A 56,378-nucleotide genomic window follows, 5' to 3' on the forward strand; every position below is an offset into this window, starting at 1 on the left:
CTGGAGATCACCTGGTCGAAGGCGCCCTGCCGCTTCTGCGGCACGGGGTGCGGCGTGATGGTCGGCGTCAAGGAAGGCAAGGTCATCGCCACCCATGGCGACATGAAGGCCGAGGTCAATCGCGRCCTGAACTGCGTCAAGGGCTATTTCCTCTCGAAGATCATGTACGGCGCGGACCGGCTGACGCAGCCTCTGCTGCGCAAGAAGGGCGGCGTCTACGCCAAGGACGGCGAGTTCACGCCGGTCTCCTGGGATGAGGCTTTCGACGTCATGGCTGCGCAGGCCAAGCGCGTGCTGAAGGAGAAGGGGCCGACCGCGGTCGGCATGTTCGGCTCCGGCCAGTGGACGATATTCGAAGGCTATGCCGCGACCAAGCTGATGCGCGCCGGCTTTCGATCGAACAATCTCGACCCCAATGCCCGCCACTGCATGGCCTCCGCGGCATACGCCTTCATGCGGACCTTCGGCATGGACGAGCCGATGGGCTGCTATGACGATTTCGAGGCCACAGATGCCTTCGTGCTCTGGGGCTCGAACATGGCGGAGATGCACCCGATCCTGTGGACGCGCGTCGCTGATCGAAGGCTGGGCCATCCGCATGTCAAGGTCGCCGTGCTCTCGACCTTCACCCATCGCAGCTCGGACCTCGCCGATATCCCGATCATCTTCAAGCCGGGCACCGATCTGGCAATCCTCAACTACATCGCCAATCACATCATCACGACCGGCCGCGTGAACCAGGACTTCGTCGGCAAGCACACCAGCTTCGTCAAAGCTGCAACCGATATCGGCTACGGGCTGCGCCCCGACGATCCGCGCGAGGTCAAGGCCAGGAAGGCGGCCGATGTCGGTGCGACCTCGCCGATCGATTTCGAGCTCTATGCGGCTTCCGTCAAGGACTACACGCTGGAGAAGGTGTCGGAGCTCACCGGCGTCGAGCCCGGCTTCCTGCAGCAACTCGCCGAGCTCTATGCCGATCCGAAGCGCAAGGTGATGTCGCTTTGGACAATGGGCTTCAACCAACATGTCCGCGGCGTCTGGGCGAACCAGCTCGTTTACAACCTGCATCTGCTGACCGGGAAGATCTCGGAGCCCGGAAACAGCCCCTTCTCGCTGACCGGGCAGCCCTCCGCCTGCGGCACGGCGCGGGAGGTCGGCACCTTCGCCCACCGTCTGCCGGCCGATATGGTCGTAACCAATCCGGAGCACCGCAAGCATGCCGAGGAGATCTGGCGGATCCCGGCCGGGACGATTCCGGAAAAGCCCGGTTACCACGCGGTCGAACAGGACCGCATGCTCAAGGACGGCAAGCTCAATTTCTACTGGATCCAGGTGAACAACAACCTGCAGGCGGCGCCGAACAGCAGCAACGAGACCTATCCGGGCTACCGCAACCCCGAGAACTTCATCGTCGTCTCGGATGCCTACCCGACCGTGACGGCCATGGCCGCCGACCTCATCCTGCCCGCCGCGATGTGGGTCGAGAAGGAAGGCGCCTATGGCAATGCCGAGCGCCGCACCCATGTCTGGCACCAGCTGGTCAAGGCTCCGGGCGACGCCCGCTCCGACCTCTGGCAGCTGATGGAGTTCTCGAAGCGCTTCACCACCGACGAGGTCTGGCCGGCCGAGCTGCTGAGCGCAAATCCGAACTATCGCGGAAAGACCCTGTTCGACGTGCTGTTCCGCAACGGCCATGTCGACAGCTTCGCCACAACCGAGATTAACCCGGCCTATGACAATTTCGAGGCCAGGGATTTCGGCTTCTATGTCCAGAAAGGGCTGTTCGAGGAATATGCCACGTTCGGCCGTGGGCACGGCCACGATCTTGCGCCCTACGACACCTATCACGAGGTGCGCGGCCTGCGCTGGCCGGTGGTCAACGGCAAGGAGACGCTCTGGCGCTACCGCGAGGGTCTCGATCCCTATGTCAAACCGGGAAAGGGCTTCGAGTTCTACGGCAATCCGGATGGTAGGGCGAAGATTATTGCCGCGCCCTACGAACCGCCGGCGGAATCACCGGACAATGAGTACGATCTTTGGCTGGTGACCGGACGCGTGCTCGAACACTGGCATTCAGGCTCGATGACGATGCGCGTGCCGGAGCTCTTCAAGGCTTTTCCCGGCGCGCGCTGCTTCATGCACCCGGACGATGCCCGCAAGCGCGGGCTCAACCAGGGGGCAGAGATCCGGTTGATCTCCCGCCGTGGTGAGATGCAGACCCGGGTCGAGACGCGCGGGCGCAATCGCATGCCCCAGGGCGTCGTCTTCGTTCCCTGGTTCGACGCCAGCCAGCTCATCAACAAGACCACTCTCGACGCGACGGATCCCATCTCCAAACAGACGGATTTCAAGAAATGCGCGGTCAAGATCGTAGCGGTCTGAGCCTGATGCGCTCCTGGACCGTCCTCGGGGCTGCGCTGGCAGCACTTATCGTCCTCACCATTGGCGCCTCCTCCCAGGATGGGGGGCCAATCAGAATCATCCCGCGCCTAACGGGTGCTACCCCACTGCTATCTATCCATCCCATTCCACCGCTCGACCGCCCGATCGTCGACGACGTCAGGCGCATGCGGAACTACCCGGAACAGCCGCCGATCATTCCGCATTCGATCGACGGCTATCARCTGACGCTGAACACCAACCGCTGCATGGATTGCCACAAGCGGGAGTTCACCGAGGGCTCCGGCGCCCCGATGATCAGCRTCACCCATTTCCAGGACCGGGACGGACAGGTGCTCTCGGACGTGACSCCRCGGCGCTATTTCTGCACCGCCTGCCATGTTCAGCAAACCGACGCCCGCACGYTGGTGCCGAAYMMGTTYCAGGAYGCRAAYACGATTGGCCGSAARCGGTAACGGGGCGCCGACATGGGYAAGCTGAAGACGGTGTTCCTTCGCCTCTGGGACCGGGTCGTCTGGTTCTGGCGGRTCATCAGCCGRCCMAGCRCCTATCTSTCCCTGGGKTTCCTGACGCTCGGCGGCTTCATCTGCGGCGTCATSTTCTGGGGMGSKTTCAAYACGGCGCTSGAGGTCACCAACACCGAGAAATTCTGCACCTCCTGTCACGAGATGCGCGACAACGTCTATCAGGAGCTGACCCAGACGGTTCATTTCTCGAACCGYTCRGGCGTGCGGGCCAGYTGCCCCGATTGCCATGTCCCCCATGAATGGACCCACAAGATCGCCCGCAAGATGCAGGCCTCGAAGGAGGTCTGGGGCAAGATCTTCGGCACYATCTCGACACGCCAGAAATTCCTCGACCACCGGCTGGAGCTCGCCAAGCATGAATGGGCGCGGCTGAAGGCAAACGACTCGCTGGAATGCCGGAACTGCCATTCCACCGTCGCGATGGACTTCACCAAGCAGACGCGCCGGGCAGCCGAGATCCACAGCCGCTTCCTGATTCCGAAGGAGAAGACCTGCATCGACTGCCACAAGGGCATCGCCCATCTCCTGCCCGACATGACCGGTATCGAGCCCGGCTGGAAGGAAGCCCCCGAGCTCCAGGGCAAGGGCAGCGCCTCATGGCATGGGCCCGAGCGGGAATTGCGCGCCTATCTCGCCAGCATCGAGACGCGCTGAAGTCACTCATAAACCGCATCTTTAGGCCGTGCCCTATTTTAGAGGAGTGTCCCTGGGAAGGAATCGAACCGTGCAAATCGTTCGAGATGATGCGGGCGACATAACGATGGACGCTGCGGTGCTGTCGGGGCGCCTCGGCATGTCGAATTCGGCGATGCGACAACTCATGCGCCGCGGCTTGGTCCATAGTCGCGTCGAGGTTGGGATTGGCGAGGATGCCGGTCGATGTCGGCTTGCACTGCGTTGTGGCAACCGCATCTGGCAAGCGGTGCTGGGACCGGAGGGCCAAATCGAGAGCGAAGAATTACGCTATCTGCGCGCAAGCGGAACATGGATAAACGTTCGGGCTGCAGGGAGCCAAGACGCCATCGGAAATCTGGCCGATCCGGTATTAGACCCTGTTCTGCCGGCCGGCGGGTAACGCGATGTTCGGCTTGCATCACCGCGGCGGATTGAACCAGGACACGGCAGTCGTAGGCGACCGCTTTCGCGCAGATTTAAGCCGATCCGAAACTGATTGCGATCATGTGGGGGATCTGTCGCGCGTTCTTCAGCGGCACTTACACCCTGGGTCATGCTGCGGATGCGTATCTGGATCTGATTGCGCCGTCCCTGCCTTGGGATGGCCTACCCGAGGCGCTGATGCAAGCGTAGAGAACGGCGAAAGCCGCACTCCGAAAATGCAGGCCCTTGGCCGCGACAGCATGCTCACCACAGGCAAGACCGTTTACCTGGGGAGTTGTCCCGCATGTCGCGGCGGCGACGGCAAGAGCAAGCTCGATCTCCGCGCTCCCGAACTGACCGCCAACGAGTGGAGCCACGCTGTTCCGCCCTCGGCCGCCTTCGATTGGCTCGCCGCTGGCTGGAGCGACCTCATCGATAACCCGGTGCCGAGCCTGATCTATGGTTTCCTGGTTTTCCTGGTGGCGCTCGGCGTCATCGCCGGCTTCGTCGCTTTCGGTGGGTACTACGTTCTAGTTCCGGTTTTGGCAGGCTTCATGATTGTCGGTCCGCTTCTCGCCGTCGGCCTCTATGAGAAGAGCCGCCGCCTGGCGATGGGGGACCGGGTTGGCTTGCCGCAGATGATCTTCGTGAAACCGGCACTTGGTGGGCAGGTCCTGTTCACCGGTGTCCTTCTGAGTCTGCTAATCTTGGTGTTACGCCCACTTCCGGGATTCGACCTCATCGCACCAATGCTATTCACGACCCGTATTGGCTGGGCGCTGGTTCTGGTTGGTGGCGCGGTCGGAATTCTGTTTGCTGCTTTCTCCTTTGCCATCAGCGTCTTCGGCCTCCCGATTCAGCTGGACAGACGTGTCGACGCCTTAACCGCGATGGGCGCAAGCATGGCGCTGGTCTGGAATAACCTGCCAGTGATGCTGGTCTGGGGTGGGGTCGTCCTCGGGCTGCTTATGCTGAGCCTGGCAACTGGGCTGCTCGGCCTGATTGTCTTGTTCCCGCTGCTGGGGCACGGGACCTGGTATGCGTATCGCGCGATCGCATCATAGGGCTTTCGCGGTGACGTGCTTAGGGGCCTGCGCATCCCGGCATTTCAAGGAAACGCCTGAGCTTGTGATACGTCAAAGACGTCCTTCGTAAGTGCTCTAGAGTGCTGCCAACGAACGGTCCTTGGCAAGTCAGGAGAGCACAACGTGAGGGATGATCGGGCGCGATATCTCGACGAACGGCTGCCCCGATATACGAGTTATCCAACGGCGCCGCACTTCACGAATGGGGTTGGCGCGCAAAGCTATGGCGACTGGCTCGGGGATCTCGCGCCAACCGCGAAGGCCTCGCTCTACCTCCATGTCCCGTTCTGTCGTTCGATGTGCTGGTATTGCGGCTGCCACACCACCGTTGCGCTGCGCGACCAGCCTATCGTCGATTACCTCGCGGTCTTGCGCCGAGAGATCGAGACCGTCGCGAGTCAGCTCCAGGCACCGCTTCACATCCACCATATTCATTTTGGCGGCGGCACGCCGACCATCGTCACGCCGGAGGATTTCCTCGGTCTGATGGCTCTGCTGCGCAAGCATTTCGCGATCCAACCGCAAGCCGAGATCGCGGTCGAGATCGATCCGCGCAGGCTGACCGCGGCCATGATGGAGACTTTAGGCATTGCCGGCGTCAATCGGGCGAGCCTTGGCGTACAGAGCTTCGATCCGCCTGTGCAGAAGGCGATCAATCGCATCCAAAGCGTCGAGCAGACCGCCGCCGTCGTTGCCGGCCTAAGGGCGTCAGGCATCAGCGGCGTGAATTTCGACCTGATCTACGGCCTGCCGAAGCAAACCGTTCGATCCTGCATCGAAACAGTCGAGCGCTGCGTCGAACTGCGGCCTGAGCGCTTCTCCGTCTTCGGTTATGCCCATGTTCCTGAGTTCAAAAAGCATCAGCGCAGAATTGACGAGAAGGATTTGCCTGACGGTCTGGAGCGCCGCGAACAGGCCGAGGCGATAGCGCAGGYGTTGGTCGCCGCCGGCTATATTCGCATCGGCCTCGATCATTTCGCCCTGCAGGATGATACTATGGGGCAGGCGCGCGCGGAGCGCGCGCTACGCCGCAATTTCCAGGGCTACACCACCGACGGCGCCGAGACGCTCATCGGTTTTGGCGCTTCAGCGATCGGCCGTCTTTGAGAACGGTTATGTGCAGAACGAGGTCGTGCTCGGGCGCTATGCCGAGCGGGTGCTGAAGGGTGAGCTGGCCACAGCCAAGGGCTTCCGGCTTTCCGCCGACGACCGGCTGCGCGCCGAGCTGATCGAGCGCCTAATGTGCGATCTTGAGGTCGATATCGGCGCCGTCTGCGCCAGGCACAAGGCAAGCCCGGACGAACTGGCACAGTTCTTCCCGCGGCTGCAGGAATTGGCGGAGGAGGGCGTCATTCAGTTCGATGGCTGCCGCGTGCTGATGCCCGAGGACTCGCGCCTGCTCGTGCGCAAGGTGGCCTCGGTCTTCGACGCCTATCTCGGCCAGCCGGCGCGCAGTTACAGCCGCTCCGTGTAAAGGAACCGCCCGTCAGCAGCCGAAGGTCTCCGCCTCAGCCGTTATCACCGGAAGTATCCCATCAAATTTAATTGCTTCTAATCCGGGAAACACTTACCCGGCATTTGCCTAGTTGGCGGTCAAGGCCGCCTGAGCGCAAGCAAGTGCAGCCAAGAATCTGACAATCGCGCTCTGGAAAATACAAGAGGGCCTTTAGCGCACTCCCGCATGGCTGACCGCCAGGGCAACAAGTCCGATAATCAGAAGGAGCGTAGGCCCTATCGATATGGACTGAGCTGCATTGATTGCCTCTTCATGGGGCCATGCGTCCGTGAAGATGAACAGCAACCCGACTGCGTTCGCGACCGCCACAGCCGCGCCACCAAACCGCAAGACTTCGCGCGAAGAGCTGTTCATTTCCCTTCTCCACAACCGACATCATCGCAGCAGTCGAGCGAGGTTCTTTGCTCTGGCGCAAACAGCCACAACAAAGGGCCGCCCCGCGCGCGAACGCGGATAGACGCATCGGTTCAATGGCATGTTCCAGTTCTCACTTGAGTCCCGCCGCGATGTGCGGTCGAAGACGTTCCCGGACATCAATCCGGAAGACCGAGCCGCCTCATCACGGCGGTAGTCAGGCGATCGCAGCGCCGGCCCGCAAAGGGAAATGCGTCGAGCAAGACGGGCCCGATCTGTTCGTCCAGTTCCTGGTGCAGGAGAAGGCGAGCCCTGTGCAGTCGGGTCCTGACCGTCTCCGGCCTTACGCTGAGCAACTCCGCCGTTTCCTCGACACTCAGACCTTCGATCACCCGTGCCATGTAGACGAAACGGTAGACGTCGGGGAGATTGTCGGTCGCCCGCTCAACAAGTTGCAGGATCTGACGTTGCGCCATCGCTCGCTCCGGGTCGTCGCAACCTGAGCTGCCGGGGAACTGAATGATCCGCGCATCGACACCCGGATCTCTCGATTGCGCAAACTCGACCGCCCGCCGGTTTCGGCGCAGGCGCCCCAGCGCCTCGTTGATCACGATGCGCGACAGCCAAGTGCCAAGCGTCGACTCTCCGCGATATCTTTCGAGATAGGAGAAGGCCCGGACATAAGCCTCCTGCACCACGTCCTCTGCTTCGCTGTCATTGGGGATAACGCCCCGGGCTATTCGGTAGAGTTTCTGATTATGYGTCCGCATGATCGTGCGAAACGCCTCTTGGTCACGCGCGAGGGCCCGCCGAACCAGTTCCATATCGTCGGCAGTGAGGACGGCGTCGAGGTTGCCTGTTCGAGCATGTGACATGAGCAATCCTCCTTCCTATTCATCAGATGGCGCGCGCCGAAAAAGGTTCCCCGTGGATAATCAACTGGTGAGCCGAAGCTGAGGGAGGTGACCGTCCAAGCCGCCCGCCCAAACGAACAGGAGCAACGCCGGCGCGAGCCGGGCTGAGCCAGGAGCCAGGTTTCGACATGTGGGAATCGGGCTGGGCGGGAGGCGTTGGCCGGCCGTGACGACAGCGCCGCTGCAGGCTCAGCCACCCCATTCAGCCAGTTCAATGCCGCTCGCGGTACCCAGCAGTGCGATTGCCCGGCCGGCGACATGATCGATTACGTCACGGAGTGACTTGGGCTTCATATAGAATGCCGGAACTGGCGGGGCGATGATCGCACCGATTTCGGTCACCTGCGCCATCGTTCGCAAGTGACCGAGGTGCAACGGGCTCTCGCGTACCAGAAGCACCAGCCTGCGACGCTCCTTTAGCTGCACGTCGGCAGCCCGGACGAGCAGGTTGTCCAGCTGGCCGAAAGCAATAGCCGAGAGCGAGCGGATCGAGCAGGGCGCAACGATCATGCCGATTGTCCGGAAGGAACCGCTCGCAATAGTCGCGCCGATATTCCGGTTGTTGTAGCAGTGAGTTGCCAGCCCCCGCACACGCTCCAAGGCCCCCGGGCCGACTTCGTGAACGAGCGTCCGTTCGGCTGCCTGGGAGACAACGAGATGAATCTCCACTGACCTAGCCGCAGCCAGCAGTTCGACAACCCGAAGCCCTATCGCGGCACCGGAGGCGCCACTAATTCCGACGACGACGCGTTCTGGGAGGTTCGTCATGATGCCCGTTTGATTGCGCTGGGCGAATCCAGCCCGAGGCTGGCCCAGATCGCATCGACCCGGGCGACCACTGCGGGATCCATCTCCAGAACCTCACCCCACTCCCTTTCGGTTTCAGGGCCGATCTTGTTGGTGGCGTCTATGCCGAGCTTGCCGCCGAGCCCTGGTTTGGGACTGGCAAAATCGAGGTAGTCGATCGGCGTATCGGTCAACTTCACCAGGTCGCGAGAGGCGTCGCAGCGCGTCGCGACAGCCCACATGACTTCCCGCCAGTCCCGGACATCGATATCCGTATCTACTACGACAAGCAGCTTCGTGTAAGTAAATTGCGGGAGTATTGACCAGAGCCCAAGCATCAGCCGGCGCGCCTGGCCCGGATAGCGCTTGTTGATGGAAACGACTGCGATGCGATAGGAGCAGGCCTCCGGCGGTAGCCAGAAATCTTCGACCTCTGGAAATTGGCGGCGCAACAGAGGCAGGAATAGCGGAGTTAGCGCCTCGCCGATCCGCGATGGTTCATCTGGGGCACGGCCGGTGAAGGTGGAAAGATAGAGTGGACAGCGGCGCATGGTCACCGCGGTGACAGTCAGCACGGGGAACGGTTCGACGGCGTTATAATAGCCAGTATGGTCGCCAAAAGGGCCTTCGGGCGCTGTATCGCTTGCCGACACCGTGCCTTCGATCACGATTTCGGCCTCAGCAGGAACGGAGAGCGGTACTGTCACACACGGGGTGAGCACAGGCCTCTCGCCGCGCAGCAGGCCGGAAAACCGCAGTTCTGAGACCGTCTCCGGCAACGGAAGGACCGCGGAGAGGATGGTGGCGGGATCGGCTCCGATTACAACGGCAACCGGCATGTCGCGACCTAAACGGCGCCATTGCTCATGATGACGCGCCCCGCCGCGATGCGCCAACCAACGCATGATCGCCCGATCACGGCCGAGAACCTGCATCCGGTAGACCCCGACATTGCTCTCGCCCTCAGGCAAGGGCGGGTTTGTAATGACCAGCGGCCAGGTGAGTAGCGGCGCCGGTTCGCCTGGCCAGCAGATCTGCGCCGGCAAGGCGCGCAGGTCGATCTCGTCACCGCGGAACACACGTTCCTGTACAGGGGCCCCGTTTTGCCGACGTGGGCGCATCGTCATCGCCGCCCGCGCCAGCGGCAATTTGCGCCAGGCATCGGCAAGGTCACGGGGGGCCTGCGGCGCGCGTAGTTCGGCCAGCGCTTCGCCCAAGGCCGGCAAGTCCTCGGGCCGGACACCGAGCCCCCAGGCCACACGCTCGACTGTGCCGAAGAGATTGGTCAGCAGTGGCATCTCGGCCTGAGAACCATCGGGCCGGATCGGTCGGATGAAGAGCAAGGCGGGGCCGCCCTCACTGAGGACGCGGCGGTGAATCTCAGTGACCTCATGCACCACGCTGACCGGCTCGCTGATGCGCTTAAGCTGACCGGCCTCCTCGAGGTGATCGACGAAGCCACGTAAGTGGCGAAAGGCGGGAAGGTGGCGGCGGTTCAGCAAGATAAGCGCTCCGTTCTTGAGCGATCATCGCCTGAGCCATTCGCAGCCGTCTTTGTCCGGGCGCAACGATCAAACCGAACACTCCTCGCTACTCTGCCGGTCGGAGGTCACCTGATGCCATCGTCCCCAACAGCTTCCCCGAGCCTGCCCCATTTGTTGTCGCTGGCTTTGCGCCCGCTTCCGCTCGCGCCTCTGCAGCACGTGCTTGCTCTGTTCCTATATGGCATCGGGAAACGTCATCCCGGCCTCTACGAGCGATTGGGATGCCACGCGAACAAGCGCTTCGGCATCGATCCGACCGACCTGCCATTCGCATTCGTGTTGGAGCCCAAACTGATACGCCCCGAAGCAACCGCCGTTCGCTGCCTTCCTTCTCGACTTGATGCGAGCATTCGCGGCCCGTTGTCGGCATTGGTCGGGATGGCTGAAGGCCGGCTGGATGGCGACGCACTGTTCTTCTCGCGCCAACTCGATATCGAAGGGGATATCGAAGCCGTGCTCGCATTGCGCAATGCCGTAGACGATGCCGGACTCAACCTCGCGAACGAGTTCCTAGCCGGGCTTGGCTTGCCCGGACGAGGGATCGCCAAACTCCTCAGCCGGCATCAGTTCGCAACCGGGACGGCCGGAGCTGGATCATGGAGCTGATCTGTCCGGCCGGAACCCCCGCGGCTTTGAGAGCGGCGGTCGAAGCTGGAGCCGACGCGGTTTATTGCGGATTCCGCGATGAGACCAATGCCCGCAATTTCCCTGGCCTCAACTTCAGCCGTGAAGAGCTGCGTCAGGCGATCGCCTTAGCCCATCGGCATGGGGTCAAAGTCCTGGTGGCGATCAACACCTTTGCTCGGGCGGGCGCTCTCAGCCTCTGGCGCGCCGCGGTGGACGATGCCGTGGCCGCCGGTGCCGATGCTCTGATCCTGGCGGATGTCGGAGTGCTCGATTATGCCGCCACTCGCCATCCGGAGCAGCGTTTGCACCTGTCGGTGCAGGCTGGTGCGGCCAATGCGGATGCAATTCGCTTTTATATCGAGAGCTTCGGAGTTCGCCGCGTGGTGCTGCCCCGGGTTCTGAGTGTGCCAGAGATCGCAGCCGTGGTTCGCGAGGCAAATTGCGAAACCGAAGTCTTCGTCTTCGGGGGGCTTTGCGTCATGGAGGAGGGCCGTTGCTCGCTCTCGTCCTATGCCACCGGCAAGTCACCGAACATGCAAGGGGTCTGCTCACCAGCTAGCCATGTTGCTTATGAGCAGGTGAACCGCCGGACTGTTTCGCGGCTCGGCGGGTTCACCATAAACGCCTTTGAGAAGGGCGAGCCGGTCGGCTACCCGACGTTATGCAAGGGGCGCTTCGCCACCGAGCATGGAACTGGTTACATTTTTGAAGAGCCGGTCAGCCTTGATGCCGCCACCATGCTACCAGGCCTTCAGAAAGCTGGCGTAACGGCATTGAAGATCGAAGGCCGCCAGCGCGGACGCGCGTATGTCGCTGAGGTCGTGCGCTCGTTTAAGCGAGCCATCGCAGCGCTCGACGAGGGGCGAACGATCGAGGCCCAAGGCTTGAATCGCATGACCGAGGGTCAGACGACCACAGTCGGAGCCTATCGCAAGACGTGGCGCTGACGAATTCGCGCGGCAAATTCCGAGGACATCTCATATGCAGCTCACTCTCGGCCCAGTGCTGTTCAATTGGTCCGCCGAGGATTGGCGCGATTTTTACTTTCGGGTGGCTGATGAGGCGCCGGTCGATATTGTCGTAGTCGGCGAGGCTGTCTGCTCGAAGCGATCGCCATTCTTCATCGAACATCTGCCCGCCGTCGTTGAACGGCTGGAGGCTGCAGGCAAAGTTGTTTTGCACTCCTCGCTCATCCTGGTTTCGTTGTTGCGTGAGCGGCGACAGATGGCGGAACTGATGCAGGGGGGGGTAACGGTCGAAGTCAATGATCTGACCTGCCTGGCCTCGCTGGCCCAGCGTCCGCATGCGATCGGACCGTTCGTCAATGTCTATAACGAAGCTACCGCTGCGTTCGTGGCTGGACTGGGCGCGCAGCGCCTCTGTTTGCCGCCGGAGTTGCCCCTGGCATCGGTCGCTGCGATCGCGACCGCCGTTCCGGACGTCGCTATCGAGGTCTTCGCCTTCGGGAAGGTGCCCTTGGCCATCTCCGCGCGCTGCTATCATGCCCGCATCCACAAGCTCTCTAAGGACAACTGTCGCTTTGTCTGTGAGAAGGATTTGGACGGTCTTGCGGTAGAGACACTGACGGGAGAGGGGTTCCTCACGGTGAATGGCGTTCAGACGCTGTCCCATACATGCGCCAATTTGATCGAAGACATCCCCGCTTTGACGAAGGCTGGTGTGGACTCGCTTCGGCTGTCACCGCAACGGTGCGACATGGTGGGCGTCGCGCAGGCTTTTCGTGATGCGATTGACGGGCGTGTCGAAGCCGGCGAGGCAAGTCGCTTACTCGAAGAGATCTACCCCGGAGTGGCTTTCGCAAACGGTTTTCTCCACGGCGCACCCGGCTTCACCCGGGTTCAATCCGGCGCGACCGCGGTGGCCTAGATATCCGCGCCACGATCGCAGGGAGGCAGCTATGCCGAAGGATCCCAAAATTCCGGCCGCCGATGGTGCCCTATCCCGTATACCGGTTGATGAAGCCGGTGAGCTAATCGGAAGGCTTCGCCATGTCCTCCTTCCGGCCGGCCTGGATTGCCAATGCCGGGAGACACTCACCGGCGCGCTGGACCGGTTTAGCCTGATGGAAAAGCGCCGTATCGGACGGCGTAGGCTCGCCCAGGCTCGTGATCACAAGGAGCGCATCGTCGCACTTCTCGCTTTCCTGTCGGAACTCGATCAGGTCACGGAAGCTGAGAGTGATCGAACGGTCTTTGAGGAGATGGCATTGCTTTTCATCGAGATCGCCCATTGCGCTCAAGCCAGCGCGACAGCCCTCAGGGCGTTGGACGCTCGCATCTGAAGAATCGAATTCTTTGTCTTTTCGCAAACCGGTGCATCAGACGAACGGCTAGATTTCCAGTCCCGGCCGTTCCGGAAATGTCTGCGATGAGCTCGCGGATCGGGCGGCGAAGTGATCAAATTGTCCGGCATCGTTCGGCGATCTGATTGAACGCGATATGCAGAGGACAGCAGGTATCATGGCTCCGATTCCCCGTCTGCGGTCTTATGGCGGCCCCGCCCTGCTGTCCTACGGTTTTCGTCCGCTCTATCTCATCGGCGCGCTGTATGCTGGCGTCGCGGTTTTGATCTGGCTGCCGTTCGTGACTGGTCGGCTGGACCTCCCCACGGCCTTCGTGCCGGTTGACTGGCATATCCATGAAATGCTCTTCGGCTATCAGGCTGCCGCCATAGGAGGCTTCCTTCTGACGGCTATTCCGAACTGGACGGGGCGACTGCCAGTGCAAGGCACTCCTCTGCTCGTACTGGTCATCGCCTGGCTTGCTGGCCGCATCGCAGTCGCAACCTCCGCGTGGCTGGGCTGGCGCACGGCGATGCTGATCGATGGCACCTTTCTCACACTGCTCGCACTTGCCGCTGCGCGGGAAATTTTCGCCGGACGCAATTGGCGCAACCTCAAGGTCGTCATTCTTGTTGGCCTGCTGCTCGTAGCCAACCTTGCCTTTCACCTCGAGGCTGGGATCGCCGGGTCGGCTGTGTATGGACGGCGGCTCGCCATTGCCGTCATCATTACGCTCGTCTCGCTTATTGGCGGGCGCATCATTCCAAGTTTCACGCGCAACTGGCTCGCCGCACAGGGACCGGGGCGCCTTCCTATTTCGTTCGGCGCTTATGACAAGGCAGTTCTAGCCGCGACAGCAATTGCATTGGTTGGCTGGATTGTTCTCCCTGACGGCCCCGCAACAGGGGGGCTGCTCCTTACCGGAGCCGGGCTCCACGCTTTCCGGCTCGCGCGCTGGGCTGGACATCGCACATGGCGGAATCCGCTACTGGTCATCCTTCATGTTGCCTACGCCTTTGTGCCGCTCGGCTTCGCACTCACTGGAATGGCTAGTTTCGACCTGCTTCCGGCCGCTGCGGGGGCGCATGCTTGGACGGCTGGCGCGATGGCCACACTGACACTCGCAGTGATGTCACGCTCCAGCCTTGGCCATACGGGACGGCCTCTCGTCGCCACCCCGGCCACTCAGGTTGTCTACGGCCTCGTGGTCATTGGCGCCGTGGCCCGGATCTGCTCGGCAACGGGCCACGGGCCTGCTTCGCTGCTGCATATCGCGGGCCTCGCTTGGTCGGCCGCCTTCCTTGTCTTTGGGGTGGCCTATTGGAAGGTCCTCACTGGTCCGCGTCTCGCCACGAAGGCTGAAGCTGTTATGCGTTCAGCGTGAGGTCACTTGCCGTTGGCGGGATTTTAGCAACGTCCGGTTGGGACGACACCGCTAGCAGCCTTTGCAAACGCGAGTGCGATTTCGCGCCTCCTCTCGGCATCTGATCCCGGTAGCGGGATGGGGCCGGAGGGGTTGTTCAGTCGTGGACTGCCTCCGGCCGCCTATTCAGCATCCTCGGCCAACCGTGTCAGGCCGGGGATGTCGCGCACCATCAGCTTCTGGCGCCCGCCTTCGACCAGTCCCTGCTCCTCCCAGGCGCTCAGAATACGAGAGACGGTATGCAACGTCGTACCGGTCATTTCGGCAATATCCTTCCGCGAGATCGGGAAATCGACGTGCGTGCCGCCTACTTCGCGGCGGCCGGCCTGGTCGACGAGCCGGAGGACGGTGTGCGCAACTCTCCGCTCAACCTCCTGCGTCGACATCTCGCGAATGCGGGTATGGGCTTCATCCAGGCGCTGGCCGATGGTGCGTATGGCGTTCATCGCGAGATGCGGATTGTCCTCGACGAAGGAATCCCAGAACTCTGTCGGCCAGGCGGCCACAAGACTGTCGACGGCGGCGGTGGCAGTGCCAGGGTAGTCGCGCCGGTTCAAGGCCTGGGCGAAGCCGAAGAGGTCGCCTGGGTGTACCACGCGCACAATGATCTGTTGGCCGTCGCGTGTGACCTGCGTGACTTTGAGGCGGCCGTGAAGGAGCAAATAGAAGAACGCCGCTGTATCGCCTTGTTCGAAGACCGCGTCGCCCTGCTGAACCCTGCGCGCGGTCGCCTTGGCGCAAAGACGGTCCAGCTGGGGCTCGCTCATCGCGGCGAAGAGGGGAACCTCGCGCAAGACGCTGCGGTCCAGGGCCATGGTATCAGGCTTCCACTCTCGGGGGATCGGCGAACCCGGATGTACGAAAGGAGTTTTTATCCGTCAGCGGCGGCGGACTATGGCGGGTAGACCACCCATGTTCAAGAGTGTGCTGGCGGTCGCTACGTCGCACGTCAGTCCGCGGATTACTCACGGAACCAGCCCCCCGATAGCGACTGTTTTCAGGCCGGCCAAGGCCAGCACGGTGCAGGTGTAGCCAGTGAGTGCGCCGCTCAGAAGCCAGGACTCCCGATGCATCTGCATGAAGCCAAAGACGATTAGCGCGGCCTTTGCCGTTCCAAGCAGCCAGAAGGCCAAAGCGCCAAACGGCCCGGATCCGAACTGAGCTGCGGCAACAAGGTTCAATGCGGTGGCCAGCAGCAGCGCGAACCAGATGCGCAGTGGAGAAGGGGGCCGAAACAGGCTCATAGGTCACCCTAGGTGCACAATCGGCAAGATCGTAACCCAGACGAGGTCGATGACATGCCAGACAGTGGCAATGGTCGCGACGAAACGCGGCCTTGGCCACCACGCGGCGCCGAGCAGCAGCAAGGCGCCGAACAGGACATGGGCGAGGTGGAAGCCGGTGATCAGAAAGTAGAGTTCGAATAGGCGGCTCTCGTCAGGCATTGTAGGTATCTCGCGCGCATAGCCGGCCAGCTTGATCGCGCAGAAGGCAAAGCCGCCGACTGCGGCGATGATCAGGTCACGCGCCGGCCGCAGTGCTTGTACCGCGCGTGCGGCGAACAGGCCGCTGCCGAGCAGCACGACCGTTGCAAGGCCTGCAAGCCTGAGGTCAAGATGCTGCCGCGCGACGGAGAAACCAGCCGGATCCGCAATGTTCGCGATTGCGAAGCCGGCGAGCAGCGCAGCGAAGATGATAAGTTCGCTCCAGATCAGCAACCAGAGAAGCAGATCTGTCTCCGGTTCCACGCGGACGGTGCTTTCAGCCGTGGCATGGTGTTGCAGCATGTGACTGCTCATGCCAGCCGCAGGCGTTGGCGAGCGCGTACAAGGATCCGCTCATGCCAACGCGGTTCCTTGACTAACCGAAAGCCCAGATGATCCGGAGGCGCGCCAACCGAACACCCACCGCTCTTCGGGTTACGGATAAAGAAGCTCATCATCGCGCGGTGCTGGCCCTCGACGACATAGATCCCGCAGGTTTTCGCTTCAGTGACGGGCACGCCTGCTGCATTCAGCGTGACGCGAGTCAGGCAGGTGCGTGTCCATTCCCAGACATTGCCAGCAATATCGTGGACGCCGTGCTCATTGGTGCCGAAGCTGCCAGCGGGTTGCGGTTTCTGTGCGCGCCCGCTCTTGAGTTCGGCTTCGCGTTCATAGCTTGCGAGCCAGCGTCGCGCCGGGTTCGGGTCGCCGCTGTCCGGGGCGCCTTGATCTTCGACGAAACGTGATCCGGCCGCGTGAACCCATTCGTGAGAATCCGGAAGCCGCCAGTTTGCTCCGGTCTTGTGCGACAGCCACTCAGCGTATGAGGTTGCGTCAGCGTAGCTGACGCCGGTAACGGGCAGAGTGCCAGGCGCTGATACGTTATCGATTCCCTTGCAGACGCCCTCGGCTACACAGACTGCGTAATCCGCGACAGAGACCTGATAGGTCATGATTTCGAACCCGCTGCTGCGGATTTCCACAAGGGGCCCGCGAACCGGCAGCCCGTCGCGGCTGTACTCGCCAGCAAGCCGATGTTGGAACGTGGCGGCAGGAACGGTGACGGTTTGCGGTTGGAAGGGAGGGGTTCCTCCGGCATCACGCAGGGGGAGCAATGCGGCCGCGCCGGTTGCCGCAATGAGTGCGAGCGGCAGTGCAAATGGCCAGCCGAAGCGGCGGAAGGGCATATCCATGTCTGGTTGCCTTGGTGAAAGGAGTAGCCCCCCATTGCGAGAAGCTACTCCTGAGCGACTTCAGATCCCGACGGGAGCGCGGATCTGCTTCATCAGGTCGTCGTTCCATTCGCCCTCGACCTTGAAATGACCGGCAGCGCCGAGTTCGAAGGCTTCGATCAGGTTGTGGTTCACATAGGCGTAGATGCCGGGCTGCTGGAAGGTGTAGAGCGCTGCACCTGCGCAGCCGCCGGGGATGAACCAGGTTTCCTGATCGAGCTCGGGCGGGTTGCGGAACTTGCCAGTGGCCCAGACATAATCGCCATGGCCGCCGATCAGGTGCGGGCGCGTGTCGCGATTGGCTTGGGAATGGATGACAAGGACCGTTTCTCCGACCTTCGCAGTTAGCGCATTCTTGCCGGTGAGTGCCCCAACCTTGCCGTTGAAGACAATGTGGCTCGGGGTCAGCGTGCGCATCGCCTTCTGCACATCCTCATGGGCTTCGCCGGCGCTGGCATAGCGCTTGTACTTTCCGTTCGCGTCGCGCGGCACATAGAAATCCTGTTCGCCGACATAGTAGACCCGATCGTATTTCAGCGACTTGCCCTGATGATCCTTCAGGCCGTCGCGCGGCAGCACCATAATGGCGCCATTCATGCCGGCAGTGACATGCCATGGGACCATGCCGGGAGGGGCGCAGTGGTAGACGAACACCCCTTGCTTGGTCGCCTTCCAGCGAAGCACGGTTCTTTCGCCCGGATTGACTTCCGTCAGTGCGCCGCCGCCCAAGGCGCCGGTAGCCGAATGGAAGTCGATATTGTGCATCAGCTCATTAGTTTCGGGATTGATGAGCGTCAGCTCGACATAATCGCCCTCGTGGACGACCATCAGCGGTCCCGGCACGGTGCCATTGAAGGTGAAGGCGAAGGTTTCCGTGCCCTCAGCATCGAGGACGATCTTCTTCTCCTCGATCTTCAATTCGAACTCGACGATCTTCGGACCGTCCGTGGCCACCTGCTCATGGGCGTGGACGAAGGGCGGGTCGACGAGCTTGACCTTGACTCGGGGAAGCTTGGCAATGTCGGCGGCGCTGGCCTTGACGAGGGGCGCCGGGGCAGCCTCTGCAGTCTGGGGGGCCATCACAGCCTGCACGATGGCTCCGGATGTTGCTGCACCTGCCAGGATGCTGCGCCGAGTCAGCTTGAAGTCTTCGCCCATGACGTGTCTCCTAACGGAACGGCCGGTCGTTACCGGTCATCACCTTTGTAGAGACTTGAGGGAGACGTTCTTTGTTGCGGCACAACAAAAGTCAATATTTCGCCCTATTCAGTTGTTCGCCATCATCGCGGGCGTCCAGACAGGGTCGTAGGTAAGCCACGTCTCGACCGATGAGACACCCTCGACGGCGCTAACGCGCATTTCGACCGCGTCCTTCAGAAAGCCCGCCAGCGGGCAGCCTCTGGCCGTGGTAGTCATTGCGATCCGTACGCCGCCGTCCGGGCTGGTCTCGATCGAATAGATCAATCCTAGGTCGAGCAGGCTGCGACCCAATTCAGGATCCATAACATCGCGTAAAGCGTTACGGATCTCAGCGTCGAGTGTCGCCGTCATGATGAGGCCTTGCCGCCATGGCGGATCAGTAGGCGGTAGGCCGTTCCGCTGGCATCGAAATTGCCGGCCCATTCATGTCCTCTTTTCGCCAGTTCCGGGAAGAGGAACAATGGCTCACGAGCCAGTAGCGCGAACAAAGTCTCTCCGGAGCGTAGCTCTTCCATCGTTTCGAGAATGCGCACCATCGGTTCTGGTGGCTCAAGATCGCAGAGGTCTAATTCTTCAACCGGATCGGGCCAGTGAGCTGCTGACGGACTGCTACCGAAGGCAAGCGATGTCTCTTGCTGTTCAACTTCGACCGGCGTGAAGATCACCTCCCAGTCTCCGCCGTCCAGTGGCCGATCGCTGGCGCCGAAGCCACGATTGGCCATGACTGAAAACAGCGGCACGGGCCGAAACGGAGCGAAGAGCTTGAGGCTCTCGCCAGGTTTCAATGCCTCTACGGCGTCCATGATCGCTTGGAAGGGTTCGCCTCCCGCCTGCAGGATCGGCCGAACATCAAGCTCGCGGATGGGCGGGTTCGTTGAAGCTGCCATGAACGGGTCCTTTCCGAATGGGCTGAGGTAAGAAAAGCCGAGGCACGCCACCCGCCGTCCGGCTGGCAGGGATCAATTCGGCGAGCTGGCGAATACGGACAAGTTCCACGACGATGCCAGCCGTGCCGGCGAGGCACAGCAGCGAGGCGAGCTGAAAGATGCTGCCTGCCTGGACGGCGAGCGCGACGGTTCCAAGCATAACACCCACAAAATAGAGAAAGAACCAGTGACGCGCGCGCTTCGCGTTGAGAAGGTCCGCGACCCGTGGGGGCGCGACGCGACCGAGCAATGGCCCGAACACTTCGAGCCAGGTCATGAACGAGACAATCTTGGTGAGTTGAGCAAGCGTCAGTCCACTCAACCATCCGAAAACGAGCAGGAAGACCAGAGCGGCAACCCACGGCTCAGGGGCTCCACAGAGCAACACTATCGGCAGAAGCAATGCACACAGGCCAAGCGCCGCAAAGGCGACGATACTCGCCAGCATATTGAGTTCGAGTGCCTTGCGGCGGCGAGCGCGGTAGAGGGAAATCATGTCCCCACCGTAAAGCAGGGTAACAAGCGCAAGGCCGGTCATGGCAAGAAATGCCAGTCCGGCTCGCCCCTGTTCGAGAGTGATGAAGAAGAAGGCGCCCGCCGCGAGTCCTAGCGAAAGCGTTCCGCCAACCAGAACGAACTGCGTGGTCCGACGCTCGGTGTCAGGCGTCATCATGAACATGGCCAGCAATTTGTAGCTGACGCCGAAGGCAGTGAAGCTCAGCCAGCCTCCGAGGCCGAGCATCGCGTGCAGGGACAAACCGTCCGTCAGCAAAGCAGCAAAAGGCAGGGCAGAAAGATGCCCTGCGAGGATGCAGGCAAATAGAAACCCGCTAAGTCCCGTGGCCGCGAGGGCGGCGAGTCCGACGAGCACGAAGCGAGGCAGAAGTGTCAGGGGACGAGAGCGCAACAACGTAATGGCGAGCATGATGCCGAGCAGGCTGAAGCCCGCCAACAGCACCAGGCCCGACAGCGGCAGCAATTCCGGCGCGAATGGCAGCATGCCAGATACGGACGCAAAACCAGCGCAGAGCCCAGCGAGCCCCCCCAGCGTCAGGGCAAGAGCCGGTAACGCCAATCGCGGACAGGAGAGAGGACGTGCGACTAGAACGGGCACGAACTGAAGCAAGGCGCCAGCCATGACCAGGCTGAGCCAGCCGATCGACAGTAGATGGACAGTGATGAGGGTGGCGGGCTCGGCGAGCCCATATGCCGGGTAGCTAATTCCAGCCACCATCATGGCTTCGGCCGCAAATAGGCAAACGAGCGCGGCCGCGAAGTAACTCATCGTCCAGCGAGAGAGCGATGCAATCGGCACGACCGGGCTCCTTCGCAAGGGGACGAGTGTTAGCTGCCGCAGGTACAGTGATTGCCTTCGCCATGGCCGCCACAGCCATCGGAAGGCTCCTCGGTCCGGTGATCGGCAGCATGATCAGTGCGTTCGATTGCAACCTGCCAAAGATGGGGACCCTCGACGATATAGGTCCACACATAGGCGCCGGGATAACGCGCCTCAATTTGGCGGCGCAGCGGGACCGGATCATGATCATTCACGATACAGAAGGCCGTCCCTGGCTGCAGCTGCTCGATGATGCCGAAGATGGTGGCGTGCCGGACAGTCGGCGGGATCGTGCGCACATCAAGTGGCTCGAATCTCGAAATTTCCATAGTTGGACCCTCGTTGCAGACGCCAGTTGGCCGTCGGACAAGCACAACCTAAGCCGTCGGGGCAGAAACAACTTTGTTGAAGCTCAAAGAAGCGGTCAGTTGCGTAGCTCATCGCTAATAGGCACGCCATTACTCAACTGAGCCTCGGCAGAGGCGCCGGTCGGCGTTTACGATCTGGGCCATCTAAACTCTACGGAGGACGCGGATAGCATGGCTCGCCCGGTCGCGGCTTTCGCCAGAAGTGCCACCCTTGCTGACGAACGGGATCAAATCCGGATTATAGCCCGTCAGCATAAGATCTGAATTTTCGCGATCTCGAAGGCTTCAAGAGCCGATTGTTGACAAACTATATTGATTTCTTCGGATACTCGCGCCAGCGACCTAGCGTCTTGTAGATTCATATCGTCAGAATCCTCGCGAGTCCGGCTTACTACTGCTCAAGGTAGAGGACGACAGCGATGAGCAAGCTGCAGATGATCGCGGTCGCCACTCCGCTCTTTTGCAGCACGCCCATGCGGTAGAGCAGCACGGCCATGACGATGATGGCGGGGGTGGCGACGATCAGGCCGAACTGGGCGTCGGTCATGAGACCCTCCTTAGGCCGCGAGCGAGCGATAGATCGCCGGCAGCGCAGCCGGCAGCCGAGACAGTCTGGAGACGATGGCATGACCGTGCTGCCCGAACAGGAAGGGCAGATAGGCGCGCGCCTCGCGGTCCACCGTGACAGCGAAGACGACGAGCCCGGCGCAGCGCGCCTCGGCCACCGCCTTGCGCGTGTCCTCCATGGCAAAGCGACCTTCATAGTGGTCGATATCGTTCGGCTTACCGTCGGTCAGCACCAACAGCAGCTTCCGGCGATCAGGCTGGCGCTTGAGCCGGGCGCTGGCATGCCTGATCGCGGCGCCGATACGGGTGTAGAAGCCGGGCCGCAGCGCCGCGATGCGCGCCTCGACTGCCTCCCCCATCGGTTCGTCGAAGCGCTTGAGCGTTTCGATCCGCACCCAGTCTCGGCGGCGCGAGGTGAAGCTCAGGATCTCATGGCGGTCTCCGCAGGCGGCGAGCCCATGAGCGAGCACGGAGAGTGCCTGTTTCTCGACATCGAGCACGCGCAGGTCGTCGAACCATGAATCGGTGGACAGCGACACATCCAGGAGGGTGGTGACGGCGAGGTCGAAGGTTTGCGGACGGCTGGCGAGATAGATGCGATCAGTGCCCGGCCCACCTGCTGCAAGATCGGCCTGCCGACGTACCACCGCGTCGAGATCGAGATCCGGGCCGTCGATCTGGCCCCGCTGCGGCTCACGGCAGGGCCGCATCGCCTCGAACTGGCGCTGCACGCGGCGCGCCAAGGCGCGCGTCGCATCATCGGGGGGCACGCAAGGCGCTCCGCCGCTCGCGGTGCCGACCACCACCCGGCAATGGTTCTCGCGATAGGTTCCGGTGCGGAAATCCCATTCCGGATAGGTCAGCTCCCCGGTCAGCGGCGTGGGGTCGACCGCTTCCGGCGGCAGGTCGAGGTCGAAACGGAAGCGCGAGGCGGGGCGCCCCTTGCGCTCGCCGAGCACCATGTCGTCGAGCTCGTCGGCCGCTTGGGGGTCGTGGTCGTCGCTGTCGTCGGATGGTCGGTCGACCCGCACCATTTCTGACATGGCGAGGATCTTCTCGAAGCGGTTGAGGATGAAGGGGCTGCGCTCCTTGTCATGCTCCGCCAGCTGCTCGCGGCTCGCTGTATGATGCTGCATGCCGGTCTCGGGCGCAGCGGCCGAAGGCGGTCGATCATCGTCGCGGCGGCGTGCGGTTGTCGGCTCCGTCGCGACGACGATTGGCCATAGCGGGACGGCGAGCGCGGGCAGATAGCCGGACGGTGCCTTGTCCTCGGGCTTGTCTGGCGGGGGCGCAGAGCCTGCGGCTCCGTTTTCGAGAAGCCTGCGGATCAGGGCCTCGACCCTGGCCTCGATCGCGGGAAGGGACGCGCGCCGCCGGATGGCGAGCGTTGCAGCCGCCAGCCGACGATAACGCTCGCTCATGCCCGGAAAGGCGGCAAGGACAGATGCCACTAGGTGCTCCGCTGCGGCAATGAGAGCGAGGTCGCGTCGTAGCGGGTCCGTCTCGGTTACGGGCCTGGTCGGCATCACTGCCATACAGGCGACGAGCCAGAGATAGAGATCGCGATTCAACGCGGGATCGGCGAAGAGCGCGATCTCCGGGGGCAGATGCAGGTTGTCGGCCGTCCGCGATGGCTGGGCCAGCCGCTCCTCGCCGAGACCGACGCGCTGGCGCCAGTTCAGTCGGTGCGCGGCGCTGCGCCCGCGGACCGGCGCCAGCCTCACGCCGTGCTCGCCGCCGAACCCGCGAAAGCAAACGGAGAGAACTGGGGCGATTTGCGATAGCGTCACGGCGGCCTCGGGATGGCGCGGCCAACTCGCGGTCTCGCCAACAAGCCGGTGCCAGAAGCGCCCGACCGTCTCCTCGAACTCCAGGAAATCCAGCATGGCCCTCTCAGTCCAGCACGGCCCGGGCGATCTCCATCAGCCCAGCCTTCACCTCTGGCTCGTCGGTCAACGGCTCGATCAGCGCCGAGATGACCGCCTCGCGTCGCGGCAGGCCTGCATCGATCAGGCTGGCGCAATAGACCAGAAGCCGGGTCGAGACGCCCTCTTCCAGGTCCTGGCCCTTGAGGCCGCGTAGCCGTCGCGCGAGATCGACGAGCGGAGCGACTGCAGTCTCGTTTAGCCCGCTCTCCTCTGCGACCACGGCGATCTCTCGATCGTGCGGCAGGAAGTCGAAGGTGATCGAGACGAAGCGCTGGCGGGTCGAGGGCTTCAGGTTCTTTAGCAGGCTCTGGTAGCCGGGGTTGTAGGAGACCGCGAGCATGAAGGAGGGCGGGGCGGTGAGCACCTCGCCGGTTCGTTCCAGCGGCAGGATACGGCGGTCGTCGGTCAGCGGGTGCAGCACCACTGCGACATCCTTGCGGGCCTCCACGATCTCGTCGAGATAGCAGAGACCGCCTTCGCGGACTGCGCGCGTCAACGGCCCATCCACCCAGACGGTCTCGCCGCCCTTGAGCAGATGGCGTCCGGTCAAGTCGGCCGCAGAGAGATCGTCATGGCAGGCAACGGTGAAGACCGGCAGCCCGAGACTTGCAGCCATGTGAGTGACGAAGCGCGTCTTGCCGGAGCCGGTTGGCCCCTTGAGCAGGAGTGGCAGGCGCCGTTCCCAAGCCTTTTCGAACAGGGCTCTCTCATTGCCGCTGGCCGTATAGGCCGGGATATCCGGTGCGCGCGAGACGCTGCCGCAAGACGGCAGCATCTGATCGGGCAACGACATGGCAGGTGTACCCATCGGAGGATTGTCTGGGTTGCGCATGATATCACTCCGCCGGCTGGACACGCCCGAGGGGCTGTTCGCGCCGCACCTTGCCGGGGACCAGCACGGCCCAGACGAACATCAGTGCTGAAATGACCACGATGACGCCGGAGCCGAGACGCACCCAGTAAAACAGTGCGAGTTGGTCCTGCACTTCCATGAAGGATTGGCCGAGGACGCGCTGGAGATGGACCTGGACGACGCCGGCGAAGGTCAGCGCGAAGGTCATCACCGACATCGCCGTCACCATCATCCAGAAGCTCACAATCGAGAGCCACTGGTTGTAGGGCGCGCGGCCACGCAGTTCTGGGATGGCATAGGCCATCATGGCGAGGTTCAGCATCACATAGGCACCGAAGAAGGCGAGATGCCCGTGGGCAGCGGTGACCTGCGTGCCATGGGTGTAGTAGTTCACCGAGGAAAGCGTGTGCAGGAAGCCCCAGACACCGGCTCCGAAGAAGGCCATCACCGAGCAGCCGATCGACCAGAGCAGCGCGGCCTTGTTGGGGTGATTGCGGCCGGCCTTCCAGGTCATCTGGACGGTGAAGATCACCATGGTGAAGAACGGGGCGACTTCCAGGGTCGAGAACAGAGAGCCGATCCACTGCCAGTAACCGGGCGCGCCGATCCAGTAATAATGATGGCCGGTGCCAAGGATGCCGGAAAAGAGTGCCAGCCCGACGATGACATAGAGCCACTTCTCGACCACTTCACGGTCGACGCCATTAAGCTTGATCATCAGGAAGGCGAGCACGGAAGCCATTATCAGCTCCCAGACACCTTCGACCCAGAGATGGATGACGTACCACCAGTACATCTTGTCGAGCGCGAGGTTAGCGGGGTTGTAGAAGGCGAAGAGGAAGAAGACCGCAAGTCCCCACAGTCCGAATAGCAAAATATTGGTGACCGTCGTCTTGCGGCCCTTCAGGCTCGTCATGGTGATGTTGAACAGGAAGATCAGCACCACAATGACGATGCCCACCTTGATGGCGAAGGGCTGTTCGAGGAATTCGCGCCCCTCATGGATACGGAACAGGTAGCCAACGACCGCGACCGCTGCCGCAATGAAGAACATCCAGAATTGGATGACCGCCAGCCTTGGACTGTAGAGCTCCGTCTCGGCCTCTTCGGGCAGCAGGTAGTAGGTCGCGCCCATGAAGCCGAGGAGCAGCCAGACGACCAGCGCGTTGGTGTGGATCATCCGCACGATGTTGAAGGGCAGAAGCTCAGAGAGCGTATTGGGGAGCACGTAGATTGCTCCCGCCAGCACGCCGAATGCGACTTGCGCGACGAAGAGGGCAAGTGCCCCGTAGAAATACAGCATCGCGACGTTTTGGGTCTTGTATCTCGTCATGACAGTCTCCGCGCTAGGCGTCTCAGCCGGCGTCGTTGGGCGGCCAGTTCTGGGTCTTGATACGGCTCGTCCATTCCAGGAAATCGGCGAGGTCGTTCAGTTCCTGGTCGGTGAGATTGAATTGCGGCATCTGGCGCCGCCCCTCGATCCGGGTCGGCTGTGCGCCCATCCAGGCTTTCAGCGTCTCGCGAGCACCGGCTGTGTCGCGGTCGCCGCCATAGCGTTTCCAGACATTGCCGAGCTCGGGCGCGAAATAGGCGCCCTCACCGAGCAGCGTGTGGCAGTTGATGCAGGAGTTTCGCTCCCAGACATGTTTGCCGCGCGCGACTGCCGGGGTCAGCGTCGATTCGTCTGTTGACTTGGTGCGCATGAACCAGTGGCTGTGGGCCGTTAGCCCAACAAAGATGGCGAAGAAGAAGATCGAGCCGCCATAGAAGACGTTGCGCGCTCCCGTCTTGGTCAAACGTTCGGCCATTCGCACATCCTTCCGTTGCAGCGGCCAGTCGGGTGTCCTGGGGTCGGAAGGCAATCTGCTTGAGGTCGAAAGCCAAGGCCGTCGGGCGGGACGAGTTGTGCTAACGCGTCCCGCAATCGCCTTCTTTGCGCATTGACAAAGAAGGGCTAGGCGATCACTCGCACGAGAGCCTCGTCAACCAAGCTGGATCAACTACTTCACGAGGCCGGGGCGGCACGAGCGCCTGCCTCGGAAGGTCATATATCGCCACTCCGCGACCGCGGCAGATGTGTCCGAGCTGTTCTCGGAAAACCCTGACGTCACCGAAATAATTCGGGAATGCCTTCTTTAGATCGTTGAGCTGGCGGAGACTGACCAAGACCGTATCGCTCGCGGGGTCTTCATCATCGGCACTGTCTACGGCCAGGCGACGTTCGATATCTCGGTGTCCGGCGCTTCCGTGAAGGTCTCAACGTCGATCGTCTTGGCCTCGTGATCGTACCGGAGCAGCAGGTACTTCGCGAAGCGATCGATCACATAACGCTCGATGACCTGAAAGCCGTACGCGAGGTTGTCGAGCTTAGCCTGAGCGCCGAGCTGCCGGTCGAGCTCGACGATTTCGCGTCGACGCTCTTCTCCAATCGGTGCACTGCGAACCGGGGGGCAGCCCTCACTCTCGGCGAATTCGCAGGACATCAGCATCAGGAGGCGGCGCCATGACTCACTTCCGCCTCCGCCTTTAATATTGACGCGCAGATAAAGACCGAGCGCCTCTACTGCCGTGGCCCAGGCATGCTGAAGATGGGTACGCACCTGAAGCTCGATTCTCAGCCCCTTCTGCTCGGGAAAGCGCTGATCATCATGATTGAGCAGGAGGTGGAGGGAGCGGTACCCATCCTTCTTCGGCCTATGGATGTAGTCGTTGGTGTCAAGGAGTTGATGACGATCGGACTGCTGGAGGCGCTCACTGAAACGCCTGACGTCTTCGATGGTAGGTAGGATGACGCGATATCCGCCGAGGTCCTGAATCTCGGAAAGCTTATGGTTCAGTCTCCGAAGCTTCCTTCGGATTGCTGGCATGCGCTTGAGGCGCGCGGCCGTGACACCGCCGGTTTCGAGCGCACGATTCGTAGCCGCGAGCTGGGCTCGGATTTGCCTCATCGCAACGAGGTGCCGTTCACGCCATTCGTTGGCGATTGAGAAGGCCTCGAGAACTTCCGGTGTTCGGAAACTGTCGCGAGGGATCACGCTCTTGAGAAGATCCCCGGCAACATCAACCCGTGCCCTCTCCAACGACGTACGACTCCCCTGACGGTGCCGAAGCCCCAGAGCGATCGACCTCGGTTTGGGACGGAGGTCTGCGAAAGTCATGTTCCTGGCGTGAGGTCCCGCCGCGACTAGGCGGCGGGGGATTTTATGGGTACGGCGGACTTCCGCTCACATTGGGACACGCCTCCGGTAGAATCCGACCAAACTTCCGGAGCGCCTACACAAGCAGCTCGGTACTTCACGCTCGCGCAGCGTGGTTGTCTCGCATGTTTCTCACTTCAGACACCGGTCGCTACGACCTTCCGCTGTTGAAGGCTCCTGAAAGGAGCCTGCCGCTAGTGCGGCAGGCTGTTGCGTCATTTGCGGCGCGCCGAAGCGTCAAAATGGCAAACCACGGTTCCACTCACACGAGCAGATACCGATCCTCAGCTAGTGCCATTCTTTGTGCTTCTCGGTGCCAAGTTAGCGCCTCGCGGTGCCAATCTTTGTGCGCCTGAGACCAAAGAAATCCCCTTGTTCAAAGGGCGCCGTCCCGGCGTGACAACGCCGGCCGGTCTGAATGCGCAAGTTCCGGACATTGCGATCGCGAGTTTGACCGCAAACCGTCATTAAGCTAGCGGCTCTGCCAGCGCAATCGGCAGATATTCACCGCGATGGAGAGGCCGCTCGGCAATAGGTAGGAGCGTGCGCAGCTCAGTCCGACGTTGCGTTCCACCTTCATGTCATCGATCTCGCGGGCGGCGAGGCCCAATCTGATCGGCTCTGAGCTAGGTACGATAGCCACGCCGAATCCAGCGCCCGCTATGGCGAGTGCGTCCTGATGCGAATGGGCGACCGACATACGCGCAAGCGCGATGCCCTTGTCCTGAAAGGCGCGGTGGGGCGAGCCGGGCGCGTCCGTCCAGTTCGCCACCACGATCGGTTCCTCCGCGAGGGCGGCCATGGTCACCTCCTCGCGCATCGTAAGGGGATGACCGACCGGCACCACGGCGCGATAGCTGTCGCGCCAGAGCGGGTGGAAGACCTCGTCCTCGGACAGGGCCGCCTCCGAGACGATCATGATCTCGGATGCGCTGCCTTCGCTTTGCAGCTCAAAATAGAGTTCCGGAGACGCAATCGCCGCCTCCTTCAGGAAGCCGGAGACGCGCTCGCCGGAGAGGCCCGGCATCACGGCGCAGCGCACGGGCTTTGTCGCGACAGGCCGACGCAGCATCGCCTTCAGCGAGCCGAACTCCGCGATCAATCGCACGGCGGTCTGAAAAATCTGGTCGCTGGCCGAGGTCGGGCTGACGCCACGCGCGTTGCGGATGAAGAGCTGGCATTCGAGATGCTCTTCGAGTTGCCGGATCGCAGCTGAGATCGAGGGCTGGGAGACGGTGCATCGGCGCGCGGCGAGACTGAAGCTCTGTTCTTCGTAGACGGCGACGAAATAGGCAAGCGAGCGAACATCCATAGTTTTTCTCTATGACAGGGATAGATTATAAATTGATTGACGCTTATTGGGGGTATCATTAGCGATTTCGTCCAGCGCCACATAGGCTGTGTATATATCGCGCTTCAAGCGAATTGCGTGAATGAGGACTCCGGATCAGCCGGAGCCGGTAAGGGACTGGGACGAAACAATGCGCATCAAGGCATTTCTGAGCACGCTGGCCCTGCTGGCCTCTATAGCGCCGGCCTATGCTCAACGGGATGGCGGCACGGCTTCGCTGGTCCTGCCCTATGGCGCCAGCATCACCACGCTCGACATCCATTCCTCCGCGCGGGCGCAGGACGGCATCGTCTCGCTCGCGATCCATCGCGGGCTCTACTCCTGGAGCAGCGAGAAGAACGAGCCGGTCCTGGAATTGGCGACGAGCGTCTCCGTTTCGCCCGACGGCATGGTCTATACCTACAAGCTGCGCGACAACATCCGCTTCCACAACGGCCGCAAGATGACGGCCGGCGACGTCATCTGGAGCTATCAGCGCGTCCTCGACCCCAAGGGCACCTTCGCTGGCGCGCGCTATCTGCGCATCATCGCAGGCGCCGAGGAGTTCGAGGCCGGCAAGGCGAAGTCGATCTCCGGCCTCGAGGCTGTCGACGATGTGACCCTCCGCGTGACGCTGAAGGATCGCGTGGACCCCGCCCAGTACCTGTTCTGGCCGGAGGTTTCGGTCCTGCCGAGCGAGGAGGTTGAGCGTCCGGGCTTCGCCAACGCACCGGTCGGCCTCGGTCCGTTTCGATTTGCCAGCATGACAGCGGGAAGCCGCATCGTCGTCGACAGGTTCGACGATTTCTACAAGGGCAAGCCCCATCTCGACCATATCATCTACAACATCATGGGCGAGGCCGCGGCGCGCGATGTCGCCTTCCGCGCCAAGACGATCGACATCAACCTACTCGGTTCCGCCCAGTACCCGGTCTATAAGAACGATCCAGAGTTCTCGAAGAACATCGTCGAGGTCGCGGAATACCGCACGCGCTTCTATGCCCTCAACCCGCGCTTCAAGCCGTTCCAGGACAAGCGCGTCAGACAGGCGATCAACTACGCCATCAATTCGGAAGTCATCATCAGCAAGCTGGTCAAGGACAAGGCCTATCGCGCCACGGGCTGGCTGCCGCTGACCTCTTCGGCCTACAACCCCGACATCAAGGGCTACCCTTACGATCCAGAGAAGGCCAAGCAGCTCCTCAAGGAGGCCGGCTACGAGAAGGGCTTCACCGTAGAGTTGGTGACAACCAACAACGAGTCCTTCGGCAGCACGATCGTCGAGGCGACGATCCCGTTCCTCGCCAAGGTCGGCATCACCGTGAAGCCGAAGGTCGTCGAGAACGCCGTCGGCCAGGACCTGCTCTTCCAGAAGGGTGATTTCGACGCCGCGATCTGGTCGCTTGCTTCCGGCCCCGATCCGCTGGCCGCGATGAAGCGTTTTCATTCGACGACGAGCCGCGCTGGCGGCAACATCTTCGACTACAAGAACAAGGGCGTCGACGCCCTGATCGACGCGGCCAGCGCCGCAAAGGACAAGGCCGAGCAGACGGCGTTGCTCAAGAAGGTCGACGCCGTCATCGTCGAGGATGCGCCGATCTGGCTGTTCAACTACAACAAGGCGGTTCTGGTGCATCAGCCTTGGCTGAAGGGGGTGCAGACAAACGCCGTCGAACTGACCAACCAGTACCCCGAATATCTCTGGCTCGACGATACTTCGCCGCGCGCCAACGCGAAGTGAGCGTGCCGCGTCCTGACGCGGCGGGCCTGCGCTCGCCGCCCGCTCCTGGTGTTGCGATGGTTCAACGATGATGTCCTTCGTGCTGCGGCGGCTCTGGCAGGCCGTCCCGACGATCCTTGCCGCGACCTTCATCATCTTCTTCGTACTCAACGTGCTGCCGGGCTCGGTCGGTATGCTGAGCGACGGCGAGGCCAGGGAAGTAGATCCCGTAGTGGCCGAGCGCATGCGCGTCGAGCTGGGCCTCGATCAGCCGATGCCCGTCCGCTACGGCCGCTATATCGGCGGCCTGCTCCAGGGCGACATGGGCACCTCGTTCAAGTCGCGCGAGCCGGTCTCGAAGATGGTCGGCGATCGCATCTGGCCCTCGCTCAAGCTCGCCTTCGCCGGCATGGGCTTTGCGCTACTGTTCGGCGTCCCCGTCGGCTTCATGGCGGCGCTGAGACAGGGTACTTGGCTCGACGGCTTATCGATGGTCGGGGCGGTCTCGGGCGTTTCGATGCCGCAATTTTGGCTCGGCCTGCTCCTGATGTATGTCGGCGCAGTCGTGCTACGCATCCTGCCGCCCTTCGGCTATGGCGATGGCGCCACCGTCAATCTAATCCTGCCGGCCTTGACGCTCGGCTTCGGCTACATGGCCCTGTTGGCGCGATCGACGCGGGCCGCCGTCATCGAGATCCTGAACGCCGATTATGTCCGCACCGCCCGCGCCAAGGGCATGTCGGAGCTGAAGCTTAACGGTAAGCATGTCGCGCCCAACGCGATGGTGCTGGTGCTGACGACCGCCAGCCTGCAGTTCGGTTCCCTGCTCGGGCATACGGTGGTGGTGGAGAAACTATTCGCCTGGCCGGGCATCGGCTCGCTGCTGGTTGATTCCGTGTTCCAGCGCGACCTGCCGGTGATCCAGGGCTGCGTCGTGCTGATCGTGGTCTTCTTCCTAATCGTCAATCTCGGCACGGATATCCTGTATTCGCGCATCGACCCGCGGATCAGACTGACATGAAGGCGCTTCTCAAGACCGCGCTGGAGCGCAAGGCGCTGTTTTTCGGCATCCTGACGCTCGGCCTGTTCGCGGCGCTTGCAATGCTGGCACCCTGGATCTCGCCGCATGATCCTGTGCTCGATGCCGACCTGATGTCGGCGGGCCAGCCGCCCGGCGGCGAGTATTGGTTCGGCACCGATGCGCAAGGCCGCGACATCCTCTCGCGCGTGCTCTATGGCGCCCGCGTCTCGCTGACGGTCGGCCTGCTCGTGCAGTTCGCGAATTCGGTGATCGGCATCGTTCTGGGCCTGAGCGCCGGCTATTTCGGCGGCTGGTGGGACGATCTCGTCTCCGGCATCACCAATGTCATGCTTGCCATTCCCTCGCTCGTCTTCGCGTTGGCGATCATGGCGCTGCTCGGCCCCGGCCTCGTCAACCTGCTGATCGCGCTCGGCGTGACGCAATGGTCCTATACCTGCCGGATCACGCGCTCGCAGGTGCTGACGGCGCGCGCCTTGCCCTATGTCCAGGCGGCGCGCGGGCTCGGCTACGGCCATGGCAGAATCATGCTGACCCAGATTCTGCCCAATATCGTCGGCCCGATCATCGTGATCGCCACGCTCGGCATCGGTGCGGCGATCCTGAACGAGGCGGCGCTCTCCTTCCTCGGTCTCGGCGTGCAGCCGCCCTGGCCAAGCTGGGGCAGCATGCTCTCGGATGCGCGCGACGAGATCTTCACCGCGCCATGGATCTCGATGTTCCCGGGTTGCGCGATCTTCCTCTGCGTGCTCGCGCTCAACATGCTCGGCGACGGCCTGCGGGATGTGCTCGATCCGCACAGCCAGCTCTCGCGCCGGTGAACGCCATGATCAACCCGACGGAAGATCGCGCGGCACTGCTCGACGTACAGGGCCTCCAGACCGAATTCATGACGCGGCAGGGACCAGTACGTGCCGTCGACGGCGTATCGTTCTCGATCGGCAGGGGTGAGCGGGTCGCGCTGGTCGGTGAATCCGGCTGCGGCAAGAGCGTGACCTCGCTTTCGCTGATGCGCCTGATCCGCTCGCCTGGCCGGATCTCGGGCGGTCGCATCCTGTTCGACGGTGTGGATCTGTTGTCGCTGCCTCCCAAAGCGATGCGCGCGATCCGCGGCCGGCGCATCGGCATGATTTTCCAGGAGCCTATGATGGCCCTGAACCCGGTCCTGACCATCGGCCAGCAGGTCTCCGAGATCTTCACCCTGCATCTCGGCATGCGCCGCAAGGAAGCTTGGGGCCAGGCCATCGAGGCGCTGCGCCGCGTCAATATCCCGGCGCCTGAAAAACGCATCGAGGAATTCCCGCACCAGCTCTCCGGCGGCATGAAGCAGCGCGTCATGATCGCCATGGCGATGGCCTGCAAGCCCGATCTGCTGATCGCCGACGAGCCGACTACCGCGCTCGATGTGACGATCCAGGCCCAGATCATCGAGCTCATGCGGGAATTGCAGGAGGAAACCGGCGCGGCGATCCTGATGATCTCGCATGATCTCGGGCTCGTCTCCGAATTCGCCGAACGCGTGCTGGTGATGTATGCGGGCAAGGTCGTGGAGGAGCGCAAGGCGGAGGATATCTTCGCCTGGCCCGCACACCCCTATACGCAGGCGCTGATCGCCTCGCTGCCGCGGCTCGGCGAGCGCTCGCTGCATGGCCGCGCGCCACTTCAGGAAATCCGCGGCATCGTGCCGGCCTTGTCCGAGTTGCCGCCGGGCTGCCGCTTCAACCCGCGCTGCAACAACGTCATGGATCGCTGCCGCGTCGACGAGCCCTCGCTGCTGGCGCGCAGGAGCGGCGGCCAGGTCCGCTGCTGGCTCGAACAGGCGCAATCATGAGGCGCGAGATGAGCGATACCGTCCTCTCCGTTCGGGACCTCAAGGTCCATTTTCCGCTTGGCGGCGGCCTATTCCAGCGCTCCGCTGGTACCGTGCGTGCCGTCGACGGCGTTAGCTTTTCGCTCAAGCGCGGCGAATGCCTCGGCATCGTCGGCGAGAGCGGCTGCGGTAAGTCGACCATGGGCCTTGCCGTCATGCGCCTCCTCGAGCCGACCTCGGGCGAGGTGCGTCTCGACGATGTCGAGGTCCAAACCCTCTACCGACGCGATCGCCGCGCCTTTGCACGCCAGATCCAGATGGTGTTCCAGGATCCCTATTCCTCGCTCAATCCGCGCATGACGATCGCGCGCTCGCTCGACGAACCGTTGCGTCTTCATGGCGTGAGTTCGGCGAAGGAGCGGGCAGATCGCATCGCCTATGTTCTTGAGAAGGTCGGCCTGCGCCCCGATCAAGCCAAGCGCTATCCGCATGAATTCTCCGGCGGGCAGCGCCAGCGCGTCGGCATCGCGCGCGCGCTAATCCTGAAACCCTCGGTCATCATCGGCGACGAGCCGGTCTCAGCGCTCGACGTTTCGATCCGGGCCCAGATCATCAACCTGCTGGTCGAGTTGCAGGCCGAGTTCAAGCTCTCCTACATCATCATCTCGCACGACCTCGCCGTCGTCGAGCATCTCTGCGACCGGATCGCAGTGATGTATCTCGGCCAGATCGTCGAGATCGGCAGTTATCGCGACATCTACAACAATCCGCAGCACCCCTATACCAAGGCACTTCTCTCGGCCGTGCCCTCGACCGATCCGGCGCTGCGGCGCCAGCGCATCGTGCTTCATTCCGATATTCCGAGCCCGCTCAATCCGCCTCGGGGCTGCCGCTTCCACACCCGCTGCGGCTTGCGCGAGGACGGCTGCACGACCACTGTGCCGGAATTGCGTAGTTTCGGCGCCGAGCACTTCGCCGCCTGCCATCTCGCCGGCGTGCAATGAAGCTCGCGCCCGCAAAGCTAGAGTGCGTCGAGCCGGGTCAGCGTCAAGCCCTGCAGCTGCGCCGCGCCGGCATGAAGCAGCTTGCCATCGCTGCAGACCAGCCCACGTGCCAACGTCGGATCGCGCCGTGCACCTTCGATCGGGCCATGCCCGGCGATCGACGCCACCGCCTCGAAGATCATGCGGGAATAGCCGGTGGAGGCCGCTTCCGGGCTGGCACTGGGCAGGTTCTCCACACAGAAATGCGTGATGCCCTGCACCTGATAGACCGGGCTCAGCCAGGTCGTCGGCATGCTGGTCTCGATCGCACCGGCGCGATCGGCCGCAACATCGACGATGACGGCGCCCCGCTTCATCTCGCCGAGCATCGCGCGGGTGATCAGGTGGTCGCGCCGCGTCTTGTCCCAGAGCACACAGTTCACTACGAGATCGGCTTCCGGGAGATGCGTCGGCAGGTTGTCGACATGCAGTGCCGTGAAGTCGCGGCCGGGCCAGTCGAGCCTGGATTGCTCGAGCGCCAGGCAATCGATGTCGAAGCCCGCGACCGACATGCCCAGCCCGAGCAGCACTCGCAATGCGCCCCGCCCCGCCGTGCCCAGTCCGATGACCAGCGCGCGCGCTGGAGCCAGCCCGAAATGTCCGGCGAAATGCTTGCCTGTGCCGCTATGTGGGGCGAGCAGCAGGCGCGCGCCCTCCAATGCGCCGATCTCGCCGCCGAGCGCGCTGCTCGCCGAGAGCGGCCGCACGACGTGCTCAACGGCAAAGGCCGTGACCCCCGCTTGGAGCAGAACATTCAGGCGGGCGCGATTGGCCTCGCAATACAGGCTGGCGAGCAGGATATGGTCGCGCTTCAGCAAAGCCGGCTCATGCTGCTGCGGCTCATGGACCTTAACCAGCAGCCGCGCGTCCTGAAAGACGACCTGCGGAGCCGCCGCGATCCGAGCGCCTGCCCCCGCATAGAGATCGTCGCCGAAGCCCGCAGCCACGCCGCTTTGGGTTTCCACCACGATCTCGTGCCCCAGTTCGACCAGTCGCCTCACTTCCACGGGCCGCAGCGCGACACGCCGCTCATCTGGCTTGAGTTCGCGCAGAAGGCCGATGATCATTGCAAGCGATCCAATCAATAATGGTTGATGTAATTCAGTATACGTTCCCGTAATAGCGATGCAAGCGCAAATATTGCTTTAACATAGATACAAGGTATGCTTCTATTTTCTGCCAAGGATGCCAATGTAATGAATGTTGCTCCAATTGATCCTGGGTTGACCATCGGAACGACAGGCGCTTTTCGCCCGACATTGTTCGGCACGCAGCATATGGCGGTCGCCGGACATTATCTTGCGGCGCACGCAGCCTTCGCCATTCTGGAAGCGGGCGGCAACGCCACCGATGCGGGCGTCGCGGCGGGCATCGCTCTCGGCGTCGTGCAGTGCGATCTCGTCAATTTCGCCGGCGTCGCGCCAATCATCGTCTATGACGCGAAATCGGGCCGCACCAAGACGATCAGCGGCATTGGTCCCTGGCCGGCGCTGGCGGACCATGAGGTATTCCTGCGCGAGTACGGCGGCCTGATTCCGCCCGGCCTACTCCGCACTGTGGTGCCGGCCGCGCCCTCGGCTTGGGTCAAGGCTCTGCAGCATTTTGGCACGATGTCCTTTGGCGACGTCGCGCAGGCCGCCATCCGCTTCGCCGGCGACGGCTTCGTGATGTACCCGCTGCTCGCTGACATGATCGCCGATCATGAGGCCGATTATCGCAATTGGCCGTCGAACGCAGCCGTCTTCCTGCCGGGCGGCTGCCTGCCGCGGGTTGGGGAGATCTTCGTTCAAACCGATCTCGCGCGGACTCTCCAATACCTGGTCGACGAGGAGCGTGCGGCTTCCGGCAACGGCCGCATCGCCGGCCTGACAGCTGTCCATAATGCGTTCTATCGAGGTGACATCGCGAGCACGATCGATGCCTTTCACAGAAGCGAGGGCGGCTGGCTGCGTTTCGAGGACATGGCCCCTTTCGAGGCGGCGATCGAGCCATCGGTCGTCCGCAGCTTCGCCGGCGCCGAGATTCATACCTGTGGGCCCTGGACGCAAGGGCCGGTGATCCATCAGGCCCTGGCCTTGCTCGAATCCGACGAACTGCAGGCCTTAGGCCACAACTCGCCGGCCTATGTGCACCGCGTCACCGAAGCGCTGAAGCTTGCTTTTGCCGACCGCGAACAGTTCTACGGCGATCCGCGCCAAGTCGACGTGCCGCTGGATGTGTTGCTCGGGCCTGAGAACATCGCGGCACGGCGCAGCTTGCTGAGGGACTGGCAGGCCTGGCCCGAGATGCCGCCACCATCCTTCGGCGCGGGTGCCCCCAATGCCATGCCAGCCTCTACCGGCTGGCCCGAACTCCCCGGCGACACCTCCTTCGTCTGCGTCGTCGACAAGCACGGCAATGCCTTTGCCGCAACACCGAGCGATACTTCCTACGATTCCGTGCTTGTTCCCGGCACCGGGCTCTGCCCGTCTTCTCGCGGGACGCAGAGTTTCACCAGGAAGGGCCATGTCGCACAGGTCGCGCCACGCGTGCGGCCACGCCTGACGTGCAATCCCGCAATAGCGATCAAGCCCGGCGCCTGGACGATGCCCTTCGGCACTCCGGGTGGGGATGTGCAGTGCCAGGCCATGGTGCAGGTCCTGCTGAACCGGCTCGTCTTCGGCATGGATCTGCAGGTCGCTGTCGAGGCACCCCGCTTCGCCAGCTACAGCTTCCCCGGCGCTTTCCAGCCGCATGCCTATTTCCCGGGCCGTCTTGCCTTGGAAGGCCGCTTCGACAATGCGACGGTTCGCGAACTCGCGGACCGGGGGCATGACATCCAGGCTTGGCCGGACTGGACGCTGCGCGCCGGCGCTGTCTGCGCCATCCAACATGAGCACGCGACGGGCGTGAAAGCTGGCGCCGCCGACCCCAGGCGCACCTCCTACGCCGTGGGCTGGTGACCCAGCCGACACGGGCGCCTTGGCCAAAAAACCTCTCGTTTCCGGATCCCAGATGACGCCTTATATCGACAGCTATTACACGCGCACGCTAGCCGATCGTCGCGCGCGGCCGCCCCTCACCGGGTCAGAGAAAGCCGATGTCTGCATCGTCGGCGCCGGCTTCGCGGGCCTCACTACCGCACTCGAACTGACGCGCGCAGGCCGGTCCGTCGTGGTGCTGGATGCGCAGGCGGTTGGCTGGGGTGCGTCGGGGCGCAATGGCGGTTTCGTCAGCCCCGGCTATTCGCGCGGCCTATCATCCCTGGAACGGCTGCTCGGCGAGGAACCGGCGCGCAAGCTCCACGACCTTTCGATCGAAGGTATGACCATCGTCGCCGACAACATCCGTGACTTCCGTATGTCCGACGCGAAACGTGTCGACGGCATTCTGCGCGTCATCCGCTATCACGACCCCGATAGCATGCAGCGCACGCGCGAACGCCTGCAAACCCGCAACAACTACGGGCTGGATTTCTGGGACACCGCGACCACACGCGAAAAACTCGTCTCAAAGCGCTATTTTCAGGCGCTCTATGATCCCCAGGCCTTCCACATCCATCCGCTGAACTATGCCCGTGCGCTTGCTGCCGCGATCGAGGCCGGCGGCGGTCGGATTTTCGAAGGCTCGCGGGCGCTCTCGACACGGCTCGACACACCCGAAAAGGTCGTTTGCACCACGACCGGTGAGGTCCGCGCCGAGCATGTCGTCTTCGCCGGGGGCGGCTATACTGATCGTCTTGTGCCGCAATTGCGTCGCAGCCAATTGCCGATTGCGACTTACGTCCTGATTACGGAGGAAGCCCCCAACGCGCTCGCGGACAGCATCCGTATCCGAGCAGGCGTGGGCGATGATCGACGCGCCAGCGATTACTACCGCCTGGTCGATGACGGCCGTCGGTTGCTTTGGGGCGGTCGCATCACGGCGCGTACAAGCGAGCCGCGCCGCCTGGCCCAGATGCTGCGCAAGAGTATGGTCGAAACCTATCCGGAATTGGCTGACGTCGCGGTCGAAACGGCCTGGACCGGCCTGATGTCTTATGCCCGCCATCTCATGCCCCAGATTGGCCAGCTCCAGTCTGGCGTTTGGCATTGCCTTGGCTTTGGGGGCCACGGGCTCAATACGACGGCGATTGGCGGGCGTGTGGTGGCAGAAGCGATTACCGGGCAATCGGATCGTATTCGCTTGTTCGCACCATTTGGTCTTGCCTGGAACGGCGGCCCTGCCGGCGTCGCTGCCGCACAGGTCACATATTGGAGCTATCAGGCGATGGACTGGCTCCGCGAAACACGCGCGACCCAGCCGACCAATTAATGAATAGGCGGCCAAGAACCGCAGCAGTCGACTTCTCAGCAGCAGGCATCATACCTCCCATGACCTCCTTCTCCTACGCTTCACCCTATTCGGTCCGGCGCGTGCCGGTCATGGCCCGCAACATCGTCTCAACCTCGCAGCCGCTGGCGGCGCAGGCCGGCCTGCGAGCGTTGGCACGCGGCGGCAACGCAGTCGACGCGGCCTTGACGGCGGCGATCACGCTGACAGTAGTCGAGCCGACCGGAAACGGGATCGGCAGCGATGCTTTTGCTATCCTCTGGGACGGCAACGAACTACATGGCCTCAATGCCTCGGGTCGCTCACCCGCCGGCTGGACGCCCGATCGCTTCGCGGGGCGCCGGAGCATGCCCGAGCGCGGCTGGGAGAGCGTCACAGTGCCGGGCGCCGTCTCCGCCTGGGTCAAGCTCTCGGATCGCTTTGGCAAGCTGCCCTTCGCCGATCTCTTCGAGCCCGCCATCGAGTATGCCCGTAACGGCTTTCCGCTTTCGCCGACGATTGCCGTGCTCTGGCGCAAGGGCGCCGCAGTCCTGTCCGAGCAGCCGGGCTTCCGAGAGAATTTCATGCCGGGTGGGCGCCTGCCCCAGGCCGGCGAGATCGTTCGCAACGAAGGCCTCGCACGCAGCCTTGAGGCAATCGCTCGGACCAAAGGCGCGGCCTTCTATGAAGGCGAGCTGGCGGAGCAGATCGCCCGCTTCGCCAGCCATCACGGTGCGGCGCTGAGCCGCGAGGACCTAGCCGCGCATGAGGCCGATTGGTGCGGCACGATCTCGACGACGTTCCGTGGCGTCGACGTTCACGAAATTCCGCCTAACGGCCAAGGCATCGCCACGCTGATGGCGTTGGGCATGCTCGAACACACGAATATCGATGCCTACGCACCCGAAAGCCCTGAGGCCCTGCATCTCCAGATCGAGGCGATCAAGCTCGCCTTCGCTGATGTCGATGCCTATATCGGCGACCTCGCCACCATGAATGTTTCGACAGATCAGCTGCTCGACCGTGCTTATCTGAAGAAGCGTTCTGCCTTGATCTCGTCGACACGGGCACGCCTCGCTGAGGCAGGCGCCCCGACGACCGGCGGTACGGTTTATCTTACTGCCGCCGATGCCTCGGGCATGATGGTCTCGTTCATCCAGTCAAACTATAGCGGTTTCGGCTCCGGTATCGTCGTGCCGGGTACCGGTATCCACCTGCAGAATCGAGGCCTCGGCTTCACGCTGAAGCCCGGACACGCCAATCAGGTCGGTCCGCGTAAGCGGCCGTTCCACACCATCATCCCGGGTTTCGTCATGAAGGACGCGGAGCCCCTGATGAGCTTTGGCTTGATGGGCGGGCCGATGCAGGCGCAGGGGCATGTCCAAATGGTGCTGCGCACGTGCTGCTTCGGCCAAAACCCGCAGACCGCAAGTGACGCCCCTCGCTGGCGCTTCGTCAAGAACAATGCCGTCGCCATTGAGAGCGCGATGCCGCAAGCGGCTCTAAGCGCGCTGGCCGAGCTTGGCCATGCGATCACTCTAGAAGAGCCGGATGCGAGCTTTGGCTTTGGCGGCGCACAGCTCATCCATCGCCTTGAAGACGGTTATGTCGCCGGCTCGGACCACCGCAAAGATGGCTTGGCCGCTGGGTTCTAATGGGCCGCCCCCCGAAGCAGCGACCATTTTACGTCCGATGACAAGTTCTGATGATTTATATCGGGCGGCTATATCTCATCCAGAGTATAGCCGTCCTGATCGACCGCCCGGCAGAGCCGGTGCTTATTTTCCGGCGATGGTGACGACAACCTCGTCGAGATGCCAGAGGTCGCGGCGGCTCGGCCTCTTGCGCTTCGGGCGGGATTACGCCCGCCGGCTCCGGCGGACGGAACCGGGTCCGCGCGACATCTGGCACTAATTGCCAATCTTAAATGTGGCTCCTCCGGTTAAACTCCATGTGCCGATGATCGTGGAGCCGGCGTTGCCGCCGGCTTTCGGCCGTCTTGTGCGAGAAGACCGCTACAGCAAAAAGAGCCGTAAGCCCGATGAGGGCGTAAAGCATGGCGGTGACGCTCATTTCGCCAGGCTCAAAACAAAGCTCCATTCGGAGACAAATGAGCGGATTATCTGACCCCGCAGCCACAGCCCGGAGCCGGGGCGTGACGACGGACAAATTCCTGTCGGTGTTCGGTCTCGCCAGCCTGCGCGACCTGCCCGATCTCGAAAAGCTCGAGGATGCCGGCCTGCTGACCAAGGATTCCCTCCTGGCTGAGGAGATTCCCACGAGTGGCGCCGACGACGGGGAGGGCGATGCGGAACGCGACGGCCTCCCCTTTGATGACTCGGACCCGGCGGTGGAACTGAGCCGCGGCTCTGAACTCAGATCATGTCGGCGGAGCCGTCCGGGCCCTTGCATTCAAGCTGGGGCATCATTCAGCGCGAAGATTCTCGGCTCACGCTTTACCCGACCGCTTGTCAGGGACAACCTCGTACGAGATCTTTTGCCCGTCGCGCAGCTCGCGCATGCCCGCCCGCTCGACCGCGCTGATATGAACGAAAACATCCTGGCCGCCATCGTCCGGCTGGATGAATGCAAAGCCCTTGGTCGAATTATGATGCCGCAGGCCGGGGCGATTGCCATTTCTTGTTGGAATAGCGTATTCCTCCATTCTCGGTAGACTGGATTGACGTCATAAAGCTGGCAGACGTCGCCGCAGAGTGACGGAATTGGTCAAGCACCTTGCCGCCCCGTCTCTGCGAGACACCCAGACGGGGCGGGACCTTCCGTTGTGTTGAACGATGCTGCCCGAGAACCGGCAGGCCAGCGGTTCCGCCGCGAGCTTCGCCATTACGGGCTCGACGCCTCGCGGCGAAACCCAAATATTCACCGATCCTTGCGGGAGCGAATAACCTTGCTGCGCTATCTGTACACCATCTGGACCAACGATAGGGATAGCCGTAGAGAATGGTCCTCCCTGCACGCGCAAATCGGGCAAGGCAATGACAGTATCGAGCGACATCTGCAGCAATGAAGCCGCCGAAAAAACCTTTCATCGTTGAGTTCAAGCAGGCGCGCCATGCCCGCACTAAGCCGCAACTCTCAATGTGGGCCGCCGTCGATCTGGGAGGCTCTGCGGATAAACTGAATCTGGGCGCGGTGAAGATGGGTCCGCAGCAATCGCCCAACCCGTTTATTCTATCGGTTTCGCCTGAACCTCCAAAGGCTCAGCGAATCCTGCCCGCACTCGCATTAACTCCCGCCCTGGATCTGATGGAAATACCGCCCATCGTCACATCGGCCCCCGAGCGTAAAGATGACCCTGACGAGATGGGGGAGGCGCCGGTGGGATCGAATGCGCGTGCCACGGGGCCCGAGGGAGTTGGGTGCGAAGTGCCGAAGACGCGGTCGCGCCACGGAAATGGCGAGACTCTGCCAGCCGCGCAGCGGTGGAAGCGGCGACTACCGCGTATCTTGCGACAGGCAAAGTCTGCCTCCTGAACAGTCGATAGTGGGAATCGCGAGCGCCTCTTTGTGCCTGTCCGTCGTCAGATGATTTGAGACTGTTTGCGAGTTGCAGGTCAGAGGCTCTGGCTCATCTGGGTTGAGTTAGAGGCGGCCTGCAGCTGATGCTGCAAGGCTTTGCGACGGAGCCTGTCGATGTTCGGTTGCCTTGTTTTTGCCGTACGAGAGGCGCGTCGGTCAGACCGCTTCGAGCGCGACGGCGATTCCCTGGCCGACGCCGATGCACATCGTCGCGAGCGCGCGACGCTTGCCGGTGAGCGAGAGTTCGAGCGCGGCCGTGCCGGCGACGCGCCCGCAAGCAGGAACGCGATGAGTTTCAAATCCTGCCGGATGTGGAAGTAGAGAGGATTATCCTCATACTCGAATGACGAACGGTCCTTCACGTTCGACCGTTCAACATACCAAGTTATTCCTCCCAGGAGGATAAGCGCCCCTGCCGTGAACATTTGATTGTTCTCGCGATGTGTGGATTGTCAGAAAACCTTGAACCCGCCGCCAACCTTGCCGACGATGTGCGCACTCGTCCAGTTCACGTCTCACAAGCTGATTGACCGACGCAAAGTGAGAGTGGCCGTTTGCACCAGAACGTTACGCTAACCGACGGCTCAATTCCCCCAACGGCGCATCGCAGCAGATTCCGCAATTGCTATAAGCCCCCCGCAAAATGCCACGGCCATGGATGCGGAAACGAGACTATCGGCAATCAAAGCTCCGGATAGTGAAACCCCCAGCAGGAGAACCATAGGCAGCCAGGACGAGGTGCTGATGCAGACCGCTCCTAGCACGACCGTGCCAAGCGAGAAGACCAGTCCGCAGACTTCGTGCATGAATATTGTATGAGCGGAATGTGGATGGGGGGTCGTCCCGAAGCCACTGAGCCCCAGCATCACGAAGCAGGTGAGCACACCAAACGAGGCGGCCAGTAGCACTATAACATCACCCAGTCGCAGCATAATTCTCCGGGGGCAATCAACCTTGGGTGCCCCCAGTACTGCGCAATTACTTAGCCGGCCATTAACAGCAGCGGCGGCGCATTCCTCTACCGGTACCGTGGCCCAAATTTGGGACGGTAACGAGCAACGTGTTTCTAATTACTGCGCCATAATCCCATCAGCAGAACAGCGCGTTGGCCGCGTAGTACAGGAAGCGGACAGCCGACGCCCGCAGCGGCACGTGCAAGACGATGGTAGTGGCCTTGGCCCGGAAACTGCTCATCGCGACTGGCGACCAGCGGTATCGTTCCTGAGGGCATGGTGCTGCGCGCCGCATGAGCTCTCTGGTTCTTAACGAGACCCGCCGAAGTCACCTTCGGGCTGACTGTGGTCACCGAGCCGAAGTGGCGGCAACCCGATAGGGGACTTGGTCTTTGAGCCGCGGCTTAGAATGGGCCCGCCGCCCCGGAACTTCGCCGTCGAGCGCATGACTGCATCAAGGTCGCGATCCTCACGGATCGGCCGAATACAAGTTTGTGGCGCCGAACCGCGCCAACGTCGGGGTACCACTCTGATTAGCAGTTCGCTCACGACGACCTGCGCCGGTGACGTCCCGCTAAATCAAGAGCCTCTCTACGCAGCTGACGGCGCTCAGGGCCTGAGGCGCGCTCCAGCCTTGCGTATTAGGTGCCACATCGGGCGCATTAAATTGCAACTAAGTCCATTAGCCCCCTACGGTTGCCACGTTCGGCCAAGGAAACAGGCGCTGCCCTTGGAAGATTATCTGCCGTGATACCGACGTGCTGGCATCTATCGCCCGCATCAGACCTGCGATCAGCGCGTCGCCGTCGATCGGTTGCGCCAGCCATTCGAGCGCCAGGATGAAATGGGGCCGAGCCGTCGTGTAGATGGGATGATCGGTCGTGCGCGTTCCCAGCCGGACAGTCGCAACCCCGGCCTCGTTCCAATCGTCCACCTCGCGGGCCAGGATGCTGCCGATGTCACCTGGCGTGGTCAAGCTATCGAAGCGTGCGACGGTGATCCAATCTGCATCGAGCAGATCGCGAGGCGTCGTTGCCTTGAGAGCCAGCGTGTGTGAAGCGGCATGCCGTTTGACCCCCGATCGGCGCCCAAGGCTCACCCATCAAATCGGCGGCAGGTTCCTGAATCGATTAGAGAATATTCGAATTACGTGGGGTCACGCAGGACGCCGATTCACGGGTCAAATTGGATGCCTATTCACACGCACAGCATCTCATCGGTCATCGGAGGTCTCTCGGTTCACGGTTGGATCTCGCAACCCAAACCTAACCGGCAACCGCCGATGACCGCCTCAGCTACACCACCTTGCGGGACACGACCTACGTAAGCCGCCGGCGGCATGCCGAAGCCACGCAGAACCACGAATGTGCACGTGCTTGACGAACCATAGCGCGAAACGCTCTCAGGGCTTCTTTTTCCCCGCGATTTCCATGTCCCAGATCCGAAACGCCTGAACCATCTGGTTGAGCTCGAGCGGCATCTCGACAGGAACCGAGGCGATCAATGCCTCGTATTCCTCCCGACCGAACTCCGCCAATGTCTTCTGGCTCGCGGCGGGCGCGGCCGAGAGCGGCACGTTCTTCACGGCTGGACCTGGATATAGGTAGCCCTCGTCATAGGCGAGCGCCTGCTGCTCCGGTGAAAGCATAAACGACACCAGATCGAGGATGACCGCCATTCGCTCGGGCGCGACGCCGGCGGGTACGGCGACGAAATGCGCGTCTGCGATGAAATGCGACCCCTTGAGTGCGATCGTCTTGGCCTCCTTCGGCACGATGCCCAGCGCGCGCGGGTTGATGTCCCATCCCATGGTCGAGGTGATCATGTCGCGGGAGCCGTCGCCCAGCTCCTTCATCGTCACGGCGGTGCCGGTCGGGTAATACTCGATGAAGTTATTGAGCTCGCGCAGATAGGCCCACGTCTTGTCCCAACCCTTGGCAGGGTCCTTTGGATCGGTGTCCTTGAGCAGATAGGGCAAGGCCATGAGGAAGCCGCGCGCCGGTCCCGAATTCGACGGCCGGGCGTAGAAGAAGCGGTTCGGGTTCTGCCGGCACCAGTCGAGCAGTTCGGCCGCGGTGGTCGGGGGCGATTTCACCCGGTCGGGCATGTATTCGAGCAGGGGTCCCGACGGCGTGAAGGCAATGCAGACGCCCTGTCCCTGGGTGACGGCCTGCATGCGCTGGACGTCAGGGGCATAGATGTCGGCGAGTTTGGGCAGGGCCGCGGCGTGGTCGGGAAACAGCTTCGTCCAGACCTGCTGCTCTGCGCCCGCTGAAATCGCGTCGGTGCCGACCAAGGCGATGTCGATGTCGACGCGGTTGGCCGCCTGCTGGGCCTTGAGCTTTCCGGGCAGCTCGGGCGAGGGCGCCTTGGTGAAGACGAAGCGGCCGACGAGGTCGGGCCTCGCCTTGCGGTAGTTTTCGAAAACTGGCTGCGTCAAAGCCAGACTTCCGGCTGCGTCGATGACGGATATCGTCAGGGGCGATGCCGGCTTCGCGACCTGCCCGCGGGCGCCCGGGGCCGAGGCGGCAAATGCCGTCGCGGCCGCCAATCCGCCGACGAAACGGCGCCGATCGATCTGGTTGGTCATCTCTTCCCTCCTGTTTGATTTGTTTTGTTTCTTGCGTTGCCGCCTGCGCTGGCCCGCGCCTACAGGCGCTTGCCAAATCTCTCGAAGCTCGCAGCCAGCGGCGTGGTTCCCGCGCCGGGCTGCTGCGGCAGCGCATAGAGGCCGCCCTCCACCCGGATCGGCTCCTGGAAATGGTCCTTGATCCAGGGAATGTACTCCAGGATCGTCGAGGCTGGGTGCCAGTAGGACAGGTGCACATGCACTTGGCTCATCTCGCCCGCATGGGGCACGACCGGCAGGCGATGCGCGTGGGCGAGGTCGGCGACCTGAATGTATTCGGTGATGCCCGCGAGCCTTGTTACGTCAGGCTGAACGTAGGTCAGCGCACCGGCTGCGAGAAAGGTTTTGAAGGCGTCGAGGGTGTAAAGCTGCTCGCCGAGCGCGATCGGGATCGAGGTCGAGCGGGCAAGGGCCGCATGACCCGCCACATCATCGTACCAGAGTGGCTCCTCGAACCAGAAGATGTCGAGGGGCTCGGCCTGCGCGCAGAAGCGCATGCAGGTCGGCAGATCCCATTTGCCGTTACCGTCGATCGCCATGCGCACGCCTGGACCAATCGCCTTGCGGACGGCAGCGAGGCGATCGATGTCGACATTGGGATCGTCATGGCCGACCTTGACCTTGATGCGTGTGAAGCCGTCGACCTCAACGGCCTTCTTCGCTCCCGAAATCAGGTTTTCCCTTGAAAAGGACAACCAGCCAATATCGGTGTTGTAGGCTTCCAGCGCCTTGACGCCCTGGCCACCGAGGAATTTCCATAGCGGGAGCCCCGCCTGCTTCGCAGCGAGATCCCAAAGGGCGACATCGACGGCCGCGAGCGCCAGATGCGTGATGCCGGCGCGCCCGACCCATTGCAGCGCAGGAGAGCGCGCAAGCTTCGTCCAGAGCCGCGAGCGGTCGTTGGCGTCCTCCCCGATCAGCAACGGCGCATAGGAGGTTCCGATGCAGGAGGTGATCAGGCGATCGGATGCGATATGGGCATGGGTGCCCGTGAAGCCGTAGCCCTCCAGCCCGTTATCCGTCCGAATACGTGTGCCGACGACACCCCAGTGGGTGATGCTGTGGGTGGAGTCCGAGATCGAGCTCTGCGTCAGTGGCAGGTGCAGGATGAACGGTTCGACGGCGACGATCTTCATGGGGGCCTTAAAGTGTTCCTGGAGGGGGATGGGCGAGCTCAGTGAAGCAATTGCGCGAGAAAGCTACGGGTGCGCTCATGACGCGGGCTTGAGAAGAAGCCCTCCGGCGGCGCTTCCTCGATGATCCGGCCCGCGTCCATGAAGACGACGCGGTCGGCCACCTGACGAGCAAAGCCCATTTCATGGGTGACGCAGATCATCGTCATGCCGTCGCCGGCGAGCGCGACCATTGTGTCAAGCACTTCCTTGACCATTTCGGGATCGAGGGCCGAGGTCGGCTCGTCAAACAGCATCACCTTGGGGTTCATACATAAGGCGCGGGCGATCGCGACCCGCTGCTGCTGGCCGCCCGAGAGCTGCGAGGCGTATTTATCAGCCTGGTCCTCGATGCGCACCTTGCGTAGCATCGCGAGTGCTTCGGCCCGCGCCTCTCCGGCGGGGCGGCCGAGCACCTGCATCGGCGCCAGCGTGCAATTCTCCAGCACCGTCAGGTGCGGGAACAGGTTGAAGTGCTGGAACACCATGCCGATATCGCGGCGTAGCGCAAGCAAACCGCGGCGGCTCGACATCAACGGCGCGCCGGCGACGCTGATTTCGCCAGATTGAATACGGTCGAGCCCATTGATGCAGCGGATCAGGGTCGATTTGCCTGACCCCGAGGGTCCGCATACGACGATCCTCTCGCCACGGGCGACGCGCAGATCGACGTCATCCAGCGCCTTGAACGGGCCAAACATCTTGGTGGCCTTCCGCACGCTCACGAACGCCGCGGAATCTGCGAGGGACTCGCTTGTCATTGTGATCCTCCGGCAAGGACCATAATCGGAGCCTTCTCCAAAATAAAATAGAAAATTTTTTATTTTCGATATTGCATTATCTGCCCGCGGAGCGATCATGGCGACATGAACTCGGTCGTCCGCGCCACCTTGTCCGATCAGGCCTATGAAGAATTGCGCTCGCGCATCCTCTCCGGGGCTCTACCTAGCGGCAAACGACTCCTTCCCGAGGAGCTCGCTATCAGCCTTGCCATCAGCCAGACGCCCATCAAGGAGGCGCTGCTGCGGCTGGAGGCGGACGGTCTCGTCGTGTCCGCGATGCGCAAGGGGGCAGTCGTGCGGCAATTCACCTTCGCAGATGTGGAGGAGCTCTATGAAGGGCGCATGCTGATCGAGCTCAACGCCGTAGGCCGCCTCTTCGAGCTGCACGCGGTGAGCACCGATCTGCTCGGCGAATTGTCGCGCTGCCTTGAGACCCATGAGTTCTACGCGCGGCGCGGCTCGCTCGACGACATCACCACCGCCCTCGTCCACGATCGCAAGTTCCATAGCGCCCTTATGGCGGCTGCCGGCAACAGGCTCATCTGCGAATGGCACCAACGAATCCTGGGCCAGACCCATACGGTCTTCGTCTATCTGGCCGGTGACTACAGCCGCTCGGCCGACGAGCACCACGATATTCTCGACGCGCTGAAGGTCGGCTCACCCGACCAGACTCGCGAAGCTCTGCGCCGGCATCTCCTGCGCAGCCGCGACAACGCGCTTGAAAATGTGAGCCGCTCAAAACTCAGCGAGACAAAAGAGCCCTGAACGGGCCGCGTGCGTTCCGTCGCACATCCCGGAGAACACGATGAACTATCTGGACTTTTCTGGCGCGCTCGCTCGCTGGCCGCAATTCGTCGAGGGCGGCATCTACACGACAGCTCTGTCCTCGATGGCGATGGCGCTGGGGTTGGCGATCGGGATCGTCGGCGCCGCGATGCGTCGCTCACGGGTGCGTCCGCTGCGCGTGGTCTCGGCGGCTTACGTAGAACTCATCCGAAACACGCCGTTCCTCGTCCAAATTTACATCATCTATTTCGGGATGCCCTCCGTTGGCATCAGGATCAGCGCGCTGACGGCGGCGCTGATCTCGCTCTCGGTCTATTCCGGCGCCTACATTACGGAAATCGTGCGGGCCGGCATCGACAGCATCGACAAGGGACAGATCGAGGCGGCGCGCACGCTGGGCCTCTCGCCCTATCTCACCTTCCGCCATGTCGTGCTGAAACCGGCCATCGCCGCGATCTACCCCTCTCTGACGAGCCAATTCATCCTAATCATGCTGGCATCGAGCATTGTCTCCGCCATTTCGGTGCCCGAGCTGACCGGTGCGGCCAACGACATCCAGGGCTTCACCTTCCGCAGCCTTGAGGCCTTCCTGATCGTGGCGGGCCTCTACATCGCCCTGACAGCCATCTTCCATGGCGTATTCGCCTTGGCCGGCCGCAGTGCCTTCGCCTTCCGGCATGCGGGTCGCTAACGCCGATGTTCCAGACTTACTCCCTCTACCATGTCGGCTACCTCGCGCAGGCAGCGCAATGGACACTCCTGCTGTCGCTGATCGCTTTTGCCGGCGGCGGCCTGCTCGGAGCCGGACTGACCTTGATGCGCGTCTCGATCTTCGCGCCCTTGCGCTGGATCGCCAGGATCTACGTCTATCTGATCCAGGGCACGCCTCTGCTGGTGCTTCTATTCATCGCCTATTTCGGGGTATCCCATCTCGGGTTCGACTTGCCGGCCATCGTTGCCGCGGGGCTCGCGCTGACGCTCTATGCGGCAGCCTTCCTGACCGACATCTGGCGCGGCGCGATCGAGTCGGTCGGGCGCGGCCAATGGGAGGGCGCCGACGCGCTGGCGTTGAGCTGGCCCAAGGCGATGCGGTTCGTCATCCTGCCGCAGGCGTTGCGGCTCGCAGTCCCCCCGACAGTCGGCTTTTCCGTGCAAGTGGTGAAGAACACAGCGCTCGCCTCCGTCATCGGCTTCATCGAGCTGACGCGAGCCGGACAGATCGTCTCCAACTCCACCTTCCAGCCACTCAGCGTCTATCTGACGGTCGCTGCCCTGTACTTCGTCATCTGCTCGCTGCTGTCGCAGACAAGCCGCTGGCTGAGCGTGCGCATGAACATCCATGCGCCCCAGAACAATGCCACGCCATGAAAGGGAGAGACACGTGAAGACTATCCAGGCTCTTGCGCTCGGAACGGCGCTGCTGCTGGGCTCGACGTTCGCCGCGTCCGCCCAGAACCTGCTCGACGACATTATCAAGCGCGGCACGATCAATGTCGGCGTCGGGCTGGGCACGCCGCCTTTCGGCCTCACCAACGAGAAGATGGAGCCCGACGGCTATGACGTTCAGCTCGCCAAGGCGGTCGCGCGCGATCTCGGCGTCAAGCTGAACATCGTCGATACCGTCGCCTCGAACCGCATCCCCAACATCACCAGCGGCAAGCTCGACATCGTCATCTATTCCTTTTCGATCACCGCCGAGCGCGCCAAGACGATCGCGTTCACCAACACAGTCTTCGTCGACCAGCAGGTCTATCTCGGGCCAAAGGACAGCAAGGCCGGCGCTCTGGCAGAGCTCAAGGGCAAAAAAATCGGCGTCACGCGCGCCAGCACCAACGATATCGCCATGGCGCGTGCCAATGTCGAAGGGGTCATCGTCCAGCGCTACGACGACGACGCCTCGACCACCCAGGCGCTGCTTTCGGGTCAGGTCGACGGTATCGTCACAAGCGGCGGCCTGTCGTCTGCGGTGCGGGGCCGGAACCCCAATCTTGAGAACAAGTTCGTCGTTTCGCAGGCTCCGATGGGCATCGGCCTCAAGCGCGGAGAGCCGGACCTGTTGCATTGGCTCAACACCCAAATCTTTATGATGTGGACCAATGGCGAGATTCAGGCGCTGCAGAAGAAATGGATGGGCTTCGAGAACGCCGAACTGCCCCGGTTCTGATGCCAAGAACTGGGCCGGCGCAGATTCGGCTCCGCCCGCCTCTCTCACAAATCCAGGACCGTCACGCGATGTCTGATGCTATCTCCGCCCGCCTCGAGCAGTGCTATACCGGTGTTGTCCATGACGTCATGCGCGCGATGGGCCACTCGAACTTCACCTTGCCGGTCGAGCTCCACCCCCTGATGCCGGAACGCCGGCTCGCCGGCCCGGCCTTCACCATCGATGGCCGCACCGATCCGAAGGCCGATCCCCACGAGACCTTGCTGGCCTGGACGGGGCTGCTCTCGAAGGCCAAGCCAGGCCATATCTGGGTGTCGCAACCCAACGACATGACGATCGCCAATATGGGCGAGCTCTCGGCCGAAACCCTGAAAAACAAGGGCCTGCGCGGCTGCGTCATCGACGGGTTGATCCGCGATGTCCAGTTCCTGCTCAACATGGAATTCCAGACCTGGTCGCGCGGCCACACACCCCGCGACATCGTCGGCTACTGGCTTCCGCGCGCCGTCGAGGTGGACATCCGGATCGGCGGCGTGGTGATCGCGCCGGGCGACTATCTCATCGGCGATCGCGACGGGCTGATCCGTGTCCCGAAGGCGCGCGTCGAGGACGTAATCGATGCCGCGCAGACGGCGATCTCGGCAGAGAACCTCGTGCGCAGCGCGATTCTCGCCGGTGTCGATCCGCAGGAAGCCTATCTCCGCCACGGCAAGTTCTAAGGGGTTGCTCACGTGAGGATCACCGATATCGAGGTCCGCTGCTGCCAGCGCAAGCCGGAGCATTTTCAGGCTGCCGCCTTCCGCACGGGCGATTTCGGCAACTTCGAATTCCTGGTGGTGACGCTGAAGACCGACAGCGGCCTGTCGGCGACGACCTTCGGTTTCGCCGGCCGGTCCGCGCCCGGTGCCGGCCAGCTCATCGCCGACACCTTGCGGCCCTTCTTCATCGGCCGCGATCCGCGCGATCGCGAAAAAGCCTGGCACGAGTTCCGAACCGCCGATCGCTGGTGGGGGCATCTGCCGATCTACGCCTATGGCCCCTTCGACACCGCGCTCTGGCTGCTCAGCGCGCAAGCCGCCGGCCAGCCGCTCTACAAATATCTTGGCGCCTATCGCGATTCCGTTCCGGCCTATGGCAGCTCGATGATCCTGAAGGAGCCCAAGGACTACGCAGCCGAGGCGCTGCGGGCTCAGGCAGAAGGCCTGCGCGCCTACAAGCTTCACACGCCGGGCAACGATATCGAGGAAGATCTGGAGGCCCATCGGCTGGTGCGCGAGGCGGTGGGCGCGACATTTACGCTGATGTCGGACCCCGTCTCGACCTATAATCTCGAGCAGGCGATCCGCTTCGGTCGAGCACTGGAGAAGCTGGACTACTACTGGTTCGAGGAGCCGCTCTACGACGAGGATGTGCATTCGCTGCGCGAACTCAGCCGGACGCTGGAGATCCCGATTGTTGGGACCGAAGTCCTCGCCAAGCATCCCTACAGCATCGCCGAATGCATCGCGACACGCGTCGTCGATCGGGTCCGTGCCGACGTGTCCTGGACCGGCGGCGTAACCGGCGTCATGAAGACCGCGCGGCTGGCGGAAGCCTTCGGCGTCAATTGCGAGGTCCACACCTCGATCTTCCACCCGATGGAGATCGTCAATCTGCACTGCTGCGCGGCGATGAAGAACTGCGATTTTTTCGAGGTTCTCTATCCGATCGAGGGCTTCGCCTTTGGATTGAAGGAGAAACTGCCGATCAGCGACGGTCTCGCGACGCCGCCGGCCCTGCCTGGTCTCGGCGTCGAGATCGATTGGGACGACGTCGATCGCATGACCGTCAAGATCGTTTGAGGTGAGATGATGAAAGCCCTCTCCATCGACCGCCCCGGCTCGGTATCCTTCACCAAACGGACTGCCAGCCTGCCGGGCCCCGCAGAGGTCGAGGTTCGCATCGACTTCATCGGTTATTGCGGCTCGGACCTGAACAGCTTCCGGGGCAGGAACCCGCTGGTCGCCTATCCGCGCGGGCCCGGGCACGAGATATCGGGCACCATCGCGTCGCTCGGTGCCTCCGGCACGGGGCAACTCGTTGCCGGGCAACGCGTGACGGTGCTGCCCTATTTCAACTGTGGCCAATGCCGTGCCTGCCGCCTCAAGCGCCCCAATGCCTGCCTCAAAAACGAGACGCTCGGCGTGCAGCGCGAGGGGGCGCTGACCGAGCGGATTTGCCTACCGGTCAGCAAGGTTATCCCCGTCGAGGGCATACCCGCGCGCGACGCCACGCTGATCGAGCCGTTGGCCGTAGGCTTTCATGCGGTGCGACGTGCGGAGGTGACCTCCGAGGACCTCGTCGTCGTGCTCGGGTGCGGCGTCATCGGGCTCGGCGCCGCGCTGGGCGTGCTCGACCGGGGCGGGACGGTCGTCGCCGTCGATCTCAGCGCCAAGAAACTCGTCACCGCGAGACGACTCGGCGTCCAGCACGTCGTCGATGCCTCGCGAGAGGACGTCGCCACCCGCGTTGCCGAACTAACCGGCGGCGAAGGTGCGCCCGTCGTGATCGAGGCCGTCGGCGCCGAGGAAACCTTCCGCCAGGCGGTCGAATTCACTGCCCAATGCGGGCGCGTTGCCTATGTCGGCTACGCCAAGAACCCGGTCGCTTACGAGACCCGGTTCTTCGTGATGAAGGAGATCGACATCAGGGGTTCGCGGGGCGCGGAACTGCTCGATTTCCATGACGTCATCGCCTATCTGCGGGCGAACCCCACGATCGGCGATGTGCTCGTCACGCGCGTCGTGCCGCTGTCAGAAGCTGCCCAGGCGATGATCGACTGGGATGCTGATCCCGGCGCCTACACCAAGATCCTGATCGACGTAGGAGACCGTTCGTGACTGCATCCCACCCGCTCGATATTTTCTCGCTGAAGGGACACCACGCGCTGGTGACTGGCGGCGGCAGCGGCCTGGGCCTGGGCATCGCGCGCTGCTTTGCAGCGGCCGGAGCTAGAGTGACGCTGGCAGGCACCAATGCGCAGAAGATCGAGAAAGCGGCGGCAGATCTGGGCGGCGAGACCGGTTCTCTACCTTTCGACGTCACACGCGTCGACGAGGCCGAGGCCTATGCCGAGGCCGTCTCGCAGCGTTTCGGGCCGGTCTCGATCCTGGTGAACAACGCGGGCAACACGATCAAGAACCCCATTGCAAAGATGACACCCACCGACTTCAGGACGATCCTGGACGTGCATGTCCATGGTGCTTACGCCCTGTCGCGCGCTTTCCTCGCCCAGATCGAGCAAGCCGGGAACGGCTCGATCCTATTCACCGCCTCGATGAGCTCCTTCCTCGGCATTCCGAACGTGATCGGCTATTCGGCTGCGAAGGCCGCCTATGTCGGAATGGTCCGGGCCATGGCGACCGAGCTCGCGCCGCAGAAGGTCAGGGTCAATGGCGTCGCGCCGGGCTGGATCGACACGCCGCTGTTTCGGCAGGCAACCTCGACCGACCCTGACCGAAAGGCCAAGATCGACGGCCGCATCCCGATGAAGAGCTATGGCACCGAAGCCGATATCGGCTGGGCGATGACGTATCTAGCCTCGGCGGCCGCGGCCTATGTCACAGGCCATATCGTGGTAGTCGATGGCGGCGCTCTACATGGATTCTAAGCAATCTCGGAAGCACCAATTTGTTTCGCAACCTCGACTTTCGTCCTCACGTCGCGATCGAGTGGGCGTTGCGGAATCGCTGCTGGGGAAGAATAGTGGCATTGTCACATTAACTCCCGGCGGGCGCCAAGGGGAGCATTCGGCCCCATGACAGGCTCAGGCCGTGACGCCAGCCATGACTTTCCAGTGCGCCATGGCGCGCAGACGATGCAGAGGGGTGGTGACGGCGGACCGACGGGACGAACAGATTGCGGACGGCGGAGAAGACGGGGACAAAGCGCTGCCGGCTCCCCGGGGAACGAAAGCCTTGCATCGTCCGCTCGCGCTTTCGGGGGGCAGGTGTGAGTTCTCGGCGCGGCTATTGAGACCTTGTGCGCGCGATGCTCCATCTCCGGCATGGCGCTTGTAGCTGATGGTCGGCAGGGTCATGCACGCCCACCTACAGGGCTTGCCGCCATGCCGGAGTTCACGTGACAACGCCCCGCGGAGGGCTTGGATCAGTTGGCGCGATGAGGGCGCGCCTTAAAATCGGCGATGAAGTCCGCCAGCTCAGTCAGGCGACGTAGTACGTGGCCACTATCTGAAGCCTCGGCACGGATTGCAAAAATCGCCTGGCCAGTAACCTGAACCAACGGAGCAAATTCGGGCAGCGTGAAGGTCATCAGCATCGTCTTGAGCGTCTCTTCGGCGTCGCCGTAGCGATTGAGATACAGCCGCACACCCTCAGTGGTCTCTTCTGTCGAGGCGCCATGCAGTTGCCCGTAAGCATCCGCAGCTGCCCAGATCGCAGCGTGGAATGCCAACTTGTTTTCGACCATCCGGTCCGCGCTGCCGCCAAGTTTGGCGCTAATCGAAGCGGCCGTGGTGATCATGTCGAGGAAATCTTCCAGGCGAGCGGCGACCATGCCCGCCTTGGAAATCTTCGGCTTTCTGGGGAAAAGGTTGAACACGGGTACTTCTGTCACAGACGGCGGCAAAGCGCATAAATTCCGCCGTTGCGCTAACACGCCGCCTCGAACTGCAGCTTGTGCTTTGTAGCCATTGAGTTGTTATTGTGAGCCAATTGCCAGCGCTGCTCGCTTAACCGCGAATTGGCGGCAGAAACCGGCGCGCTTGTTTCTTTTTGCCTGAATCAGGACGTCCAGGACCTCGCCTTCGGAGTCAACGGCCCGCCAAAGATAGACCAGGCGACCGTCGATCTTGAGATAGACCTCGTCCAGGTGCCAAGTGGCGTGAGGCTTTGGTCGGGGGTGGCGGAGATCGGCGGCGATCCTGGGTCCGAAATGGTTCACCCAGCGGCGCACCGTCTCGTAGGACACGGCAATTCCGCGCGGCCAGCAGATCCTCGACGTCGCGGAAGCTGAGGGTGAACCGGAGATACAGCCAGATTGCCTGCTGGATGATCGCGGGTGGAAAGCGTTAACCGCTGTAACTGATCTTTGCCATGCTCAATGGCTACCAACCTGACCGAGGCGCAACAACTCCGCTACGCCGTGACAATGCCAACTGGACGATGAGTTGGCCCCCGGCACTTGGCGAAACTCGCACGGGGCCAGGAGACCAGACGGCGCATCAAGACCGGCTCGGTCCTTGTGCGCGAGCATGATGGGGTCAGCCATGAGGTCGTGATCGTGCCCGGTGGCTTCCTCTGGAACGGCGAGACGCATCGCAGCCTCTCGACGCTGGCCAAGCGCATCACCGGGACAACCCGGAATGGCCCGCGCTTCCTCGGGCTGCGACAGCAGCCGGCGGCGAGGCCACGCCATGAACCGCGAACCCGCCGTCAGGCCGCAGCGCTGCG

55 protein-coding genes and 5 pseudogenes (2 of these 60 only partly in view) are annotated in these 56,378 nt (G+C 62.5%); 31 read left to right on the forward strand and 29 right to left on the reverse strand.

Going from position 1 to position 56,378, the window contains the following annotated elements; translation table 11 throughout:
- From napA to hemN, 6 genes and pseudogenes are all read left to right on the forward strand, one after another.
- Positions 1-2,382, forward strand: a 2,382-nt coding sequence (napA, locus tag AC1DW9_RS24480; RefSeq protein WP_476855201.1) for a periplasmic nitrate reductase subunit alpha, incomplete at its 5' end; no start/stop codon positions are given.
- Positions 2,355-2,855: a nitrate reductase cytochrome c-type subunit gene (locus AC1DW9_RS24485; protein ID WP_476855202.1), complete on the forward strand. Its 501-nt coding sequence runs from the start codon at positions 2,355-2,357 to the stop codon at positions 2,853-2,855. The genes napA and AC1DW9_RS24485, both read left to right, overlap by 28 nt.
- A gap of 12 nt (positions 2,856-2,867) precedes the next feature.
- Positions 2,868-3,581 carry a cytochrome c3 family protein gene (locus tag AC1DW9_RS24490; RefSeq protein ID WP_476855203.1) on the forward strand — a complete coding sequence of 238 codons (714 nt, stop codon included), beginning with the start codon at positions 2,868-2,870 and terminating at the stop codon, positions 3,579-3,581.
- A 70-nt stretch (positions 3,582-3,651) separates the two neighbouring features.
- Positions 3,652-4,002 carry a DUF6522 family protein gene (locus AC1DW9_RS24495; protein WP_441509133.1) on the forward strand — a complete coding sequence of 117 codons (351 nt, stop codon included), beginning with the start codon at positions 3,652-3,654 and terminating at the stop codon, positions 4,000-4,002.
- Positions 4,003-4,285: 283 nt separating this feature from the next.
- Complete coding sequence (locus AC1DW9_RS24500; RefSeq protein ID WP_476776816.1) at positions 4,286-5,089, forward strand: DUF2189 domain-containing protein; 804 nt, start codon at positions 4,286-4,288, stop codon at positions 5,087-5,089.
- Positions 5,090-5,233: 144 nt separating this feature from the next.
- Positions 5,234-6,584, forward strand: a pseudogene (gene hemN, locus AC1DW9_RS24505) (oxygen-independent coproporphyrinogen III oxidase).
- Positions 6,585-7,159: 575 nt separating this feature from the next.
- Here the strand turns inward: hemN and AC1DW9_RS24510 are convergent.
- From AC1DW9_RS24510 to AC1DW9_RS24520, 3 genes are all read right to left on the reverse strand, one after another.
- A complete protein-coding gene (locus AC1DW9_RS24510) occupies positions 7,160-7,804 on the reverse strand; it encodes an RNA polymerase sigma factor (protein WP_441508014.1) in 645 nt (214 codons plus the stop codon).
- Positions 7,805-8,083: 279 nt separating this feature from the next.
- Complete coding sequence (locus AC1DW9_RS24515; RefSeq protein WP_441508013.1) at positions 8,084-8,662, reverse strand: UbiX family flavin prenyltransferase; 579 nt, start codon at positions 8,660-8,662, stop codon at positions 8,084-8,086.
- Entirely contained in the window at positions 8,659-10,179 is a 1,521-nt protein-coding gene (locus AC1DW9_RS24520; protein WP_476776830.1) for a UbiD family decarboxylase, read from the reverse strand. Before AC1DW9_RS24520 ends, AC1DW9_RS24515 begins: the two co-directional genes overlap by 4 nt.
- 117 nt (positions 10,180-10,296) lie before the next feature.
- Here AC1DW9_RS24520 and ubiT point away from each other — a divergent pair, with 117 nt between their 5' ends.
- The 5 genes from ubiT to AC1DW9_RS24545 all read left to right on the forward strand — a co-directional run bounded on the left by ubiT (position 10,297) and on the right by AC1DW9_RS24545 (position 14,537).
- Positions 10,297-10,830, forward strand: coding sequence for a ubiquinone anaerobic biosynthesis accessory factor UbiT (gene ubiT, locus AC1DW9_RS24525; RefSeq protein ID WP_476776819.1), 534 nt, complete (start codon positions 10,297-10,299; stop codon positions 10,828-10,830).
- On the forward strand, positions 10,821-11,798 hold the full coding sequence (ubiU, locus tag AC1DW9_RS24530) for a ubiquinone anaerobic biosynthesis protein UbiU (RefSeq protein ID WP_441508011.1): 978 nt from the start codon (positions 10,821-10,823) through the stop codon (positions 11,796-11,798). Before ubiT ends, ubiU begins: the two co-directional genes overlap by 10 nt.
- A 34-nt stretch (positions 11,799-11,832) precedes the next feature.
- Positions 11,833-12,738 (forward strand): ubiquinone anaerobic biosynthesis protein UbiV, encoded by a 906-nt coding sequence (gene ubiV / locus AC1DW9_RS24535; RefSeq protein ID WP_441508010.1) that lies wholly within the window; start codon positions 11,833-11,835, stop codon positions 12,736-12,738.
- A gap of 31 nt (positions 12,739-12,769) precedes the next feature.
- Positions 12,770-13,153: a hypothetical protein gene (locus tag AC1DW9_RS24540; RefSeq protein ID WP_441508009.1), complete on the forward strand. Its 384-nt coding sequence runs from the start codon at positions 12,770-12,772 to the stop codon at positions 13,151-13,153.
- 178 nt (positions 13,154-13,331) lie between these two features.
- Positions 13,332-14,537, forward strand: a complete 1,206-nt coding sequence (locus tag AC1DW9_RS24545; protein WP_441508008.1) for an NnrS family protein — start codon at positions 13,332-13,334, stop codon at positions 14,535-14,537.
- Positions 14,538-14,698: 161 nt separating this feature from the next.
- Here AC1DW9_RS24545 and AC1DW9_RS24550 read toward each other — a convergent pair whose 3' ends face one another.
- From AC1DW9_RS24550 to AC1DW9_RS24625, 16 genes are all read right to left on the reverse strand, one after another.
- Positions 14,699-15,391 carry a Crp/Fnr family transcriptional regulator gene (locus AC1DW9_RS24550; RefSeq protein WP_441508007.1) on the reverse strand — a complete coding sequence of 231 codons (693 nt, stop codon included), beginning with the start codon at positions 15,389-15,391 and terminating at the stop codon, positions 14,699-14,701.
- 150 nt (positions 15,392-15,541) lie between these two features.
- Positions 15,542-15,820, reverse strand: coding sequence for a cytochrome C oxidase subunit IV family protein (locus AC1DW9_RS24555; protein WP_441508006.1), 279 nt, complete (start codon positions 15,818-15,820; stop codon positions 15,542-15,544).
- Between the two features lie 3 nt (positions 15,821-15,823).
- Positions 15,824-16,363 (reverse strand): cytochrome c oxidase subunit 3 family protein, encoded by a 540-nt coding sequence (locus AC1DW9_RS24560; RefSeq protein ID WP_476776820.1) that lies wholly within the window; start codon positions 16,361-16,363, stop codon positions 15,824-15,826.
- 8 nt (positions 16,364-16,371) lie between these two features.
- The gene (locus AC1DW9_RS24565; protein WP_441508004.1) at positions 16,372-17,253 is read right to left on the reverse strand and encodes an SUMF1/EgtB/PvdO family nonheme iron enzyme; all 882 of its coding nucleotides are present in this window, start codon (positions 17,251-17,253) and stop codon (positions 16,372-16,374) included.
- Between the two features lie 60 nt (positions 17,254-17,313).
- The gene (gene nirK, locus AC1DW9_RS24570) at positions 17,314-18,450 is read right to left on the reverse strand and encodes a copper-containing nitrite reductase (protein WP_476776821.1); all 1,137 of its coding nucleotides are present in this window, start codon (positions 18,448-18,450) and stop codon (positions 17,314-17,316) included.
- A gap of 108 nt (positions 18,451-18,558) precedes the next feature.
- Positions 18,559-18,843 carry a metal-sulfur cluster assembly factor gene (locus AC1DW9_RS24575; protein WP_441508002.1) on the reverse strand — a complete coding sequence of 95 codons (285 nt, stop codon included), beginning with the start codon at positions 18,841-18,843 and terminating at the stop codon, positions 18,559-18,561.
- Positions 18,840-19,379, reverse strand: coding sequence for a DUF2249 domain-containing protein (locus tag AC1DW9_RS24580; protein WP_441508001.1), 540 nt, complete (start codon positions 19,377-19,379; stop codon positions 18,840-18,842). Before AC1DW9_RS24580 ends, AC1DW9_RS24575 begins: the two co-directional genes overlap by 4 nt.
- Positions 19,342-20,733 (reverse strand): hypothetical protein, encoded by a 1,392-nt coding sequence (locus AC1DW9_RS24585; protein WP_441508000.1) that lies wholly within the window; start codon positions 20,731-20,733, stop codon positions 19,342-19,344. The genes AC1DW9_RS24580 and AC1DW9_RS24585 overlap by 38 nt, the downstream gene beginning before the upstream one ends.
- A 29-nt stretch (positions 20,734-20,762) precedes the next feature.
- Positions 20,763-21,083 (reverse strand): DUF2249 domain-containing protein, encoded by a 321-nt coding sequence (locus AC1DW9_RS24590; protein WP_441507999.1) that lies wholly within the window; start codon positions 21,081-21,083, stop codon positions 20,763-20,765.
- Between the two features lie 430 nt (positions 21,084-21,513).
- A complete protein-coding gene (locus AC1DW9_RS24595) occupies positions 21,514-21,669 on the reverse strand; it encodes a hypothetical protein (protein WP_441507998.1) in 156 nt (51 codons plus the stop codon).
- 10 nt (positions 21,670-21,679) lie between these two features.
- On the reverse strand, positions 21,680-23,575 hold the full coding sequence (locus tag AC1DW9_RS24600) for a nitric oxide reductase activation protein NorD (RefSeq protein WP_441507997.1): 1,896 nt from the start codon (positions 23,573-23,575) through the stop codon (positions 21,680-21,682).
- A 7-nt stretch (positions 23,576-23,582) separates the two neighbouring features.
- A complete protein-coding gene (locus tag AC1DW9_RS24605) occupies positions 23,583-24,392 on the reverse strand; it encodes a CbbQ/NirQ/NorQ/GpvN family protein (protein ID WP_441508020.1) in 810 nt (269 codons plus the stop codon).
- Between the two features lie 61 nt (positions 24,393-24,453).
- Complete coding sequence (locus AC1DW9_RS24610; protein ID WP_441507996.1) at positions 24,454-25,803, reverse strand: cbb3-type cytochrome c oxidase subunit I; 1,350 nt, start codon at positions 25,801-25,803, stop codon at positions 24,454-24,456.
- Between the two features lie 22 nt (positions 25,804-25,825).
- Positions 25,826-26,278, reverse strand: coding sequence for a c-type cytochrome (locus AC1DW9_RS24615; RefSeq protein WP_441507995.1), 453 nt, complete (start codon positions 26,276-26,278; stop codon positions 25,826-25,828).
- Between the two features lie 396 nt (positions 26,279-26,674).
- Positions 26,675-27,505, reverse strand: a complete 831-nt coding sequence (locus AC1DW9_RS24620; RefSeq protein WP_476776823.1) for a RelA/SpoT domain-containing protein — start codon at positions 27,503-27,505, stop codon at positions 26,675-26,677.
- 634 nt (positions 27,506-28,139) lie between these two features.
- Entirely contained in the window at positions 28,140-28,979 is an 840-nt protein-coding gene (locus AC1DW9_RS24625; RefSeq protein ID WP_441507993.1) for a LysR family transcriptional regulator, read from the reverse strand.
- A gap of 169 nt (positions 28,980-29,148) precedes the next feature.
- On the opposite strand from AC1DW9_RS24625, the gene AC1DW9_RS24630 reads away from it, so the two are divergent.
- The 5 genes from AC1DW9_RS24630 (at position 29,149) to AC1DW9_RS24650 (ending at position 34,570) form a co-directional block, all read left to right on the forward strand.
- Complete coding sequence (locus AC1DW9_RS24630) at positions 29,149-30,738, forward strand: ABC transporter substrate-binding protein (RefSeq protein WP_441507992.1); 1,590 nt, start codon at positions 29,149-29,151, stop codon at positions 30,736-30,738.
- Positions 30,739-30,805: 67 nt separating this feature from the next.
- On the forward strand, positions 30,806-31,738 hold the full coding sequence (locus tag AC1DW9_RS24635; RefSeq protein WP_441507991.1) for an ABC transporter permease: 933 nt from the start codon (positions 30,806-30,808) through the stop codon (positions 31,736-31,738).
- 80 nt (positions 31,739-31,818) lie between these two features.
- Complete coding sequence (locus AC1DW9_RS24640; protein ID WP_441508019.1) at positions 31,819-32,577, forward strand: ABC transporter permease; 759 nt, start codon at positions 31,819-31,821, stop codon at positions 32,575-32,577.
- A 5-nt stretch (positions 32,578-32,582) separates the two neighbouring features.
- Entirely contained in the window at positions 32,583-33,587 is a 1,005-nt protein-coding gene (locus AC1DW9_RS24645) for an ABC transporter ATP-binding protein (protein WP_441507990.1), read from the forward strand.
- 8 nt (positions 33,588-33,595) lie between these two features.
- The gene (locus AC1DW9_RS24650) at positions 33,596-34,570 is read left to right on the forward strand and encodes an ABC transporter ATP-binding protein (RefSeq protein ID WP_441507989.1); all 975 of its coding nucleotides are present in this window, start codon (positions 33,596-33,598) and stop codon (positions 34,568-34,570) included.
- 17 nt (positions 34,571-34,587) lie between these two features.
- On the opposite strand, the gene AC1DW9_RS24655 is transcribed toward AC1DW9_RS24650, so the two are convergent.
- Entirely contained in the window at positions 34,588-35,676 is a 1,089-nt protein-coding gene (locus AC1DW9_RS24655; protein ID WP_441507988.1) for an alanine dehydrogenase, read from the reverse strand.
- 129 nt (positions 35,677-35,805) lie between these two features.
- On the opposite strand from AC1DW9_RS24655, the gene AC1DW9_RS24660 reads away from it, so the two are divergent.
- The 3 genes from AC1DW9_RS24660 to AC1DW9_RS24670 are packed head-to-tail and all read left to right on the forward strand — an operon-like array spanning position 35,806 to position 40,554.
- Positions 35,806-37,551, forward strand: a complete 1,746-nt coding sequence (locus AC1DW9_RS24660) for a gamma-glutamyltransferase family protein (RefSeq protein WP_476776824.1) — start codon at positions 35,806-35,808, stop codon at positions 37,549-37,551.
- Between the two features lie 52 nt (positions 37,552-37,603).
- A complete protein-coding gene (locus tag AC1DW9_RS24665) occupies positions 37,604-38,902 on the forward strand; it encodes an NAD(P)/FAD-dependent oxidoreductase (RefSeq protein WP_476776825.1) in 1,299 nt (432 codons plus the stop codon).
- Positions 38,903-38,961: 59 nt separating this feature from the next.
- Positions 38,962-40,554 carry a gamma-glutamyltransferase family protein gene (locus AC1DW9_RS24670; RefSeq protein ID WP_441507985.1) on the forward strand — a complete coding sequence of 531 codons (1,593 nt, stop codon included), beginning with the start codon at positions 38,962-38,964 and terminating at the stop codon, positions 40,552-40,554.
- 71 nt (positions 40,555-40,625) lie between these two features.
- Here AC1DW9_RS24670 and AC1DW9_RS24675 read toward each other — a convergent pair.
- Positions 40,626-40,746 (reverse strand): annotated as a pseudogene (locus AC1DW9_RS24675) (DDE-type integrase/transposase/recombinase); the annotation flags it as partial.
- Between the two features lie 602 nt (positions 40,747-41,348).
- Entirely contained in the window at positions 41,349-41,519 is a 171-nt protein-coding gene (locus AC1DW9_RS24680; RefSeq protein ID WP_441508018.1) for a cold-shock protein, read from the reverse strand.
- Between the two features lie 404 nt (positions 41,520-41,923).
- Between AC1DW9_RS24680 and AC1DW9_RS24685 the strand changes: the two genes are divergently transcribed.
- Both AC1DW9_RS24685 and AC1DW9_RS24690 read left to right on the forward strand, forming a co-directional pair.
- Positions 41,924-42,394, forward strand: coding sequence for a hypothetical protein (locus AC1DW9_RS24685; protein ID WP_476855204.1), 471 nt, complete (start codon positions 41,924-41,926; stop codon positions 42,392-42,394).
- Between the two features lie 159 nt (positions 42,395-42,553).
- Positions 42,554-42,760: a hypothetical protein gene (locus AC1DW9_RS24690; RefSeq protein ID WP_441507983.1), complete on the forward strand. Its 207-nt coding sequence runs from the start codon at positions 42,554-42,556 to the stop codon at positions 42,758-42,760.
- 1,314 nt (positions 42,761-44,074) lie between these two features.
- Here AC1DW9_RS24690 and AC1DW9_RS24695 read toward each other — a convergent pair.
- The 4 genes from AC1DW9_RS24695 to AC1DW9_RS24710 form a co-directional block, all read right to left on the reverse strand.
- Positions 44,075-44,491, reverse strand: coding sequence for a hypothetical protein (locus AC1DW9_RS24695; protein ID WP_476776826.1), 417 nt, complete (start codon positions 44,489-44,491; stop codon positions 44,075-44,077).
- A gap of 303 nt (positions 44,492-44,794) precedes the next feature.
- A complete protein-coding gene (locus tag AC1DW9_RS24700; protein WP_476776827.1) occupies positions 44,795-45,982 on the reverse strand; it encodes an extracellular solute-binding protein in 1,188 nt (395 codons plus the stop codon).
- Positions 45,983-46,041: 59 nt separating this feature from the next.
- A complete protein-coding gene (locus AC1DW9_RS24705) occupies positions 46,042-47,157 on the reverse strand; it encodes a mandelate racemase/muconate lactonizing enzyme family protein (RefSeq protein ID WP_441507980.1) in 1,116 nt (371 codons plus the stop codon).
- A gap of 38 nt (positions 47,158-47,195) precedes the next feature.
- Positions 47,196-47,954: an amino acid ABC transporter ATP-binding protein gene (locus AC1DW9_RS24710; RefSeq protein ID WP_441508017.1), complete on the reverse strand. Its 759-nt coding sequence runs from the start codon at positions 47,952-47,954 to the stop codon at positions 47,196-47,198.
- 105 nt (positions 47,955-48,059) lie between these two features.
- Here AC1DW9_RS24710 and AC1DW9_RS24715 point away from each other — a divergent pair, with 105 nt between their 5' ends.
- The 8 genes from AC1DW9_RS24715 to AC1DW9_RS24750 all read left to right on the forward strand — a co-directional run bounded on the left by AC1DW9_RS24715 (position 48,060) and on the right by AC1DW9_RS24750 (position 54,577).
- Positions 48,060-48,743 carry a GntR family transcriptional regulator gene (locus tag AC1DW9_RS24715; RefSeq protein WP_476776828.1) on the forward strand — a complete coding sequence of 228 codons (684 nt, stop codon included), beginning with the start codon at positions 48,060-48,062 and terminating at the stop codon, positions 48,741-48,743.
- Positions 48,744-48,783: 40 nt separating this feature from the next.
- Positions 48,784-49,455: an amino acid ABC transporter permease gene (locus AC1DW9_RS24720; protein ID WP_441507978.1), complete on the forward strand. Its 672-nt coding sequence runs from the start codon at positions 48,784-48,786 to the stop codon at positions 49,453-49,455.
- Between the two features lie 5 nt (positions 49,456-49,460).
- Complete coding sequence (locus AC1DW9_RS24725; protein ID WP_441507977.1) at positions 49,461-50,132, forward strand: amino acid ABC transporter permease; 672 nt, start codon at positions 49,461-49,463, stop codon at positions 50,130-50,132.
- A 13-nt stretch (positions 50,133-50,145) separates the two neighbouring features.
- Positions 50,146-50,928: a transporter substrate-binding domain-containing protein gene (locus AC1DW9_RS24730; RefSeq protein ID WP_441507976.1), complete on the forward strand. Its 783-nt coding sequence runs from the start codon at positions 50,146-50,148 to the stop codon at positions 50,926-50,928.
- 68 nt (positions 50,929-50,996) lie between these two features.
- On the forward strand, positions 50,997-51,647 hold the full coding sequence (locus AC1DW9_RS24735) for an RraA family protein (RefSeq protein ID WP_441507975.1): 651 nt from the start codon (positions 50,997-50,999) through the stop codon (positions 51,645-51,647).
- Between the two features lie 12 nt (positions 51,648-51,659).
- Complete coding sequence (locus AC1DW9_RS24740) at positions 51,660-52,769, forward strand: enolase C-terminal domain-like protein (RefSeq protein ID WP_441507974.1); 1,110 nt, start codon at positions 51,660-51,662, stop codon at positions 52,767-52,769.
- Positions 52,770-52,778: 9 nt separating this feature from the next.
- On the forward strand, positions 52,779-53,807 hold the full coding sequence (locus AC1DW9_RS24745; protein ID WP_441507973.1) for a zinc-binding alcohol dehydrogenase family protein: 1,029 nt from the start codon (positions 52,779-52,781) through the stop codon (positions 53,805-53,807).
- A complete protein-coding gene (locus tag AC1DW9_RS24750) occupies positions 53,804-54,577 on the forward strand; it encodes an SDR family NAD(P)-dependent oxidoreductase (protein WP_441507972.1) in 774 nt (257 codons plus the stop codon). The genes AC1DW9_RS24745 and AC1DW9_RS24750 overlap by 4 nt, the downstream gene beginning before the upstream one ends.
- 156 nt (positions 54,578-54,733) lie before the next feature.
- On the opposite strand, the pseudogene AC1DW9_RS24755 reads toward AC1DW9_RS24750, so the two are convergent.
- The 3 genes and pseudogenes from AC1DW9_RS24755 to AC1DW9_RS24765 all read right to left on the reverse strand — a co-directional run.
- Positions 54,734-54,975: pseudogene (locus AC1DW9_RS24755) on the reverse strand (DDE-type integrase/transposase/recombinase); the annotation flags it as partial.
- A gap of 99 nt (positions 54,976-55,074) precedes the next feature.
- On the reverse strand, positions 55,075-55,527 hold the full coding sequence (locus AC1DW9_RS24760) for a hypothetical protein (protein ID WP_441507971.1): 453 nt from the start codon (positions 55,525-55,527) through the stop codon (positions 55,075-55,077).
- A 156-nt stretch (positions 55,528-55,683) separates the two neighbouring features.
- A pseudogene (locus tag AC1DW9_RS24765) lies at positions 55,684-55,981 on the reverse strand (IS6 family transposase); the annotation flags it as partial.
- Between the two features lie 128 nt (positions 55,982-56,109).
- Between AC1DW9_RS24765 and AC1DW9_RS24770 the strand changes: the two are divergent.
- On the forward strand, positions 56,110-56,378 hold the 5' portion of the coding sequence (locus tag AC1DW9_RS24770; RefSeq protein ID WP_441507970.1) for a DUF2924 domain-containing protein. The gene runs 31 nt beyond the window's last position; the window shows 269 of its 300 coding nt (coding positions 1-269); its start codon is at positions 56,110-56,112; its stop codon lies off the right edge, out of view.
- Positions 56,342-56,378, forward strand: a pseudogene (locus tag AC1DW9_RS24775) (recombinase family protein) (its annotated part continues 152 nt past the right edge of the window); the annotation flags it as partial. The gene AC1DW9_RS24770 and the pseudogene AC1DW9_RS24775, both read left to right, overlap by 68 nt.

This window comes from Allobosea sp. P4_E12 (assembly GCF_056401655.1).

Bases quoted from the DNA above. Each gene is read 5' to 3' on its own strand.
- nirK (WP_476776821.1), bottom strand. From the start codon at position 18,450: ATGGGCGAAGACTTCAAGCTGACTCGGCGCAGCATCCTGGCAGGTGCA.
- AC1DW9_RS24630 (WP_441507992.1), top strand. From the start codon at position 29,149: ATGCGCATCAAGGCATTTCTGAGCACGCTGGCCCTGCTGGCCTCTATA.
- AC1DW9_RS24600 (WP_441507997.1), bottom strand. From the start codon at position 23,575: ATGCTGGATTTCCTGGAGTTCGAGGAGACGGTCGGGCGCTTCTGGCAC.
- AC1DW9_RS24735 (WP_441507975.1), top strand. From the start codon at position 50,997: ATGTCTGATGCTATCTCCGCCCGCCTCGAGCAGTGCTATACCGGTGTT.
- AC1DW9_RS24660 (WP_476776824.1), top strand. From the start codon at position 35,806: ATGAATGTTGCTCCAATTGATCCTGGGTTGACCATCGGAACGACAGGC.
- AC1DW9_RS24710 (WP_441508017.1), bottom strand. From the start codon at position 47,954: ATGACAAGCGAGTCCCTCGCAGATTCCGCGGCGTTCGTGAGCGTGCGG.
- AC1DW9_RS24640 (WP_441508019.1), top strand. From the start codon at position 31,819: ATGCTGGCACCCTGGATCTCGCCGCATGATCCTGTGCTCGATGCCGAC.
- AC1DW9_RS24605 (WP_441508020.1), bottom strand. From the start codon at position 24,392: ATGCTGCCGTCTTGCGGCAGCGTCTCGCGCGCACCGGATATCCCGGCC.
- ubiU (WP_441508011.1), top strand. From the start codon at position 10,821: ATGGAGCTGATCTGTCCGGCCGGAACCCCCGCGGCTTTGAGAGCGGCG.
- AC1DW9_RS24515 (WP_441508013.1), bottom strand. From the start codon at position 8,662: ATGACGAACCTCCCAGAACGCGTCGTCGTCGGAATTAGTGGCGCCTCC.
- AC1DW9_RS24580 (WP_441508001.1), bottom strand. From the start codon at position 19,379: ATGGCAGCTTCAACGAACCCGCCCATCCGCGAGCTTGATGTTCGGCCG.
- AC1DW9_RS24725 (WP_441507977.1), top strand. From the start codon at position 49,461: ATGTTCCAGACTTACTCCCTCTACCATGTCGGCTACCTCGCGCAGGCA.
- AC1DW9_RS24590 (WP_441507999.1), bottom strand. From the start codon at position 21,083: ATGGAAATTTCGAGATTCGAGCCACTTGATGTGCGCACGATCCCGCCG.
- AC1DW9_RS24745 (WP_441507973.1), top strand. From the start codon at position 52,779: ATGAAAGCCCTCTCCATCGACCGCCCCGGCTCGGTATCCTTCACCAAA.
- AC1DW9_RS24560 (WP_476776820.1), bottom strand. From the start codon at position 16,363: ATGCTGCAACACCATGCCACGGCTGAAAGCACCGTCCGCGTGGAACCG.
- AC1DW9_RS24595 (WP_441507998.1), bottom strand. From the start codon at position 21,669: ATGACCGACGCCCAGTTCGGCCTGATCGTCGCCACCCCCGCCATCATC.
- AC1DW9_RS24715 (WP_476776828.1), top strand. From the start codon at position 48,060: ATGAACTCGGTCGTCCGCGCCACCTTGTCCGATCAGGCCTATGAAGAA.
- ubiT (WP_476776819.1), top strand. From the start codon at position 10,297: ATGCCATCGTCCCCAACAGCTTCCCCGAGCCTGCCCCATTTGTTGTCG.
- AC1DW9_RS24720 (WP_441507978.1), top strand. From the start codon at position 48,784: ATGAACTATCTGGACTTTTCTGGCGCGCTCGCTCGCTGGCCGCAATTC.
- AC1DW9_RS24665 (WP_476776825.1), top strand. From the start codon at position 37,604: ATGACGCCTTATATCGACAGCTATTACACGCGCACGCTAGCCGATCGT.
- AC1DW9_RS24645 (WP_441507990.1), top strand. From the start codon at position 32,583: ATGATCAACCCGACGGAAGATCGCGCGGCACTGCTCGACGTACAGGGC.
- AC1DW9_RS24555 (WP_441508006.1), bottom strand. From the start codon at position 15,820: ATGAGCCTGTTTCGGCCCCCTTCTCCACTGCGCATCTGGTTCGCGCTG.
- AC1DW9_RS24655 (WP_441507988.1), bottom strand. From the start codon at position 35,676: ATGATCATCGGCCTTCTGCGCGAACTCAAGCCAGATGAGCGGCGTGTC.
- AC1DW9_RS24610 (WP_441507996.1), bottom strand. From the start codon at position 25,803: ATGACGAGATACAAGACCCAAAACGTCGCGATGCTGTATTTCTACGGG.
- AC1DW9_RS24700 (WP_476776827.1), bottom strand. From the start codon at position 45,982: ATGACCAACCAGATCGATCGGCGCCGTTTCGTCGGCGGATTGGCGGCC.
- AC1DW9_RS24615 (WP_441507995.1), bottom strand. From the start codon at position 26,278: ATGGCCGAACGTTTGACCAAGACGGGAGCGCGCAACGTCTTCTATGGC.
- AC1DW9_RS24550 (WP_441508007.1), bottom strand. From the start codon at position 15,391: ATGGCCCTGGACCGCAGCGTCTTGCGCGAGGTTCCCCTCTTCGCCGCG.
- ubiV (WP_441508010.1), top strand. From the start codon at position 11,833: ATGCAGCTCACTCTCGGCCCAGTGCTGTTCAATTGGTCCGCCGAGGAT.
- AC1DW9_RS24540 (WP_441508009.1), top strand. From the start codon at position 12,770: ATGCCGAAGGATCCCAAAATTCCGGCCGCCGATGGTGCCCTATCCCGT.
- AC1DW9_RS24670 (WP_441507985.1), top strand. From the start codon at position 38,962: ATGACCTCCTTCTCCTACGCTTCACCCTATTCGGTCCGGCGCGTGCCG.
- AC1DW9_RS24685 (WP_476855204.1), top strand. From the start codon at position 41,924: ATGAAGCCGCCGAAAAAACCTTTCATCGTTGAGTTCAAGCAGGCGCGC.
- AC1DW9_RS24565 (WP_441508004.1), bottom strand. From the start codon at position 17,253: ATGGATATGCCCTTCCGCCGCTTCGGCTGGCCATTTGCACTGCCGCTC.
- AC1DW9_RS24635 (WP_441507991.1), top strand. From the start codon at position 30,806: ATGATGTCCTTCGTGCTGCGGCGGCTCTGGCAGGCCGTCCCGACGATC.
- AC1DW9_RS24500 (WP_476776816.1), top strand. From the start codon at position 4,286: ATGCTCACCACAGGCAAGACCGTTTACCTGGGGAGTTGTCCCGCATGT.
- AC1DW9_RS24650 (WP_441507989.1), top strand. From the start codon at position 33,596: ATGAGCGATACCGTCCTCTCCGTTCGGGACCTCAAGGTCCATTTTCCG.
- AC1DW9_RS24625 (WP_441507993.1), bottom strand. From the start codon at position 28,979: ATGGATGTTCGCTCGCTTGCCTATTTCGTCGCCGTCTACGAAGAACAG.
- AC1DW9_RS24545 (WP_441508008.1), top strand. From the start codon at position 13,332: ATGGCTCCGATTCCCCGTCTGCGGTCTTATGGCGGCCCCGCCCTGCTG.
- AC1DW9_RS24690 (WP_441507983.1), top strand. From the start codon at position 42,554: ATGTTCGGTTGCCTTGTTTTTGCCGTACGAGAGGCGCGTCGGTCAGAC.
- AC1DW9_RS24705 (WP_441507980.1), bottom strand. From the start codon at position 47,157: ATGAAGATCGTCGCCGTCGAACCGTTCATCCTGCACCTGCCACTGACG.
- AC1DW9_RS24575 (WP_441508002.1), bottom strand. From the start codon at position 18,843: ATGACGGCGACACTCGACGCTGAGATCCGTAACGCTTTACGCGATGTT.